Raw genomic sequence first — 57,671 nt, 5'->3', positions numbered from 1 at the left:
CGATTGCGATCGCACTGGAGCCGGAATGGAACGACATCAGACGGCGGGTGTCGGCCGCTCACCGTGACCTCTTGGCGGAACATTGCCCGTCGGTGATGATGCCCTATCTTCCCCATCGGACTCTCGCATCGAATTTCGGATGGATTGCCCGTGTTCCAACAGCCGCGCCAGCAAAGGTCATCCGCTACGAGGCGTGTTCCTAGACCGCCTGACCCAGGGAGTACTTGGCCCCGGCCTACCGCGCGATCCGGTCGAGCTCGCTCCGGGAAACGCGAGCAGTTTTCTCCACTCCCAACGCCACGGCACCGCCCACATGATTCCGTGGACTTCTGCGCGGCGGACTTCACGAGGTCCGGATCACGCTTGGCGCCTGTTAGTTCGCATCAGCGACCATCAAGCGGGCGGCAGTTGGATGTTTGTGGGCGATAGAACCAGGGATTAGCTGAGGAGACAACGGGTTGATCGATACGAGCAGAGGCGGCCAATCTCACGGTCAAAGCCCCTCGGGATTAAGGCAGATGGGGGTTCTTCCAAGCCAGAAGCAGATCGAGTGCCGCGCGTATCGGCTGTGGGAGCAAGCCGGGATGCCTAAGGGGCGAGACCAAGAGTTCTATTTGGAAGCGGAGCGGCAGTTGAAGAAAGAGCTGCTCCGCGACGATCCGTCGGTGGAATAAACAGCGATGAAAGCCCAGACCGGGACGGACATTGCGCGCCGACTGAACATTTGGGCGATGGGACCACCAAGGTCCGTCTTCACCATACCTTCCGGAAATCAGCAGCCAGACAGTTATTGCCGCGCTCGCGGTCTCGGATATTGACGCAGTGGCGCGGCATTTCCGCGCCCGAGCATGTCGTTGTCGCGGTAGGATCCTATATTGTTGCGCACTCCGCTCGCTGGTATGATGGCAGCGACATCGCAGTTCGCATCATCAGTCGACATTTGTGGCTGGATCTTGTTGGGGCGGCTCTCGTGATGGGCGGCGTTCGGCTTACAGCGACACCACAGCCACACGCGGTCGACGACTTGTGCGCCTGACATCGTCCAATCGCGGCGCGATCTAACGGCCTTCAGAGTTTGTACCACGATAACCGTCGGGACACTTGCATTGCCAGCGCCAATGGTCTGCGCACATTTCCTCCAGTGATCGCACCGATCTCCACCCCAGCACCCTTTCGGCAAACGTGGGATCGGCAAAACAGACAGCGACATCACCGATCCGGCGCTTGTCAATCTCAAATGGAACTGACCTACCGCTCACGGCTTCAAACGTCCGAACAACGTCCAGAACGCTGCTGCCATTGCCCGTTCCAAAGTTCGCCGTAAGGAGTCCGGGCTGCTTCAGGCTATTCAAAACACTCAGATGACCAGACGCAAGATCAACGACATGAATGAAGTCGCGGATCCCAGTGCCGTCCGGCGTGTCGTAATCGTTTCCCCAAATCCGCAGCTTCTCTCGTTTTCCGATCGCCACTTGCGCGACAAATGGCAGCAGATTGTTCGGGACGCCCTTCGGGTCCTCACCGATCAGCCCGCTTTCATGTGCGCCGACGGGATTGAAATATCGGAGAATCCCAATTCGCCAATCATTGTCGGACCGATAGAGGTCCTTCAACATTTCTTCGATGAAGAGTTTAGTACGGCCGTATGGGTTTGTCGGCCCAAGAGGGTGGTGCTCGTCGAGCGGCAGGTACGTAGGTACACCGTAAACGGTGGCGGACGAGCTAAAGACGAGCGTCTTTACACTTGCCCTGTTCATCGCCGAAACGAGGCGCATGCTTCCGAGCAGGTTGTTTTCGTAATAGGTCATTGGACGAATGCTGGATTCGCCTACCGCCTTCAAGCCCGCAAGATGGATAACCGCCGATACTTCGTACGAACATAGTGTTTCGTAGATGGCCTCTTCATCCAAAATGTCGACCTGCCGAAAGGTGAGGGATCGCCCGCAGATGAGTTGTACCCGCTCAAGGGAGGCTTTGTTGCTGTTCGAGAGATTGTCAACTACGACGACATCGAACCCAGCATCCAGTAAGGCAATGCACACATGGGATCCAATATAGCCAGCGCCGCCAGTCAAAAGAATCATCGTGGACAGTTCCTGTGTTTACACAACCGGCCCTATTCCTGCGCATCCAACGTCTATGCTCTCAAAACTCGACCCTGATAGCGGATGCTGCAACGCGACTGCGGCAAGAGGCTTCGCCGCAGATCGCCTGAAGCGAGTGTCAGCTCCTCAGCAGCTTTGCCAGACTTCTCGCGCGTCCAACTGACTTGTCGCCACAGCTGAGTGCAACGACGCCGAGGGATTACCTCCTTTGGCTTCGCTCGCCGACGCCGCGCCGCGTTTCGTTCTTTCGCCTTTCTTGATTCGGCAGCCCTCGCATAGAGATTCTGCGTGTTGATTGCGTCGCCGCGCGTCCCGTAACTCCCCCCACTCCGCAGGACCCAAGGGTCCGTAGCTCTCCGCGAGCGCGAAGCTCGCCTGAGCGCAGCTAATCTGGACGGGGCGCGCCGGAACAATCCGCGCCCTCTACATCGCCTTGCTCGAGGAGCATGCTCCGCGATGAGCTCCGCCGCCTGTGCAATCCCCGGGCCGCTGGATGGGAAGCGGCAACAAATGGGTAATTACGATGGTCCATTGAGCCATCGCACTGCGGGATTAAACTTCCGATCCGCAACCGTTCAAATGCCGTTCCAACTCTACTGCTGGCGATCCGAAATCAGAATTTGGGCGCAGAAAGTAAGGCGTGATGAGTTTTCGCATCAAGGCCCGCGCGCAGAACGAGTGGGAGAAGGATCGTTATGGCGTTGGTGGCCAGGACCGGCCGGGCCACAAGCCTGAACGCGGGGCGCGCAAATCCAACACGGCCCTCTCGAGCCTTTTGGACAAAGCGGTCGAGCTGAGACCCCGGACCGAAATGCCGGTTTTCGAGAATGATGGATTGGAGATCCTGACATTCATGCTCGATGTGGAGCCGGACACCATCCGGCGGACAGGCGCTTGCCTCAACGACGAGGAACGTCGGCGCGCCCAGCGTTTAAGATTGGAGCAGGACCGCCGCCGCTTTATTGTTACCCGGGGGCAACTGCGCCGGGTCCTCGCTTCCAAACTGGGAATTTCGCCGTCCGACGTCGAACTAGAGTATGGACGATTGGGCAAACCTCACCTCTCGCACCGTATGCCTGCGCGCGATTTGCACTTCAGCGTCTCACGATCCGCAGATGTGGCGGTCATAGCGCTCTCGACCAGGCAAGAGATCGGGGTGGACATCGAGGCAATTCTCCCGGTGCCCGAAGCGGACGAGATCGCGGCGCTCTGTCTTTCCGCCTCCGAGTACGAGTCCTACACCGCCCTTGGTCCGGAAGACCGTCTGGAAGACTTCCTCCGGCATTGGACCCGGCTGGAGGCAATCTCCAAGGCCCTGGGGTGCGGCTTAGGACAGCGCATTTCCTGGGATGAAAAGGATTGGGTTGTCCGAACGTTCGTACCGAAATCTGGATACATCGGGAACATGGTCGTTCGGAAATGAATGATCATCCGGTGACTTGATTTGATTTTTATTTTGCCCGATGGGAGCCCATCTCATGAATGAAGTCCTACCCATCCCGGCAGAGGGCGTACCGCTTGCGCTGCTGAAAGAGGCCGACCATCAGGCGTTGGTTGTCGACTACAACGCCACGGCGGCGCCCTACCCGTCGGACAGGACGATCGTCGATCTGTTCCGCGATCAGGTGACGCGGAGTCCCGATGCCGAAGCGATCCGCTTCGGTGATGCAACGCTGACGTACCGACAGCTCGACCAACACTCTGACCAGATGGCCACGCATTTGAGCTCGACCGGCGTAGGACCGGGTCGGATTGCCGTGGTGTTCATGGAGCACTCCATTGAAGTTGTCGTCGCGATCTTGGGCATCCTAAAGTCCGGCGCAGCCTACGTGCCGCTGGATGCGGCAACGCCGAAGGGACGTATCGCAACGATCCTGAAGGACATTTCCAACGGGACCGACGGGCGGGCGCCGGTTGTGATCACTCAGGCGCGCCTGCAATCGGTCATTTCCCCGAACCTTGCCGACATCTTCGTGCTCGACGCCGATTTTGGTTCGATTTTGAATCAGCCGGATTCGGCCCGACCGTCCGCCGCTACGCCGGACGGCACAGCCTATATCATCTTCACCTCCGGCTCGACCGGCACTCCCAAGGGCGTCGAGATCGAGCACCGCAGCCTGGTGAACTACATCTGGTGGGCGGCTCGGGTCTACAGTTCCGGCGAACGTCTCGCATGGCCTCTTTTCTCATCTCTCGCCTTCGACCTTACCGTCACAACACTGTTCACACCGCTCATCACCGGCGGCCGCATCGTGGTCTATCTTGGCGATCCCGGAGCGCAGAGCATGGTGGTGCTCAAGGTCGTCGACGACAATGCCGTCGACATCATGAAGCTGACGCCGGCACATCTGGCGATGGTCCGCGACCGCAATCTTGCGACCACAAGACTGCGAAAGTTCATCGTGGGCGGCGAGGATTTCAAGACCGAGTTGGCCCGCGATATCACGAAAGCTATCCCCCATCCCACCGAGATCTACAACGAATACGGGCCAACCGAAGCCACCGTGGGCTGCATGATTCACCGTTTCGACATTGACCGGGATCGATCCGCGTCGGTGCCGGTGGGCGTTCCAGCCGCCAATGCGGGGATCTACATCCTCAGCAAGGCATATCATCCCATCGGCCCCGGCATCATCGGAGAGATGTTCATTGCCGGCGACGGTCTGGCGAGAGGTTATTTCAATCGCCCTGACCTGACCGATGAGCGTTTCCACATGGCCGCCGATCCCCGAGGTGGGTCTTCTGACCTGCGGCTTTATAAGACGGGAGATCTAGCCCGCTGGAACTCGCAAGGGCGCCTGGAATTTCTCGGCCGCGCCGACCATCAGGTGAAGATCGGTGGCACGCGTATCGAACTGGGCGAGATCGAAGCACGGCTTCTCAGGCATCCGCACGTTCAGGAATGCGCTGTCGCTGCCATTGCCACCTCGGTGGCGAAGCCAGCGACACAAATAATGCCCCAAGTCGGCCATGTCGAACCGCCAGCGGCCGAAGACGGCCTCGCACGACTTGTCGCCTACTATGTCTCATCGAAGCTCCTGGCCGTGTCAGACCTGCGCGCCCACCTCGCCGAAGAACTCTTGGAGTCCATGATTCCAACGCACTATATTCGCCTCGAACGGATGCCACTCACGTCCAACGGCAAGATCGACCGCTCCTCGCTACCCGAGCCGACGGCGGAAAACGTCCAGCCTGCACAAGACTTCGCCGCTCCCTCCACCGAGACCGAGAAGACGCTGGCCGCGCTGTGGTGCGATCTCTTGAAGATCAAATCGATCGGATGTCGCGACAACTTCTTCGACCTGGGCGGACACTCACTCCTGGTCATGCGGGCGGTGTCACGCATGCGAAAGACCTTCGGCGTCGACATGCAGCTTCGCATTCTGTTCGAGCGCCCAACCGTGGCCGAACTGGCGGAATTGATCGACGAAATGCGCATGGCGGCCGATACCCCTTCAATCTCGGAGAAACCGAGGGAGGAGATCCTCCAGTTCCATACCCGTGGCGGTAGGCCTCCCCTGTATTTCTTCAATGGGGACCTGATCGGCGGCCACTTGACTGTGCGGCGGATGGCGGAGGTTTTCGGGCCTGATTATCCGATCGTCTCCATCGATCCCCACGGTCTTCACGGGGATCAGATTCCGCCGTCGATCGAGGAGATGGCCGCGGACCGCCTACCGCTGATCCTGGAAAGGCAGGCGAGCGGCCCCTTCCTCCTGGGCGGCAAATGCAACGGCGCCTTGGTGGCGTTCGAGGCAGCCCGCCTGCTGATGGCAGCCGGCCACAAGGTCGATATGGTCGCGATGGTTGATCCGCCGACCATCAATGCCCGTCCGGTGACGCGGGCGATCATGAGGCTGATGAAGCCGGTGGTTTCGCCTTACCGTCTGCGCTGGACCTATCAACTGTTGGTCCATCTGGAAATCTTCTCCACAGCGTCAGCTAGCAAGAAAATCACCAAACTGCTGAAGCGGCTGCGGATCGGGAAGCTGTATGACGGCTTGTCCAATCCCAATGTTGATATCCCGCCGGCGTTATGGGGCGCTTATTCAGGCGCAATGGCGCAATATCTTCCTGAGCCGCTCGAGGTGCCTGTGAGTTTCTACGCGGCCGGCTCCAATGGTCGAGCGTGGCGCCTCAGCTCCCGGCTTGAAGTAACTGAGATGGCTGGGGAACACAGCGACATACTGACCTCTGGCGCAGATCGGCTGGTCGATCATCTGCGGCACCGGATTGACGTTCTGACTGATAGCGCACCTCGGTCAATGAACCGCACGCGCCCGCCGACGCCTGCTGAGAGGCAGGGGTTGCGAAAGGGCACGTCCAGCCCGAGCCGGCAGCCAATTGTCGGCGCCATGCTATCGAACAACGATCGGGGCCCGTAGATCTTTGAAACGACCAAAACTGACAGCTTCTGAACGGAAGCTTCTGCGTTGGGCCTCATAGCCGAGCGGATGAAGATGATGGACAAAGCTTGGGTACCGGTGCGAGGACCGGGGCTGCCTTGGGTGGCGGAGGAGTACGAGTCCCTACGGGACCAAGTCCGCCGGTTCGTCGAGGAAGAGATCAAGCCCTGTGCGGATCGCTGGGAAGAAGACGGGTTCATTCCCCGCCCGGTCCTGCGCCGCATGGGCGAACTGGGCTTCTTCGGCATCCGCTACCCGGCCGAGTATGGTGGTGCCGAGATGGACGCGGTCGCATCGACGGTCTTCGCCGAGGAGCTTGGGCGCTCGACCTATGGCGGCGCGGCCGATGCGATACTGGTCCATACCGACATGGCTTCCGGGTACGTCTTTCACGACGGGACCAATGCCCAGCGCGCCCGCTGGATGCCGGGCATTATCAGCGGCGATCTGATCACCGCGGTCGCCATCACGGAGCCGGATGCGGGCTCGGACATGAAGGCCATCCGCACGCGCGCGCGCCGCGAAGGCGACTCCTACGTCATCGACGGCACGAAGCTCTACATCACGAACGGAGTCCACGCGGATCTTTACTGCGTCGCCGCAAAGACCGATCTTTCGGCAGGAAGCAACGGGATAACGATGTTCCTAATCGAGAAAGGAACGCCGGGCTTCCGCGTCGCGCGCAAGTTGGACAAGCACGGCTGGCGGTCCTCCGATACGGCGGAGCTCGTCTTCGACGGTTGCCATATCCCGGCCGAAAACGTGCTCGGCACGGAGGGACAGGGCTTCTACTCCATGATGCGCAACCTCCAGAACGAGCGCCTTGTGCTTGCCGCCCTGGCGATAGGGACTGCCGAGGCGGCGATCGAAATGACCCTCACTTGGGTGAAAGCTCGCCGCGCATTCGGAGCCGTCCTATGGGACATGCAGGCGATCCGGCAACGTCTCGCGATGCTCTCTGCGAAGGTGGAGGCGAACCGCCAGTTTCTCTATGCCACTGCTTGGCGCATGGCGGCGGACGAAGATTGCATGCGCGAGATCTCGATGTTGAAGGCCATCTGCGGCGAACTCGTCAACGAGGTCGTGTATACGTGCGTGCAGTTCCACGGAGCTATGGGCGTAATGCGCGAGAGTCCGATCGAGCGCATAGCACGTGACGCCCGCATCCTGTCCATCGCCGGCGGCGCGACGGAGGTGATGCTGGAGGTGGTCGCGTCGATGTCCTGAGGACATCGCACTGGCGTTGATTGTAGCGGGCTTGCCATGAAGCGGATCACAACAGGCGTTAGTTCCTAGACGATTGGTTTGTCTCCTCATCACCAGGAGCGGTTCATGTGTTCGATCTTCGGCATTTTCGGCCTGCAGGCCGGCGACGACCTCCCAGCGCTGCGCCGCCATTGCCTTGATCTGTCCCAACGCCAGCGCCATCGCGGCCCGGACTGGAGCGGCGTCTACGCGGATGCGGGGGCCATTCTCGTCCATGAGCGCCTGGCCATCGTCGACCCGGCCGGCGGCTCACAGCCGCTCCTCTCCGAGGATGGCGGCCTGGCCTTGGCAGTCAACGGCGAGATCTATAACCACCGCGAACTAAAGGCCGAACTGGCGCAGCCCTACGCCTTCCAGACCGGCTCGGACTGCGAGGTGATCAACGCGCTCTACCGCGAAGACACCCCGGCCTCTTTCCTGAACCGCCTCAACGGCATCTTCGCATTTGCGCTGTGGGACCGCGGGCAGCAACGCGCGCTAATCGCGCGCGATCCGATCGGCGTGGTGCCGCTGTACTGGGGTCATGACAAGGACGGGCGCCTTGTGGTCGCCTCCGAGTTGAAGTCGCTGGTCGACATCTGCGCCGACGCCGCGCAGTTCCCGCCGGGCCACTGGTACGACAGCGCCGCGGATACGCTGACCCGTTACTACGAGCGCCCGTGGCGCGACTACGACGCGGTCGAAGGCGTGGCAGCCGATCGTACCGCGCTGCGCGAAGCTTTCGAACGTGCGGTACATCGCCAGCTGATGACCGATGTGCCGTACGGGGTGCTGCTGTCCGGCGGCCTCGATTCGTCGCTAGTCGCCGCCGTAGCCGCGCGCTACGCACGCCACCGCATCGAGGATGACGACCAGAGCGAGGCATGGTGGCCGCGCCTGCATTCGTTCGCCATCGGTCTGAAGGGCTCGCCCGACCTGGCCGCCGCGGCGATCGCCGCCAAGGCGTTGGGCACCGTACACCACGGCTTCGAATATACCTTCGAAGAAGGCCTGGACGCCCTGCCGCAAGTGATCCGCCACGTCGAAACTTACGATGTAACCACCATCCGCGCCTCCACGCCGATGTTCCTATTGGCACGCCGGATCAAGGCGATGGGGGTGAAGATGGTGCTATCCGGCGAGGGCAGCGACGAAATCTTCGGCGGCTATCTGTACTTTCACAAGGCGCCCAATGCGCGCGAATTTCACGAAGAGCTCGTGCGCAAGCTCAACGCGCTCAATAACTACGACTGCCTGCGCGCCAACAAGTCGATGATGGCCTGGGGCGTGGAACCGCGCGTGCCGTTCCTGGACCGCGAGTTCCTCGACGTGGCGATGCGCATCGATGCCAAGCACAAGATGGTCGGCAAAGGCGCCGACGGCGCGCGGCGGATCGAGAAGGCACTGCTGCGTGAAGCATTCGAAGGCTATCTGCCGGATTCGATCTTGTGGCGGCAGAAGGAACAATTCAGCGATGGCGTAGGCTACGGTTGGATCGACGGGCTGAAGGCACACGCCGAATCGCAGGTCAGCGCCCGGGTGATGGCAGCAGCCGACAAGCGCTTCGTGCACAACCCGCCGCAGACCAAGGAGGCGTATTACTATCGCCACCTGTTCGAGCAGTTCTTCCCAACCCAGGCGGCGGCCGCAACCGTGCCGAGTGGCAAGTCGATCGCCTGCTCCTCGCCGGCGGCGATCGCTTGGGACGCCAGTTTTGCAGCGATGGCCGACCCCTCCGGGCGCGCCGTGGCCGGCGTGCACGAGCAGGCGCTGGCCTGATCGCAGGCACCGATCTGCGGCGTGGCCGCGCCGTCATCGCCGAGTTGGTGCGCGCAAGCTCCTTTCCCTCGCGCCCCTCGGCTTTTACGGTGACGCCGACAGAGCGCGCGCCGCCTATCCTTTGCGCGATCATCGCGACCGTCCGTGCCGGGACGACAAACCGCAGTGCGGTTCGCGCCGCGCTGACGGCGATCGGGATGCTGCTAATAAAGATCGGACGATCGAAAGGCTGAGGATTCGAACACGAGATCGGCGTATCCTGAAGGATCGAGCGCGGTCCGAACACGGCAAGAACTGCTTCAGCCCGACCGCGCGAGGCGGACTCCAATCGTGTGCCGGCGCCCATACTTGATCAGTGCTTGTCATTTCACTGATCGCGACCTGCTAAAGCCGGTGATACTCGCGATACCATTTCGCGAACCATGCGATGCCCTCGCCGATCGTCGTCGACGGGCGGAATCCGATGTCGCGTTCGAGCTCGGCAATATCGGCGTAGGTCGCCTCAACGTCGCCGGGCTGCATCGGAAGCATTTCCTTGATTGCCGTCCTGCCGAATTCCTTCTCCAGCAGCGATACCACGTCGATCAGATCTTCAGGACGGTTGTTACCGACGTTGTAAATTTTCCAAGGGGCGCTGCTGGTCGCAGGATCGGCGGGCGGCCCCGGCTGTCCCTGGGGTGGACGGTCGATCAGGCGCATGATCGCCTGGCTCACGTCATCGACATAAGTGAAGTCGCGCCGCATCGCGCCATGGTTAAACAGCTTGATCGGTTCACCGGCAAGGATTGCCTTGGCAAAGATGAACATCGCCATGTCCGGCCGGCCCCAGGGACCATAGACCGTGAAGAACCGTAGGCCGGTCGCTGGAATGCGATAGAGATGGCTGTAGGCATGTGCCATCAGTTCGTTGGCCTTCTTAGAGGCGGCATAGAGGCTGATCGGATGGTCGACATTGTCCCGCACCGAAAAGGGCAGCTTCGTATTCGCGCCGTACACCGACGAAGAGGATGCGAAGATGAGATGCCGGCACCCGTTGTGACGACAGCCTTCCAGCACATTGACGAACCCCTCGAGATTCGCATCGATATAAGCGTGCGGATTTTGCAGTGAATAGCGAACGCCGGCTTGAGCCGCGAGGTGAATCACGATCGGAAATCGATGCTGTTCGAACAGTGCGGCTGATGCGGCGCGATCGGCTAGATCATGCTTCACAAACCTGAACTTCGAATCGCGCTTGAGAATCTCGACGCGCGCTTCCTTCAACTTGGGGTCGTAGTAGGCATTGATATTGTCAACGCCGATCACTTCGCGACCATTAGCCAACAGTTGTCGAGCAACATGAAAGCCAATGAAGCCTGCAGCTCCGGTCACCAATACTTTGTCGTTCGCCATCTTGTCTCCAGATCAGAGCCGCCACAGGTCGATGGCGGCGGGCTTTGCGGCTCGATCGAGCTTTGTCTTGATGTCGAACACGAGGCCCTCGCCGTCGCGCAGCAAGTGTCGAACAAGCGGCCAGCCGCCGTCGACATAGCGCTGATGGGCGACGGCAAGAACGATGGCATCTGCAGGTTGTAGGGCGTGCAGCTGGGTCAACGTGACCCCAAGTTCATGCCGCGCGTCGGCGGCATTCACCAGCGGATCATGGATCTGCACCGTGAGCCCGAAAGACTGAAGCTCGCGGATGATGTCAATGACGCGGGAATTGCGCGTATCGGGAACGTCTTCCTTGAAGGTCAGCCCGAGGATGGTCACAATCCCGGTTTGACCCTTGCGCCGCAATAGCCCACGAACGCATTCCCGCGCCACTCGCTGACCCATGCCGTCGTTGATGCGTCGCCCTGCGAGAATGACCTCGGGGTGATAGCCAGCCTTTTCGGCACGATAGGTCAGGTAATAGGGATCGACGCCGATACAGTGGCCACCGACGAGTCCCGGCTGGAACGGCATGAAATTCCATTTGGTGCGGGCCGCAGCCAGGACGTCACCAGTATCGATATTAAGCGCCCGGAATATTAGCGACAGCTCGTTCATGAAGGCGATATTCAGATCGCGCTGGGTGTTCTCGATGACCTTTGCTGCTTCCGCCACGCGGATGGAGGGAGCACGATGAACGCCGGCGCTGACCACAGATCCGTAGACATCCGCGACGATCTCAAGCGTTCTGGCATCCTGCGCCGAGACCACCTTGGTAATCGTTTCGAAGCGGTGCTCCTTGTCGCCGGGATTGATCCGCTCGGGCGAATACCCGACAGTAAAATCTACTCCGGCCTTCAAGTGAGAGATTTGCTCAAGAGCCGGAACGCAGTCATCCTCCACCGCGCCCGGATATACGGTCGATTCATAAACGACGATGTCGCCCCTCTTGAGCACCGCGCCCACCGATCGCGACGCGGCAATCATTGCGCGCAGGTCCGGATTGCGAGCCTCGTCAATCGGAGTTGGCACTGTGACGATGAAGAAATCGGCCTTCGCCATTTCAGCCGGATCCACCGTGAAGCGTAGCGTCTCCCGACGCAAATCATCGCCGTCAACCTCGCGGGTCCGGTCCTTTCCTTCCCTGAGTTCAGCGACACGTCCGCGATCCACGTCGAATCCAACGACCGGAACTCCGGAACGCGCAAACGACACAGCCACGGGCAATCCCACGTAACCAAGCCCAATCACCGCAATTTTTCGGCCGTGCATCATGGTTGATGTCCAGTCGTCTCTCTGAATTGGCTCAGGTCCTGGTGAGCACCGCTACGTGAAAGTAACTCCCCCCGGTGGCGCCAGCTCCTGCGGAATGTATTCGGAATCTGAGAACCCCGTCGCGATCACGTGCGCAGATGACCCACTTATCATAGGCAAACTTCGCGCTGCGCGAGAACCCTTCCGGACTACCCCCTCGACTTTCCCGCTTCGCACTCATCCGATGCCGTGAGCAGAAATCGATCGATTGGTCGATCATCGCCGCTCCTTTCGGCGACATAGCGTCCGCGAGGGCCGCGGCCGCTTGCGTTCGCGGTGGCGCGAGCCCTGCCCGCATCCATTCGTCCGCAGATGCAGACAAATCCGCCCATCGAGAGGCGTCCGGCAAGAAGCCAATCTAAGCGCAGGCGGAGCGAGCGTTAATCGCGCAAGGCGATGAGAATTGGTGCACCAGGCACGTACATCACGAGCGGCAAATTATGCCGCTCCACAATTGGAAGCGCTCGAGACCTTATCGCGGAGGCCATCGTCGAAAGTCAGAGCCGTATAACGGCGCGATCGACCTTTTCTCAAGACATTCATCGAGGCCGCTGACGACTCCTAGATTTTTGCAGTGCAAAATGATAGATTTTGCGCGGCAGCAATCCGGTACAACATGGCAAAGCGTGGACTCGGTACCTCCAAGGGCACATTGATCAGACAGTCGCGCGAACGCTAAGACATGCCCTCTCACCATTGGCGACCGACATCCGCAGGATGCCGGTGGCCTTCCCGAAGGATGACGCGTCAACGCAGGAACGCCGACGCCCATGGACACCGGCTCATCGATCGCGCTCCTGCTTCGCGGGGACACTCCGTCGCCCGACGATCGCAACCTGGTTGAAGTTCTCGATTTTTTCGGAATCCCATGGACGGCTATGACAGTCGGCGAGGCGAACGGTAGCAATCTGGCTGCGCTGACCGCCGATCATCCGCAGTTCTCAATCCTGACTTCCGCGCCCCGTCTCACGGAAGCCCTGCAGTCTGCTAAGGCCGGAATATTTCCGGCCTGGATGGCCGCAGCCGCTTCCGTATTCGTCTATGGATTTCAAGCGTCGGATCCCTGTAGGGCGCTGCTGCGCGAGATCACGGGAGACCCGGATGCGGACATCCGTGGCATCGACCAGCGGCCGATAACCGTGTCCGTCACTGATACTTTCCCAGACATGTGCGGGCCAATGTCGGGCCTGCGAATCCAACTGCAGCCGGGCGCGGCGGATGCGGCGCTTGTGATCGCGCATAGTGACGAATTGCAAAGTATCGTCGCCGCCCCCGAGGGGTATCTGTTCGCCGGGCTCACTCATTCGGGCTTGCGTTTTTTTGCCGATGCGTCACGGGCGATGGTGGACATTCACGAACGCGCCGCGAGCTATTTTGATGTGAAGAAGCGTTTCGCCGGCGCAGTTCCAATCGTGATGTATCTGAGGTCGGCGTTCCGCGACGTCTGCTGGATCCCCCCCGAAACAAACGCCTGCCTTACCATCGACGATCCACTCCTGAGGCCACGGTACGGATTCCTCGATTTTGACGAACTACTGCAGTTGGCCAACAAGCAGCGCTTCGCCACGACCCTCGCCTTCATTCCATGGAACTGGCGACGAACAAATCGCGACACCGTTGTCGCCTTTCGGCAAAACAGCGGAAAACTGTCGGTCTGCGTGCACGGCTGCGATCACACCCGTGGTGAATTTGCCGCCCGTTCGGCGAGCTTGCTCGACAGAAAGCTAAGGACCGCCACGCGTCGGATGCAGTCCCTACGCGACAAGACCGAGCTCGAATACGAAAACGTGATGATTTTCCCGCAAGGCGCATTCTCGCCCGAAGCAGTGTCCGCGCTCAAACGAAATGGCTTCGTCGCAGCGGTGAACACCGGAGTCGCACCGGCCGACAACGCGCTGAACGAAACGACACTCGCCGACCTGTGGAGCGTCGCCATCACCCGGTATGGGGGATTCTCAATTTATACCCGGCGGTACATTGACCACGGCGTCGAAAACTTCGCGTTCGACGGACTCCTGGGCAAGCCGTGCCTCCTTGTCGGGCATCACGACCTTTTCCGGGACCACGGCAGCGAACTATCGGAGTTCGTCCGAGAGCTTGCTTCCTTGCGATGGAAACTCCGTTGGCGAACTCTCGGGGACGCGGTTTGCCGCAGCTACGGCATTCGACGCGAAGGCGGGACAATCACAGTCAGGATGTTTGCCGAACAACTTCGTATCGAGAACATGGAGGCGGTAACGCGATGGATTCGGGTCGTGAAGCCAGAACCACAGGTCGCTTCTTTGAGGGATATTACAGTCAACCAAGACGTCGTCACGTATGATTACATCGATGGATGCCTTCGATTGATCGTCGACATCCCGCCCGGCAAGACGGCTAATATACGCTGCGTTTATCACGAACAGCGGGATGCCTTTCCGGATTCAGAGTCGCTCTCCTACCGACTTAAGGTGGCGGTTCGACGATATCTATCCGAACTTCGAGACAATGGCGGAGCCTACCTGTTTCGTCTTCGCCTGTAGCCGGAGGCCATTCGAGCTTCCCTTCGTCGGAACCGGAATAGGTAGCCCGAAAAAGTTGACGCTCAGCGCGGGCGCAAGAATACACTCCGCAAAGCGCGACGTACCGTCGGTCGTCGACCCGCTTTGGCGAGGGATGGGAGACAATATGATAGTTCTCGGCTTGGCTTCGTGCGGCGCTCATGACTTTTGCGAACCTGGGCTCAAAGGCTGACCGGAAGCATGCTTGCGTGACAGCGCGGTGGCCAATGCGAGAACCCCAGTCTGAGCGAGTGCCTCTCGGCGATCCTATGGGTGCCCGGTTGGGCCGCCAATGTTCTGGTGCTTCCACCCTTTGGTGCAACTTTCTTGATGTCGAGGGTTGAGAACCTAGCGCTCACAGCGGGACCGTCATTCGTCCTCCAGTAAGGCACGAGAGCAATGGACTGATCGTCAAACCAACCAAGACCGAGGGGAGCGCTGCATTGGGTCTTCGCTTCATTGAAGCTGGGTACTCGAGACGGCGTCTAGGAGAAAATGGGAAGATACATCGACATTGAAGTTTGCGCCGAACGCAACGTTGCGACTTGGACGGAACTAGTCCATGCGGGAGGGCGCTGAAATGCGTATATTGCACCTCACCGAACGTCTAGGGCCGGGAGGAAAAGAACGACAACTCGTCGAATTGCTCCGGGGACTGTTCGTCTGCAGCGACATAAAGTCATTTGTCGCGGTTACGGACGAAGAGAAGATTCGTTACGAAATCAACCGTGAACACGCGGAAGTTATTCAGCTCGTCCGGAAGCGCAGGAGAGATTTGAGCCTGTTTAAGAGTTTGCACCAACTGGTCTCCGATCTGAAAATAGATATCGTTCACTCTTGGAGCCCGATGTGCTCCGTTTATGCAGCTCCAATTGCGAAACTGTGCGGCTCGGCTTTCGTTAACGGCTTTGTGCGAGACGCGCCGCCGCAGCTGTCGCGGTGGAATAAGGACTATCTAATGGGCAAATTGACCGTCCCATTTTCGGATATTGTCGTCGGCAACTCACGGGCAGGCCTGGCTGCCTACCAGATTCCGGAGCGTAAAGGTCTATGTATCTACAATGGGTTCAATCCCGAAAGAGTCTCCAACTTAACGGCTGAGGCAGAGCTTCGCATCAGTCTCGGAATCACGACGCCTCACGTCGTGGGGATGGTTGCACACTTTACGCCCAGAAAGGACTATCCAACCTTTGTCGAAATGGCATGTCGCATTTGCCATCGTCGGGACGATGTCACCTTTGTGACCGTCGGCGCTGGGCAAATGCTACCGCAGATACGTGATAGCGTCCCATCGGAATATTCGTCACGCATAAAGTTTCTGGGACTGCGGAAAGATGTAGAAAGTATCGTCAATCTCTTCACCGTGGGAGTTCTCGTTAGTCACAGCGGAGAGGGCTTTTCGAACGCGATAACCGAATGCATGGCATTGGGTAAGCCAATTGTTGCAACAAGGGATGGGGGCAATCCTGAACTGATCCTCGAAGGACGGACGGGATTTCTTGTGCCGCGCCACGACGCGGAAGTGTTGACTGATCGCGTGCTCAAGCTCCTCGACAATCGCGGGCTTGCCAATCAATTCGGTACGGAAGGGCGCCGGCGGATTGAGACGTCGTTCTCGCTCGATACCATGACTAGCGCGTATCTCGGCCTTTATCGGCGAGTGGCGGATAGGAGGGCACGCGTGACCTGAGCCTGGACGCTATCGCGACAGTTCCAAGTGTCGCTGCCAAGGATTGGACGGGCGTGCATCGAAATGCGAAGCGATGCCCCCATCAAACCGATTGGGCTCAAATCAGCTCAAAATCGATCCCATTGCCAGACGAAACCAAGATCCGGTCAGGTCATCCCCTCTCCTACGGCGACGTCGACTGCGTTACCGCATACCCCCGAATGGGTAGCCACTCAGTCACCGATCGGCTCGATCGAGTGCTTCTATTCTTGGTCGTTTTGCTTACACTTGCTCAAAATGGCGCGACGATTGGAATTCTCGGATAACGCCGCAATACACTCACACGTCGACGATTTGTCGAGATACACCTCGCCGTGGGCAACCGCTGAAGGCCCGTTGCCTCAACAAGGAACAGAGCGGCGTTGCGTCCGCGACCGTTGGCGACACAAGAAGGGGCGTCCGATGTTTCTGACCAGCTTTGTTTTCATCGCCGGTAGCGCCTAGGCTGGTCCATGGCATCAATCATACGTCAAGGCATTGCACTCTCCGCCGCACGCTACCTCGAACAGGCCATCACGATATTGACGCCGGTCGTTCTGGTTCGAACGATCGGTCCCACAGAGTTCGGCGAATACCGGCTGTTCTGGCTACTTGTAACTACCGTAACATTGTTGTTCCCCTTTGACGTGCCCCGCAGCTTGCTCTTCTTCTTTGTCCGTTTGGATTCGGAAGGACGCCGGATTTACGTCGGGCAGACGATGCTGTTCTTGCTCGCGACGACGACGATCGCGGCGCTTCTGATTTTTGCCTCTGGCAATGTCCTCCCGTCGGGCATGAAAAACCTGTTGCACAACCATGGGTTTTTGCTCGCAGCTTTCCTGTTTGCCTGGAATGTGGGCTTGATGCTCGATGTATTACCCAACGCCGCAGGGCAGATCCGCTGGCAGGCACAGGCTATCGTGGCCACATCTGTGCTTCGGGCCGCGCTCATTCTTTCCGCGGCGGCATTTTTCCGAGAACTCGAGCTGGTGCTGGTTGCGACATTGATCGCCGCCTGTGTGCGCCTTGGGTTTTTGGCCTATTTCATTGCACGCTATAGCGGCATTCGACTGTTCCCGCTGGACAAGCCGAAATTTAGTGAACAGCTTCGGTACGCCGCGCCATTTGGCGCGGCCACACTGCTGTTCCACATGCGGAAACAGACCGAGCAATGGATTGTTGCCACGGTATTTTCACCGACCGTGTTCGGCGTTTTCTCGATTGCAACGACGCTCACGATGCCCACTGAAGTCCTGAGATTCGGGGTGGCGAATTTGCTCTTGCCCACAATGAGCCAACTCCATGCGCTTGGTGATCAAGAAAAACTGCTGCGTCTCAATAGCCAAGGCAACGTAATCCTCAGTGCGATCATATTCCCCACCATTGCAGCATTATTCGCCTTTTCCCACGAAATCATCCAGTTCCTGTTTACGAAGGAGTACGTGAGCGGCTCGCCGGTGTTGCGTATCTATCTCGTCCAGACCTTGGTTTATTCGATAGAAATCAGCACTCTGCTGAATGTGTTCCAGCAAGGGCTATCGAGCATGCGGTATGAAGCCCTATGTTTTCCAGTTGCCGTCGTCTCCAGCTTGATCGGCATCTGGTATTACGGTTTACCTGGCGCAGCTGTCGGCTCGGTATTGGCAAGCTTGATGGTGTACGCGCTGGTTCTAAAGAGACTTTCAGACGTGACGAGCGTTCCTGTCGGAAAATTGCAGGATTGGAAGAACCTTGGAAAGCTCTGGAGCGCATCGGTCGTTTGCGCGCTCGTCGCACGTTTCGCGGCTGATCTGCTGACCCCACCGGCTCCAATTGCCGCGATAGGCGGGCCTGCTGCAGTATTGGTGTTGTTTGTCATCATCTTGTTCGCGACGGGGTACTATCGAACGCTAGCGGAGATACGACGACAATGGGGATCCATACGCGTTGCCTAGTTCGTTCACATTCAACACCCGCGCGCTTGCCGATCAACTGAACCTGCTGTCGTAGACCTTGGTGTCCGCTGCCACCGGCCTCCCCATTTGCCCGGGACTCGATGACGCAGCTCCGTTCCTGCCTTCAGAAGGAACACGCCGAGCGCCCTGGATGTCCGGATAAATTGGCGCGTACCGGCGCGCCTCACGAAGACCAGTGGATCGTCAGCCAGACGCCATCGCCCATCGACTACTCGCCGAGCGCGACCGCGACATCATCACGTAGCGGGACCAGCGAGTCGGCGATGCAGCCATCGATATGCTGTCGCGGCGGCCGGACCGAGCTGGTGCTCCCGGGACCCGGCATTGCCCGCGGAAGCGGCGATGATGCAATTTCCTATCGCGTAAATGATCGTCCGGCGGTGCAGGTCACATCGTCTCCCTCCGGTGAGGGCCGCCTTGTCGGGTTAATACCAGTGCTGTGTAACAGCCCTTATGGACAGCAATAAGTTCAGTGCTCAGATTGAACGGTTCGAGGTTGTCGAGACTGGCCGTCGCCGTCGCTGGACCGATGATGAGAAACTCAAGATCGTTCTGGAGAGTTTGCAGGCCCCGCGCGCGGTCTCGTCGACAGCACGACGATACGGCATCTCGCGCTCGCTCCTGTTGACTTGGCGACGATCGTTTGGGACGCGGACGAGCAATACTGAACAACCTCAGCCAGCGTTTGTGCCAGCGATGGTGATGCCGGACCAACCGCCGGCGCCGCCAGTAACTTTAGCGGGGCCAGCGAGCGGACGCATGGAGATTGTCGTCGGCAAGGCCTGTCGGGTGATCGTGGACGCCGGCGTTGATATGACCGCGTTGTCTCGCGTATTGGATCTGCTGGAGCGGCGATGATCCCGATCGCGGCAGGGGCGAGGATCTGGATCGCAACCGGTCACACTGACATGCGCAAAGGCATGCAGGGTCTGGCATTGCTGGTGCAGGAGGGGCTGGGGCGGGATCCTTTTGCCGGCGACGTCTTTGTGTTCCGTGGTCGTGCTGGCACCCTGATCAAAGCCCTTTGGCACGACGGGATCGGGCTGTCGCTCTACGCCAAGCGACTGGACCGTGGCCGCTTCATCTGGCCGGCGACGGTGGATGGCGTGGTATCGCTGACCGCAGCTCAGATGGGCTATTTGCTGGAGGCGATCGACTGGCGCAATCCCCAACACAGCTGGCGGCCGCAGAGCGCAGGATAGGTTGCGCAATAGTCCCGTGAGATTGCAAAAAGCGCACGCCAAATCGTCGCTTTTGTGATTCCATCGGTGCATGGGTGACGGTCCCCAGAAGCTGCCGGAAGACATTGAGGCGCTGCAAGCGGCGTTGCTGGCGACGCGCGCCGAACTCGCCAGCGTTCGCGCCCAGCAGTCCGACGACCATGCTCTGATCGCTCACCTGAAGCTGCAGATCGAAAAGCTGAACCGTGATCGTTATGGCCCTCGCTCGGAGCGTACCGCAAGGCTGCTGGATCAGCTCGAACTGACGCTGGAGGAGCTCGAGGCCTCAGCGACTGAGGACGAACTCGCTGCCGAAATGGCCGCGGCCAAGACGACGAAGGTGGCCTCGTTCACGCGCAAGAGGCCGTCGCGCCAGCCGTTCCCGGACCATCTGCCTCGCGAGCGGGTGCTCGTGCCGGGACCTGTGGCGTGCGCCTGCTGCGGCGGAGCGAGGTTGTCCAAGCTCGGGGAGGACATCACCGAGACGCTGGAGGTGATCCCGAAGTCCTGGAAGGTGATCCAGCACGTCCGGGAGAAGTTCAGCTGCCGTGATTGCGAGAAGATCAGCCAGTCCCCGGCGCCGTTCCACGTCATCGACCGTGGTTGGGCCGGCCCCAGCTTACTGGCGATGGTGCTGTTCGAGAAGTTCGGCCAGCACCAGCCGCTGAACCGTCAGGCCGAACGCTATGGCAAGGAAGGCGTGCCGATCAGCCTGTCGACCCTCGCCGACCAGGTTGGTGGCTGCACTGTTGCGCTGACGCCCTTGTTCCGGCGCCTCGAGGCCCATGTGCTGAGTGCCGAGCGATTGCACGGGGATGACACGACGGTGCCGGTCCTGGCCAAAGGCAAGACCGACACCGGCCGCATCTGGGTCTATGTACGCGACGACAAGCCTTTTGGCGGGCAGGCCCCGCCGGGAGCAGTGTTTTATTACTCGCGCGATCGCGCGGGCGAGCATCCCCAGGCCCATCTGGCCGGCTACAACGGCATCTTCCAGGCCGATGCCTATGGCGGCTATGGCAAGCTTTACGACCCGAGCCGCAACGTAGGTCCGATCCTGGAAGCGGCGTGTTGGGTCCATGCCCGACGACCGTTCTTCGTGATGGCTGATCTGGCGGAGAATGCGCGCCGCAAGGTACAAGGCAAAAAGCCAGCGGTGATCTCGCCTCTGGCACTGGAAGCAGTCCGTCGGATCGACGCCTTGTTCGAGATCGAGCGAGGCATCAACGGCGAGACGCCCGAACGGCGCCGGGCCGTCCGCCAGGAGCTGAGCGCGCCGCTGATGGCCGATCTGAAAGTCTGGATGCGTGAACAACGCGCCAAGCTCTCCCGGCGCAACGACGTTGCCAAGGCGATGGACTACATGCTCAAGCGCTGGGATGCGTTTACCCGCTTCCTCGACGATGGCCGCATCTGCCTGTCGAACAACGCCGCCGAGCGAGCCCTGCGCGGCATCGCCCTGGGGCGGAAGTCTTGGCTGTTCTGTGGCTCCGACCGCGGCGGCGACCGTGCCGCGATGATGTACAGCCTGATCGTCACAGCCAAAATGAACGACGTGGATCCACAAGCTTGGCTCGCCGACGTCCTGGCACGCATCGCTGCACATCCCGTACAACGGCTCGACGAACTTTTGCCCTGGAATTGGCGCGACCGAAATAAGCAAGTCAACCAAGCAGCCTGAGTGACCGCTACGCGGTCCTCACCGGATGCTTACGTCACATCCGCCGTAACAGCATTCGGTCCTGGCGTTGCGTTCGCCGGGGATGTTGTTCGCTTGCTGCAGTCGCTTGCAGATAGCGGGGACTTTATTGTCCTCCTCGCAATCCGCCCTCACCCGCACCGACGATTCGGCTGCAATGAAGCAGAAAAACATCACCTGATCCTGCAGACGACCCCGCCGCGATGAATCTCGCGCTCAACACCGCAACGAACGTGGCAATGTCACAGGACTCTGGCGACGGGGTGCAGATCGAGGTAATCACGATTTGGGCCCGGCCATCGCAGCGGTAAGCACCTAGGCGACCATCGCCACGCTGCAGCAGACCGAAGATGAACGGTCTTCGGAGTTCACGTCAGATCACTTCTTGTGGACCCATTCGACGCTGATAGGCATCCAGATAGCGCAACCGCGCCAAGTTGATCATCATCGCAATGATCGGGAATACATACATGTTGTCAATAGTTGGAAAAATCTCACGCTCAGTTGCCATGCCAATCCCAAATCCGAAGATGCCCGCGAACAGAGCCCAATATAGGTCACTATTCAACCTCCGCCCCGTTCGCCAGGCGGTGGCTACTCCAACAAGAAGGAGGACGATAAGCACACTGGAAAAAATGGCACCGCAATCAACAAAGAAATTGATAATTGCATTGTGCGCGTGACCCATGTGGAGCAAAGCTCCTGTGTCCCAACTTTGGCTTGTCACTATTCCGTAGCGACCAGCGCCAAACAGGAACAGGCCGATATTGCTCGTCCATTCATTTAGCAGAGGAGCCCAAATATAATCGACGCGGCCCGTCAGCAAGGCATCGGCCGAGAAGTCAGAACCGGTTTCAAACCCGATCGAAAAAAGAGCCTCCACAGTTGGTGCGACCCATAGGAGCGATGCGATCCCAAGCACCGCAGCGCCGGCAAGCAAGATATCAAATCTGCGCCTCTGAATCAGAAGCAGGCAAAGCGAAACTCCCACTGTGATAAGCGCGCTGCGTGACCCGAGGAGAAGAATTGCCAGAAGCGATAGACCGAGAGGTACGATCCAGAGAGCTCCGCGCGCAAGAAATCGATGGAGCAACAAGGGCGCACAACAAATATAGATGGTGCCAATCGTATTGTAATGGACACCAAAATAGGTTGCGCACAGCTCATTCATTCCGCCTCGCTCCCGGCTGTCTCCGCCAATTTCGGCAATTTCGGGCCGGCTCTCTGACAGAACGGACGGATGCGTCAGGATGAGTATGATGAAAGCGGCTGAGAACAGCAATATCGAGAGGCAGATCGCCGTCGTGATCCTCTCGAGCTCGTGATAGGAGCACATGCGCTTAAGGGTAAATAGAAATCCTAAAATGTAGAAGGCCGGAACGATGCAAGAAGACAACGTAAAATCGAGATAGGTCTCGGGAAATGTAGTTGGAAGTCGGCTATGAAGCAGCGGAGCATTGGGAATTGATCGAATATACGCAATTGCAAAGGTTGCGAAGTAGAGGAGAAAAATTCTGAGGGATCTTTGCTCGATCTTATCCGTCGCGTATAAGGGCGCGCTTTGGAGTACCAAATAGGCGAGGACGATAGCTGACAGCAAGTTGAACGGCTTGAGGCCCTGGATACCGAGCAGATTGTCACCGAGAAATGGCATCCGCTGGAACGGCAAGATAAAAAGGAACACGAGAAAGAAAACTCTTCCACTTTGCGCGACTGAACGCGGAAGCGTGAGCTGATAAGGGGTTGGGCCGCTATAGCTCAATAGATCACGCATAACGCACCGGATCCTTCATTCTATCGCAATCGTATCCAGCCACGCCGGTGACGTTGCGCACCATAAGTCAGCGTCGCAATGAGGTGGCCCCAGGCGGCCCAGCCACAGTTGTTATTGTCATATTTCGAAATTTGGCGGCGACAGTCTCGGGTGCTGGACTCCGATAGAGCCCGTACTCCCAGTAGGTGGGATCCCCAAAGCCCAAGGGGCCCTGATAGTTCACAACCTGAGTACCATTCACCCAGACACCCAAATACCCGCTACTGTCGTTGGATATATTGGCCGATATTTTGGTCTCGTTGTACTGGCCAACTCGAATTGGATTCGGGTCGGTCCAGAGCGTGAGATGCGTAAGGTTGCCGGCCGCATTGCTCGGATTCAGACCCGTAGGACAATATAATGCGTTAACTTGTAGATGGTCGCCAACAAGATTGACATAGAATGGAGGCGAGGTGGGTACACCACCAACGGCGTCGTCATTGTGCAGTTGGCCAAGGATAAAGTACGATGATGCTGTGTTCGTAAATGACCCATTGGCCCCGTTTGGCTCCACCATAAAATCATAGCTTATGTTGATGAGAGTTCCGACCGGAATTCGTGCATCGTTTTCAATTTCGGCGCGATCGACAGATCCAGCATCATACCAGGCTTTATCACCCGGCCGGACTTCGAACCGCAGAGTCTGTGGGTCAGGATTGGTCAGGCTATAGCTCTTGCCCGCCGTCTGAACTTGGTAGCTATCGCCACCGATATAGAACCGCATTTTTGGTGTCGTGGAAAACGACGTAATCGATGAGACAACTGGTACACTTGCAGGCCGCAATATTGCGGTCGAATCCTCAGTCGTATCCGTACCCGTGGCGGCGATGACCTGAACGTCGGACGAGCCTGCATCCACTGTCGTCGTCGCGATGAACGCGGCAAGAATAGCTGGCAACAGCTTCATCGCCATTCCTATTGCCCGTATTTTGCTCAATCGTCGGCGCATGACCGCACCACCCTATCGTAAAATTCGCTCAGCGTACTGCCGCGGAAGTGTTTCGTCGCTTGTGAAAAGAGCTCGTTCAAATCCCGATACAGCTTCTCGACTGATTCAGCCGTCGGAAAATAAGGACTTCCGCCAGGCATCAGCTCTGAGGAATGCGTCATGAATTCCACATAAGGCCGATCTTGCGAGATCGCGATGTCGAGAATGCGCAGCATCGACGTCAAGTTCGACCCGTTCGGGCGCAGCCACTCCAGAGGCCAAATGTAGCGCCGGGTCCTATCCGGTAAGTCGGATATATCTTCGCAAGCTTGGGTCGCGCGGGTCAGAAAAGCGGGCGATCGGTTGATGATCGTCATTGGAACCTCCAGTAGCGAAGTCCCTCCCCCGAGCCCGATATCTCGCTCGCTCATCCAATAGTGCTGCTCGGGAAACCCTCGATAGTCGCTCCCTCCCGCACCGCCCGGATCTCCCTTGATTCCGCTCCAATCCACGTGAGGGGTTACCGAACAGTCCACCCTGAATCCCAAATCTCTCAAAACGTTGGCATAGAATGCATTAAGGGCCCACCGGCCTGATCGGTGGCTCAGCATCTTGACGCCAAACACGTCCTCAAGAAGATGCGTCTGATATTCAATCTTCTTCCGGATTTCATCTTCCGGATATTCAATCAGAAAAGGCTGGTGCCATGAGTCATTGCTGGTCAGGCGATGGCCTGGGGGGGCATTCCAAGCATGCAAATGCATCCCGATTTCGCCAGCACCGCGTGCGATTAGATCGCGGCCAAATTCAATAAAGCCGGGATCGTTGGCCATCTCAAAGTTCACCAGGTAGGTGGGCTTCAGTCCGAAGGTCTCACATAGCGACTGGAAGCGGGGAAGAAAGGAAGCATTTCGGGTTTCGACGCTTGACCGCCTGCTCCAGATGTCATCTCCCTCTGTGTCGATGGTAATAAGAAAGCTTCTCAAGACATCCACTCTACCTAGCAGCGCGTCGACGTCGCTACCGTCCGGGCGCTGTGCGGGGCACTTGGCGAAGGCCGGCAAATTGCCAAAGAGACGCATCCCCAGCACTTTGCCGCTCGGTCACTGCGAGCCGGAATCAGTACATGCCGAGTCACGGTATGGAAATTGGCGATAAATGGGTAGTCAGATTGGTCCATTGAGCCGCGGCGGCGCCGGGACTAAAGCTCGATGAAAGCCCAGGGTGTCAGGTGCGCATTCTCTCGATAGATTTCTACATTCCCTATCTGCTGAAGGATGAGAACTATCCGATCGGCGGATGGGCTATCGAACTCACGACATGGCTTCGCGCGCTTGACAACGCCGGCCACGAAGCCGCGGTGCTTACCTGGAAAGGCGCTTTGACCCACGTTGGTTCGAACCCGCCAATAACACTTATCGAGACCTACGATCCAAAGCGGGGGGTACGGATTGCGAGGTGGTTCTATTCATTTATTCCCAAACTATTGGCGGCCGCCCGCGCCTATCGTCCGGATATCATCATCCAGGGGGCACGCGGGTTGGGCACCGCCGTCATGGCTTTCATCGCAGACCAATTGGGGGTTCCGTTCGTTTACCGCGTTGTAAGCGATGCAGACGTCGACGAACGATACAAGATCGGTCTTCGGCAATATGAACAGTTATCCTATTCCTGGGCCCGGCATCGAGCAGCCGGATTTCTCTGTCAAAATCAGTATCAACGCGATCAATTGGCAGCACTCTTTCCTGGAAAACCCATTCACGTCCTTCATAACCCTATTGCTATCTCGGAGAACGCGACCGCTCCTTTGCCGCGCGCGGAACGCAGATATGTCGCGTGGCTCGGAGTCTTCCGCTATCCAAAGAACTTGCCATTACTTTTTCGAATCGCTCAGGAACTTCCTGACGTCGAATTCCGCGTGGCCGGAATGCTTGCCGAAGCTGCCGATCAACCGACTATCGATGCCGTGAATGGCTTGAGCCGTCTCCAGAATGTGAAAATGGTCGGTTATGTCCGGAGAGTTGACATTCAATCGTTCCTTTCGGAAGCGACGATGCTTCTCTGTACATCGCGTTACGAGGGCTTCTCGAATGCGTTCCTGGAGGCGCTGGCCGTTGGTACACCTGTTGTGACGAGCCGGCCAGTCGATCCGGATTTGATCGTCCTGCGTCATGCCCTCGGTGCATCTGCTGCGGACGAGTTGGCACTCTGCAGATCCGTGAGGGCAATTTGGGACACCGACGCGAACGATTACAACGCGCTCGCGCAACGATGTCAGACCTATGTGAAGGCCAATCACTCGCCAACGGTAAAGGCTAGTGAGTTGATTGTTGCTTTGACGCCTCTTGTTGCTAAGTCAAACGCGGCGCGACTACGTGATCACGATCTACCGCCAGCGTGAGCGCTACCCGCCCGAAGTAGAGCGCCGCGTCGACTCGCAAACGTGGCGTGATCATAGCGTCTCCTGCTTGAACGCTGGGCGCTTCGATCGCTCGTCCGTTATGTGGAAATGATCTGCGTCGGCTCAATTCAAAGCGCCTCGCTCGGGCTTGGTCAGCGCCTTAAATCGAATAGTTTTTCATAAGCACTTAGAAGGCTTACGGCCCCGTGGTCCCAAGCGAGCACGTCATAGACTCTTTTCTGGCCGAATGCGCCCATATGGTCACGCCGCACTGGATCATCCAGAAGCTCCAGTATCTTGTCGCCGAACTCCGCCGTATCCGCATTCTGTACATACAGAGATGCCTCTCCGGCCGAAACGCGCCCTTCGGTGAGGTCAAATTGGACAATAGGCTTACCCAAGGCCATGTACTCCATGACCTTGATCATCGTTGATTTATCATTCATCGCGCTAGGGCGATCCGGATTTACGCAGACGTCTGCTGTCGAAAGTATTGTGAACAGCGTGGCGTCGTCAACACGGCCGGTGAATGTGACCACTTCATCCAGCTCAAGGGCCGCGGCTAGCTTCTTGACCTCGTCCAACTCCGGCCCATTCCCGACAATGACGAATTGGACATCATCTCGATTTCGCTCCCCGCGGATATGGCTGATTGACTGCAATAGCAGATCAAGCCCCTCCTGCTTTCCAATAACCCCCACATACGCGGCCAGGAATTTTCGCCCCTTTTTCCAGGCCGGGTCTGAGGGAAGTGATCGAACGCGCGCAAGATTTGGACCGGAACGCACAACGAACACACGTTCCGGATCCATTCGCCCTCGTTCAAGGGCAATGCTACGATATGACTGGTTTGTTGCTATCGATACGTCAGCTAATGCGAATGTAACACGCTCAAGCAAGACCATGATCCGCCAGAGAAGGCCACGACGTCCAAATTTTGCTTCGTACAGCTCTGGGCTGATATCGTGCTGATCGAAGATAAACGACTTTCCGAATAGAAACTTGTAGAACGCACCAACCACAAAAATGAGATCCGGAGGGTTGCAAGCATGGATTACGTCAAAGCCGCGCGTTGCGAGTATCTTCAAACTCAGCGCAAACTCCCAAAATAGTGCCGCGCTGTACTCGGCAAAATAGCCTAGCACCCCACGTCCTTCTTTTGGCAGCCAGTGGCGATAGACCGCAATTCCCTCGATCAGTTCAAATGGGGCCGTTGCCTGCGGTCCCTTGGGACAAATTATCGACACTTCATAGCCGTGCCGTGCCAATGTGCAGGCTTCCGACCACACTCGGCGATCGAATGGTACTGAAAGATTTTCGACGATGATAAGCACGCGGCGGCGCGCTGAGCCATTAATCACGGATTGGGCAGCCTGCGCGGCGTCAATGAGCCCCGCAGAAGTATCGACGTCCGAACGAGCCAATTCGCACTGTTCGCTCGAAGCGCCGGTCGCCCCTGGTGGTTTCGCTATCACGGCTTGATCAGGTTCGCTTGCACTGCGATTGTCACGAAAGAGTGTTAACATCGATAACCCGCCTGGCGCGAAGCGCCATTTGCCTCGCCCATCCTCTAGTATCGATGACAAGGTCGAACAGCTGCGACTCGGCCACGGATTTAGAGATTAGAAGCTTGCGGAGTGCAGGCAAATTGGAGAACGCGTAGCCGAGATTCTGGCCTAACAATCTGGACGGTTCGACGTGGGGATCGTAGATCGACAAGCCGATATGCGACTGAAGGAATTTGCGAGCCAAGTCGATATTGGGGCTCTCGCGAAGATCATCGCTGTCCTCTTTGAAGGAAAGCCCCAGCATAAGCACCTGCCCGCCGGCCCGAACTGTCTTCATGCAATTCTCAAAGAGAAAATTCTTATGCGCGTCATTCGACCTCAGGACCGAATCCACCAGATGGGTATGTGCCCCGACGTCGCTTGCGATGTATTGGAGCGCCCGAACGTCTTTCGGCAGGCATGAGCCGCCGAATGCGCCACCAGGCCTCAAATAGTAGGGCGAGATGTTGAGCTTCGTGTCGGCGATGAAGATCTCGTGAACTTTGGATGCGCTGATATTGAGCTTATCGCAGACGCGACCAACCTCGTTTGCAAACGCAATCTTCACTGCGTGAAACGCGTTGTCGACGAATTTTGTCATCTCTGCCGCACGATAAGTCGTATAGAAGACCGGCGCTTCAATCCTGGCATTCAACTCGTCAAGAGCCTTGCACCGTTCTCCGTTCCTGGTCCCAATCACGACCTTCGGTGGATGGAAGAAGTCTTCGATTGCGACAGATTCACGCAAGAATTCTGGATTGTAGACAAGCTCGACTAGATCCATCCTGTCTTCCAATGCGTCCTCGAAAATCGGGAGCACGAGTTCCTCGATCGTACCGGGCCGCATCGTAGAGCGAAATACGATGGTCAGCGGCATCGATCGAGCGGGGCCGACCAACTCCGCAATCTGACGGGAAACCTCCACGATAAAGCTCATATTGTGAGATCCGTCCGGCGCACTAGGCGTTCCCACACAGACTATGGCCATGGCGCAACTGTCGAGATGTTGGCTCACATCCTTCGTTGCGCTCAGTAGGCCCTTCCTAACCGCACGGGCCACGAGGTCTTCGAGGCCAGGCTCGGTGATCGGCGACTTACCGGCATTGACGATCGCCACTTTTTCGTTGCTGACGTCAATGCCAATGATTTCGTGGCCATCCCTAGAGAGGCAGGCGGCGGCAGTCATGCCGACGTAACCAAGTCCAAAGACCGCTATCTTCATCGTAGTCCCTCGCTTCCACTGCCCCTAGTGTAGCGTTGGGGCATGCCGAGCAAGGGGAGGCAAAAGGGCTGGTACCGGCGGCTGATTGGGTACCCATTTGTAAGTACTCGGCGACAAACTAATTGGGGTACAAACCAATTGCCAAGCACCGCACATACAGCATCGAGTTCAAACGCCAGGACAATCGCGAAGCCAAAGGGCCGGCCACAACGAATGCGATTGCGGCCGAAGACGCGTCACAAAGCCCTGATGAATTTGCGCGAAAGGAAAACGATCGCATATGACCTCAGCTTCTCCCGATGTGACCTGCCGGGCTCCGGTCTTCGGTCGGCCTTGAATGAGTTCCGGCGCTTCGGCAGCGGAGTCGTCGCCTTCAGCAACGAGTCAGGCTTATGTCTTTGCTTTGACATGACCGGGTGCGTGCCGGGCCCGTCGAGAGAACGGAGTTGCAGCTGCTGTTTGCCGCCAAGATTGATTGCCGCACTGCGGTGCTGCAAAGTCGCGATGCTCGCCGTCGTCTTGCTACTCTTTCCGCCTATCTGCTTGTCGGGCGGCGTTGCGACGCCGAGGCGCTGCCTTGGTTGGCTGGTGTCACCGAGCGCTTGCGATCTCGCAGCATCGCCGACCCTGCCGGTATCGATTCGCTCGCCGGAATTGCCGAGGCGGACGACGTTTGCGCGAAGCAGCGAACAAGGTCGGCCTTCAACGCCTTTCTGACCTACAAGCAAAGCTCGACGCCCGCGCCGCCGCTCGGGTGGTGGCGGAGCCGACGCCGCAGGTGCTCGGCGAAGGAATTGTCGCACTGCTCGAAGGACGAGGCCGCCCGCGAGCGTATGCGGAGCTACGGCCGGGAGCGCGCCGGCGACAGATTTCGCTGGGAGTTGAAAAGCGTTCCCTCCTCGCCGCCTATGCGAGCCTGGCGCCGAGGCGCGCACGATGACGCAGCTCGATCCGCGCGTGCGCATGCGAGGCAGCAGGGAAGATCAGTCGCTCTGCACGCGTCGGCACACACGATGCCGTATCGCGCGGATCAGCGACAATCGTGAGATGCGCGCAAAAACCGCACATCGTCGACCATCCAACTCGCTGCGTCGCACAAGCGCTAGCGGTTGCCCCCACCCCGCGTGGCTCGCGGCTCAAAGCCAGGTCCCTTGTACCACTGGAAAACCAGAGCTTTTTGGGCGGCCTTGCGCCGGTATTTGACCGGCCGATTAATCACTTTGGCCATGGCTACAGCTGCGTAGCGCGGGGGTGTACCCCAAAAGAGCGTAGATCATTACCCGTGTGCTTCAGCAGCGCGCGCGCTCAATCGGCTATCTTGAATGGAGCGCACGTTAACGGCCTTCAAGGAGCCAACATGGCGAATAACCATGATCGTGAGGACGCCGAAATCCAGATCGCGAACGACGGCCCGTCGCTCGCGGTCATCGGTTGCGGTTACTGGGGTGCGAAACACATCCGTGTCGCCTGCGATATACGCGGCGCAAGGATGGCGATGGCCGTTGATCCGCGACCTGACAGGTTGGAATATATCCGCTCACAGTATCCTTCTGTCGCCGTTTCGCGCGACATCAGCAACGCACTGAACAACCCTTCAATAGACGCAGTCATTCTTGCCACGCCCGTAGAGACGCACTTTGAATTAGCACGGGCGGTGCTCCAGGCCGGAAAGCACGTGCTCGTCGAGAAGCCGTTGGCCATGAAAAGTGCGGAATGCCGCGAGCTGAATGCGATTGCCGAACAGCACAAGCGCGTTCTCATGGTCGGGCACACGTTCGAATATCATCCGGCTGTGACTGCCATGCGCCAGATGATTCAGAGCGGCTCTCTTGGCGAGCTTTATTACATCGACTCGAGGCGCCTGAATCTCGGTCTCTACCGGCAAGACGCCAATGTCCTTTGGGACTTGGCGCCACACGACCTTTCGATCATCCACTTCCTACTGGAGGAGGTCGCGCAAAACATCGGCGCTTGGGGTTGCTCGCACGTTCTACCCGGCGTTGAGGACGTTGTATATGCCAAGCTGGGGTTTAAGAGCGGCCCGACCGCTCATGTGCATGTTTCCTGGTTGGACCCGGTCAAAGTGCGCCAGATCACGATCGTCGGAAGCGATGCCATGCTGGTGTTCGACGACGTACAGCCGTCCGAGAAGGTGCGCGTCTACCAGAAGCGCTTCAGGCCGCAAATAAACGGCGACTCCTACGCCGACTTCCAGTCAGCCTATCATCATGGCGACGTTCATATCCCCGCGATATCCAGCACCGAACCGCTCAAACTCGAGATACTCGACTTCGTCAATGCGATCGTGACCGGGGAACGGCCTCGCGCGGATGGATTGCATGGACTGCGCGTTGTCGAAGCGCTCGAGGCGGCATCGGCGTGTCTACGGCGCAAGCACCAACGCCGTACCAACGGTAAGGATCAACCGGCTTTTCGGCGGCGGAACGTGTTGGTGGGAGGTCCCGAAATTGCCGTCACATGAGGCCACGCGACGGAATGCGGTTCTGCGGGAATTTGGAAAACGGGCGCTCGACGTCGCGATCAGCGTTCCTGCGATCGTGGTGCTGACTCCTGTCTTCATAGGGATATGGATAGCAATCCATCTCGACAGTCCCGGACCTGCAGTCTTCTGCCAACGTAGGATCGGGCGAGACGAAAAGCCGTTCAACTGCTTCAAATTCCGAACGCTTCATCACAACGCCGACCAAAACGTCCATCGCGAGGCGATCCGGCGCGCTTTTGCGAAGGAACCACTCTCGAACGATCCCGATGCCCCGTACAAGCTGACAGACGATCCTCGCGTGACGCGCGTGGGGAGACTGCTGCGGAGAACCAGCCTCGACGAGCTGCCTCAACTCCTCAACGTATTGAGGGGCGAAATGAGCATTGTCGGTCCGCGGCCAGCGATTCCATATGAACTCGAACACTTCCGAGATTGGCACCATAAACGTCACATTGTGAAGCCCGGCATCACTGGAATTTGTCAGGTCCGCGGCCGGGGTCGTATCTGCCCCGAGGCCATGCTCGAGATGGATGTCGAGTACGCAATGAATTGGACGTTTTGGACCGACCTGAAGTTGATCGCGCTGACTGTTCCCGCGGTTCTGTGGGGGCGCGGTGCCCGATGAGGTTCTCGAGTGAAAGAGCCGGATTCCCATGAGGTTGAACAAATGCAAATTCCGTTCGTTAATCTCAAAGCGCAATATGAGACGCTAAAGGACGAGGTAGCTGAAGCAATACAGGGCATCCTAGACTCCGCGCAGTTCATAGGCGGCGAGGCGCTTGCCTCGTTCGAAAGAGACTTCGCTGAGTATTGCCAGGCGCGCCATGCGCGCGGCGTGGCGAACGGCACCGACGCGCTTCATCTGGCGATACGAGCCTTAGGTATTGGCCATGGCGACGAGGTGATCACAACCGCCCACACCTTCATCGCCACCGCGGCCGCCATCGCCGCGACGGGAGCGCGGCCCGTGTTCGTTGATATCGATCCTGATACCTGCACCATCGATCCGAGGATGATCGATCGCGCGATAACGGATCGTACAAAGGCAATCGTCGCAGTCCATCTCTTCGGCCAGCCGGCTGATATGGATCCAATCAAGGACATCGCACGACGGCGCGGCCTCTACGTGCTAGAGGACGCGGCCCAGGCGCACGGAGCGGAATATCAGGGAATCCGAACGGGGGCGCTCGGCGATGTCGCATGTTTCTCGTTTTACCCGGGGAAGAACCTCGGCGCCTACGGCGACGGCGGAGCGGTAACCACCAACAATGCTGCGATTGCCGAGCGGATCGAACGACTGCGTGACCACGGTCGAACCAGCCACTACAGCCACGCCGAGATCGGGTTCAACAGCCGGCTCGATGCCCTCCAGGCGGCAATCCTGCAGGTCAAGCTTCGGCGCCTGGATGAATGGAACGCCAATCGGCGGCGCGCTGCAGAGTGGTACACCGCGGAGTTGGCGCAGTCGGGGATCAAGACGCCGTTCGTTCGAAAGGGATCGACGCACGTCTACCACTTGTATGTGATCGCCACGAAAGAGCGGGACGCAATACGCAAAACGCTGGACGAGGCCGGCGTGGCGACCGGGATCCATTATCCGGTGCCGCTCCACCTACAGCCTGCTTTCGTTCATCTCGGCTACAGGCTGGGCGACCTGCCGTACTGCGAAGCGATGGCCGCTCAGTCACTGTCCCTGCCCATGTTTCCCGAGCTTGCACGCGACCAGGTGCGCCGTATCGCCGCGATTGTGCGCGCTGCGACCGAGCAGGACAGCCAGCAGAAATTGCAGCGGGAGTCACCGTATTCGCCCGCCGCGCAGCGCGCCGAGACCGCGAAGGAGCTGCGATGACGCGAATCAGTGCATGGGCGATTGTCGAGACCGCAGCGATCGGTGAGGCGGTGACGATCGCCGAGTTCGCCGTGGTGCGACCTAATGTTACGATTGGCAACGGAGTGATCATTCACCCGCATGTCGTGATTGAAAGCGGCGCAAGGATCGGAGACAACGTCGAAATATTTCCGGGAGCCTATATCGGCAAGGCGCCCAAAGGGGCCGGCGCATTGTCGCGCCCGCCGCGTTTTGAGGCCTGGGTCGATATCGGCGCTGATTGTTCTGTTGGACCGCACGCGGTAATTTTCTACGACGTCTTGGTCGGCGCGGGCACTCTGATTGGTGACGGCGCCTCAATCCGTGAACAATCACGGATCGGCTCGAAGAGCGTCATCGGGCGTTACGTCACGGTCAATTACAACACACGCATCGGTGATCGCGTTCGGGTGCAGGATCACACCTGGTTGGCGGGGAATATGACGATCGAAGATGACGTGTTCATTTCGGGCTGCGTCGGCACTTCGAACGACAATGCGATCGGGCGCAACGGCTACGACGGTTCGCCCATGCTAGGGCCGCACATCGCGCGCGGCGCCGCGATCGGCCTGGGAGCCAACTTGCTGCCAGGCGTCAGAATCGGCATTGGCGCCATCGTCGGCGCCGGCGCCGTGGTGACGAGGGACGTGCCCGACAGTTCGCTCGTGATGGGCGTCCCGGCGGAGGTCCGACGACGGCTCAAAGAGGTTGGCGGCGCAGATCTGTGACTTGTTAGCAGCTCGTGCCAACGTCGAGGGAGCACCAATCGTGCGGATACTCTGTGTCACCAACATGTATCCGAGTCCAGACAGACCGGGCTCCGGCGCCTTCGTATGCCATCAGGTAGAGCAGCTGCGGCGGTTCGGCCACACGGTCGACGTGATCGACATTCTCGGATCCCAGTCCAAGATGAATTACTTGCGGTGCGCTCTTGACGTCATGCGAATGACTCGCGCGGTGGCATATGACGTCGTCCATGCGCATTACGGCTATTCGGCATATCCTGCAATGTTTCGTTCGAAGGCGCCACTCGTGATCACGCTACACGGGACCGACGTGCTCGGAAGTGCCTTTGAAAGGCTGTGCACGCATGCTGTGTCGCATTTCGCCGATGCCATCATCGTCGTTTCCGAGGGGCTGCGAAAGCGGATTCCGGGAATCGTGATTCCCTGCGGGGTCGACCTTGGCGTATTCAGGCCGTACGATCGCGACAAAGCACGAGCGCGGCTGCAATGGCCAAAAGACAAGTATATCGTTCTGTTTCCGTTTGATCCGGCTCGCCGTGAGAAGAGATATGATCTCGCGCGAGCGTCAGTCGAGCGGCTCGTGCAGGAGGGCGTCGACGCGGAATTGATGACGGTTTTCAATATGGCGAACGGCGAAATGCCGTGGTGTTACAGCGCCGCCGACGCCATGCTCCTCTGCTCGGATCGTGAAGGGTCGCCGACCTCCATCAAGGAAGCTCTCGCGTGTAATCTTCCGGTGGTTGCGACGAAGGTCGGCGACGTTGGCGAGCTTCTAAGCGGCATCGCGGGAACGCGAATCTGTCCGCCGGACGTCGGCACGATTGCCCGCAACCTTCGAGAGGTTTTTGACTGGTCGCGGAGCAGCGAGTTCCGAGGGCGAGCGGCGATGGCGAGGTACGATCAGGTCGTCACGGTGGAGAAGATCGTCGAGGTATATGCCGACGTTCTCTCCAACTTCAGGGCAAAGGCAGTGGACAGGCGTTTGCTGCGCAGCGGATGATCATATTGAGACGGCATGGATCTTCACCGGCGAACGCAGCAGCTCGCGGCTGGGATCGAGGCAGAGTTGGTTTCGAAACGAGCGCGCTCGTTCATTCGCTCATGTAACCCGGCGACCTATCCCTTGGCCGGCTCTAGACCAACGGCCATCGATCGAGCGAAGGACGGCACGGTTGAAGGCCGGGGCACTCCCGCACACACCGGTGCCTTGTTGGACTTAAAGGCACGTTGCTTCATCCAGGATCACTTTCCGCCGCTGCGGCCTCTGCAGCGGCGATCGCCTCAACGGTGGCGGGCGCCCTCCCCTAAGACGTGCGGCGGTGTCAGCGCGCTGTCGGCCGAGTCAGGTGCGAAGCTTCTTTCGACGAATGACGACGTGATCGTTTCGCGAGAAGCGCCTGCACTGCCAACTGTACCCCGCTTAATCGAGCAGCAACGGAAGCTTCTGTGTCATACGTACTGTCCACCCCAATGCGGGGAAGCGCGAATGGGTTGAGACGGTCGTCGGTTAGCTGATCGTGTCGTGTTGTTACGGCGCTCGCGTATCCAGCTTCGTTGGCGAGATACTCTTCTCGCAGACCGCACGCGCCGGGGGTTCCATAAGGATAAGCGAGGTGCCTGACAGGCAACTGAAGTAGATTCTCCAGATAGTTCCGATTATCGATCAGTTCGGCTCGCGCAGAGGTCTCATCCAGGTCTGAGAGCGCTCGATGTGAGGTCGTGTGCCCGCCAATCGACGCGAGAGGATGACGCGCCAGACTTTGGAGCTCGCCCGGATCCAGGAAATACCGGTCATTCAGCGCCGCCGTGGAAATGCCGGCGTTTTCGAATGTCGTCGTCAGCGACGCGGCACGTTTATAATCCTGGTGCACCCAGTCTCTTACTTTGCCCAAGGCAGCTCGCTTGCTCCGCTGATCAGGGCAACGAAACCGCGCATCCATTGCGTCGATCGTTACCACGTCTCTCGAGCGAATTAGTTCGCGCACTCCCAGCCACCAGCACTGCATGGTCCGCTTTAAAGCATCTGTCGGCACATACATTGTGAATGGAGCGTTGTGGCGCTCGAGGATCGGAAGCGCTACCGAGACATTGTCCCGGTACCCGTCATCGAAAGTGACGACCGCATAGCGGCGAGATCGGTCATCTTCGGCCAAGCGCTTAAGGCACTCTTGGAGACTAACGATCGCCCATCCTTCTCGTTGCAGCCAATCTACCAAAAACGCGAAAAGTTCAACCGAAGCTCCGGTCATCAATTCCGACCGACAATCCCGCTGAATCTCGTGGAACATCACGATGACCGCTCTGCCAGCGAAAAATCTGCGACAAACCGGGAGAAGTCCGAGACCCTTAGCTCCATAAAACAGGCTATGTTTCAACAGCTGCTTCACTTGAGGCCACCTCCACGGAGGAAATCCGTTCGGTCAGGGCGGTCTAACATGGTTCAGAACGCGCACCAGACCTGCAGTACATTCGATTAACAATCTTCATCCGTCATACAATCTTCCGCTGCGCTGCCTCTTTACAGGACTGTTGCACAGTGTGGTGCGCGGTCGGAATCGGCGAAACTGGAAACAAAACGCTCAGGATGGAGGATACTCGCCCGCATACGCGCGACGGTCGATACGCCGAACGGGCCGGCGCCGATGATGGCTGCTGGGCCACCAAATCCGGCCACCCGCCCGCCCTGATGCAATCGAGCTGTGCGCGCAACTTCGACGCAAATGTAGCAAGAGCTTGAGAACTGACGTACCTGAATCGAAAGTGCACTCGGGGGCATAGTGGCTACCCAATTGTGACTACGAAGACTGCCGAACCGACTCCGTTCGCGACGCGATAGAGACGGATCGCCTGAGGCTTCTGGAAAACCGACGATAGCGGTAATGTCCCGCGATGTCGTTGCGCTATTTCGCCACGCCAGCAAAGGCGCTCTGCCCGGCACAGTATCCATGTCCCAACGTCATGATCGAGTGTTCATCGGAGTCACTTCAAACACCAGGAAGACAATCACGCCCCATGCGCTTTACCTCCCTCCATCTTCGATGAAGCGATCGCAGTCGGCGTGGCGGGAGCGGACTACTATCGAAAAGCAGCTATCGGCGAGTCTGTCTCGGATGAAGCTACCAGGTGCACGAAGCTCGCGCGCAATGCCGCAATGGAGCGCCGATGTGACGTCAAAGCGCGAACGGAAGTTCGTGATGGTGTTTGCGCACCTGAAGTGAAACGCACCTCGACCAGACCAGGTTGAGCTGCCATCGGGGATTCGAGACGAGCTCTCTTGCCGCTACAAAACTGGCTCTTAGCCGCAGTGACTCGGGCGTCTCATGAGCGATGAAGCCGCGAGGCTTCTTGTTTTGTTTGTCTCCAACGCGACCACCACCAATGGGCGCGCCTAGGCGCCTCTCGCAGACGACATTTTCCGCAAGTGAGCGGCGGGACGATTATGAGACGATGCTTTGGTGACCGATCGCGCAGTTTGGATTGTGAGGATTCACGGCTCCGGCCTAAACGTGAAGTGCCCTCGCATCGCGCGCGTCAAATAGTACCTACGTGCGTTCTTCCCTTCGATCGGTCGCGACGCCAACGCAAATCTGATGGCGAAATCGCGCGGGCGCCTTGAACTGACCCGATATGGGCACGTATTGGGCCGACATACCTAGGTATTAATCACATTTTGAAATTTTTTTCGCCACACTTCCTAATTAACCCACTGGCCGAGCAGTTGGGGGGGTACCTCGAAATTTCCCACTGCCTTGAAATGTGTTCGCGGCCCTTAGCGCTGCGAGCATGTGCTGTGTCTCCCGTCATCACGGGGCGCGGCACGTAAAGGTGTTCGCGGTGCTCAGCACTGCGAGCATGCGGTATGTCGTGTGCCATCGCGCGCACGGCAGTGGAATTCCCGAACTCTTGCAATGTAACTCGTAAGGAGGCCTGGAATGGCGACTAACGGCACGATTACGTCGTTTTCTTCTGCACCAAAAAATCGCTTTGATATCGGTGGCGACGGCTACGAAGTCCAGACGGCTGGCAACAGCTATAGCCTGAGCAATCCTGACTCAGACACGCTGCGCTTCGAAGTCCACTCGGGCGATCGCGCCTGGTACGACGGCTCTTATCCTGATCGTTCCGAAATCGAAGGCGAAGCGCGTATTGCGGCCGGCACCCCGATCGCCATCGACTATCAGGTCAAGCTCGAGCCCAACGGCCCCAACAACACGTTCGTCAATACGACGTCGTCGTATTTCATCCTGGGCCAAATGCACAACGATGACAGCGCGAGCGGCGTGTCCACCTCGCCTCCATTTTACGTCAACATGGTCGGCGATAAGATGGAGTTTGATGCGCTGTATGCCCTGCCCGGCGGCAATCCCAGCAACGGATCCTCTGATCTGAAGCACCTTACCTGGGACGGTCCCACTATCGTGCCGGGACAGTATTACGACATCAACGTCCAGGCCAATTTCTCCAACACCAGCGCGGGCTATCTGAAGGTTTCGGTCAATGGCCAGGAGGTCGTGAACTATAAGGGTCCCTTGGGTTTTGGCGATCCGACCTATTGGGAATATGGGATCTACCGGTCGCCAGCATCCGAATCGGCGGCTGTCGATTATCGCAATATGACGCTCGTCACCGGCTCGGCCGCAAGCGGCTGGCAGGGCGTGGGCGGCACGTCGTCATCGGGCAGCACCTCGGGTGGCACGACCGGCGATTCCTCGTCTGGCACGACGTCGGGCGGTACCACCGTGACCACTCCGGCTGGCAACACTTCCTCCGGCAGCACGTCCTCGGGTAGCACGACCGGTAATTCCTCCTCGTCCGGCACGGGCGGCAGCACCGGGACCTCTTCAAGCGGCACCCACTCGTCGGGCAACACCACCGTGACCACTCCGACTGGCAACACTTCCTCCGGCAGCACGTCCTCGGGTAGCACGACCGGTAATTCCTCCTCGTCCGACACCTCCTCGTCCAGCACGGGCGGCAACACCGGGACCTCTTCAAGCGGCACCCACTCGTCGGGCAACACCACCGTGACCGATCCGACCGGCAACACTTCCTCCGGCAGCACGTCCTCGGGTAGCACGGGCGGAACGCACACGACGACGCCGGCGAAGCCGACGACCCCGGTTGCGCCGACCCTCACTGTCGCCGATAACACACTGTCGGTCAGCCCGGGCGGCAGCGTCTCGCTGGGACTCGGCGTGAGCGTGCCGCATGTGGGCGATGACGTGACGGTTAAAATCTCCGGATTGCCGACATACGAAACCATCACGGACACACTCGACGGCAAGACCTTCAGTGGAAGTTCGATCACGCTGACCGCGGCCCAGGTCAACAGCGGTCTATCGCTGAGTTCGTCCTACGGAGGTCACGGTCATCCGACCGCGACGCTGACGGTCACCGCGACCGACTCGACCGGCACCCCGATCACGAGCGCGGCCCAGACCATCACGGTGAAGGATCCTCCGGCGACCACGAGCTCGGGCACTTCGACGACGGCGTCAGGGCATGGCACGTCTTCAGGCCACCATTGGCACCACTCGTCCCATCACCATCACACAGTTGCCGCAACGAGCTCTGAGACGTCGACGACGACGCCGGCCGCAGCCAGCACCGGAACGTCAACGACGACGTCCGACAGCAGCACGTCGTCGGGCAAATCGCCTACCAACAACACCGACGTTGCGCAGTGGCTCAACCATCATCCCGACTTCGCACGTGCAGCAACGACGCTCAGCGAGGCCGGAGCGTCGAGGGGGGGCGGCGCGTCCGCTCCCGTCACGACGACGACCGATCCCGCTGCAGGCGCTGGCGCGAAGGCGTACGCCCTCCTCAATCAGATGATGGCGGGCGATTGCGGTCGCGACTCGCATTTCGCGCAAGCCGCGACGCAATCATCCGCGTCGTCTCAACAACACGCCAACTTCCTGACCAGACCTCTGCACTAACCAGCAACCAAGGCTGACCGGGACCGGGCCGCCCCTTCGGGGGCGGTCACGGTACCGCACCGCCGGAGCTTCAGGACATGACCACAAGGACAAAGCGGCCTGAGGCCGCGCACCAGGATCAAGCATTCGAGCAGGGCGTTACCGCACTGACAATTCTGTCGCGGCTCCACGGGCGCGGCGTTGCGCCGGAGGAAGTCCGCCAGCATTGTAAGGGAGACGTATTCGACGTCACCGAGATGCTGAATTGCGGCCGCGCGCTGGGGCTGACGTTGCGGACATTCAACAGCGACTGGACCGGCCTGCCGCTCCTGTCCCTGCCGGCCATCGTCGCGCTTCGCACCGGTGGTTTCATGCTTCTAGGCCAGATCGTCGAAGACCGCGTAGTAGTGGCCGATCTGACCTCGCGACGGCCGACATACATGTCGCAGACAGAATTGGAGCGCGTTTGGGACGGCCGCGTCGTCGTGCTGGCCGCGCCGCGCAGCTTGAAGACCTTCGCGCTCGGCTTGACGGCCGCCGCCGTCGGCCCCATCAGAGCCTTTACCGAGCGGCTGCGGCAATGGTCGCGGTCCGCCTCAAAGGGCGCCAGCTTGACGACCGCCGCCCTCGGTCGCATCAGAACTTTCGCCGAGGGGCTGCAGCAATGGTCGCGCTCCACCTCAAAGGACGCCGCGCTTGACGTGTTCGCGCCGAACGACGAGGCCGCGGCTCAAGACCCCGCCCAAACCGAAGCGGCGCTACTGTCGCTGGTGATCCTGCTGCGCTGTCATGGAATAGGTGCCGAACCCGAACAGATCCGCCATCGCATCGGCTCGCCGCGGATCGGTGTCGCGGAGATGCTCCGCTGCGCCAAGGCGATGGACCTGAAGGCGCGCGCGCTCTCGACGCGCTGGGATCGGCTCGCGACCACGCCACTGCCCGGCATCGCCGTGCTGCGCGACGGCAGCTTCCTCATCCTCGGCAGAGCCGCTCCCGACAAGGTGCTGGTGCAGCGTCCGATGGAGCAGCGGCCGGAAACGATGACGCGTGAGGAGTTCGAGGCCATCTGGAGCGGTGGCCTGATACTGATGGCGCGCCGCGCGGGCCTGACGGACCTTGCGCGCCGTTTCGACATCACCTGGTTTATGGGTGCTATCGGCAAGTACCGGCGGATGCTCGCCGAAGTGTTGACCGGATCCCTTTTCCTCCAGCTCTTCGCGTTGATTTCGCCGTTGTTCTTCCAGGTGATCATCGACAAGGTGCTGGTGCATCGCAGCCTGACGACGCTCGACGTCCTGATCTTCGGCATCGTGGCCATTGGTATCTTCGAGGCTATCCTCGGAGCCCTGCGCACCTACCTCTTCGCGCACACCACCAACCGCATCGATGTCGAACTCGGCGCGCGCCTGTTCAGTCACCTGATCTCGCTGCCAATCGCTTATTTCCAGGCGCGGCGGGTCGGCGATTCGGTCGCCCGTGTGCGCGAGCTCGAAAACATCCGCCAGTTCATCACCGGCTCTGCGCTCACGCTCGTCCTCGACCTGCTGTTCACCTTCGTGTTCCTCGCAGTGATGATGTACTATTCGCCTCTGCTGACGCTTGTCGCCGTTGCAGCATTCCCGCTCTACATCGGCATCTCAGCCGGGTTGACTCCGCTGTTCCGCCGCCGCCTCGACGAGAAATTCCGACGTGGCGCGGAGAACCAGGCGTTCCTGGTGGAGAGCGTCACCGGAATCGAGACGCTAAAGGCAATGGCGGTCGAGCCTCAGATGCAGCGGCGATGGGAGGAGCAGCTCGCCGGCTACGTCGCCTCGAGCTTCCGCGTCGTGAGCCTCAACAACGTGGCAAGCGAGGCTGTGCAGTTCATCAACAAGCTTGTCGCCGCGGCGACGCTCTATCTCGGCGCGAAGCTCGTCATCGGCGGTAGCATGAGTGTCGGCGAACTCGTGGCCTTCAACATGCTATCCGCACGCGTGAGCACGCCGGTGCTGCGGCTGGCGCAGATCTGGCAGGACTTCCATCAGGCCCGACTTTCGGTGGAACGACTGGGCGATATCCTCAACACCATGCCCGAGCCGGCCCAGAGCCCGGGCCGCGCGGCGCTCCCGCCTATCCGCGGCCGGGTCACGTTCGACCACGTCACGTTCCGCTATCGCGCCGACGGACCCGAGACCCTGCAGGACCTCACCTTTGACGTCGAACCCGGTCAGGTGATCGGCATCGTCGGCTCGTCAGGATCGGGCAAGAGCACGCTCACCAAGCTGGTCCAGCGGCTGTATGTGCCAGAGCGCGGACGCGTCCTCATCGACGGGATCGACCTGACGATGGTCGATCCTGCCTGGTTGCGGCGACAGATCGGTGTTGTGCTGCAGGAGAACGTGCTGTTCAACACGACGATCCGCGAGAACATCGCGCTCGCCGATCCGATGATGCCGATGGAGCGCGTGTTCAATGCGGCCATCCTAGCCGGCGCGCACGACTTCATCCTCGCTCTGCCCGAAGGCTACGACACCGTTGTCGGGGAGCGCGGATCAAGCCTGTCCGGTGGCCAGCGGCAGCGCATCGCGGTGGCCCGCGCCCTCGTCGCCGATCCGCGGATCCTCATCTTCGACGAGGCTACGAGCGCGCTCGACTATGAGAGCGAGCGAGCCATTCAACAGAACATGAAGCAGATCGCAGCGGGCCGGACTGTCTTCATCATCGCCCACCGCTTGTCGACGGTGCGGACCGCCGACCGCATCATCACCCTGGAGGCCGGCCGCGTCGTCGAGGACGGCAACCATAACGATCTGCTCCACTCGAACGGCCGTTACGCGAAACTCCACCTCCTGCAGGCAGGTCTCCATGGCGTCCGCTAACAACTCCATCGTTCCCTTTCCCAAGCGCCCGATCCGCCGTAACAACTACGAGCTCGCCTTTCTGCCGGCTGCGCTCGAGATCGCCGAGACGCCGGCCTCGCCCGTCGGCCGCGCCGTCGGCGCGACCGTCATAGCCATCTTCTGCGTCGCACTCGCATGGGCTACGCTTGGCAAGGTCGATATCGTCGCCTCGGCCAGCGGCAAGATCATCCCCAGCGGCAGGACGAAGCTGATCCAGCCGCTGGAAAGTGGTATCGTACGGGCGATCAATGTTCGCGAGGGCCAACAGGTCCACGCCGGAGAAAGCTTGATTGAACTCGATCCGACCATGACGGCGGCCGAGCACGGCCACGTCAAGGCGGACCTCGTCGCCGCCCAGCTCGACGTTACGAGGTTGCGGGCAGCGCTCGCGGATAGCGACGACCCGCTCGCGAACTTCCATCCGCCGGCAGACGCGACGGCCGCCCAGATCGAGATGCACCGGCAATTCCTGGTTAGCCAGACATCCGAACAGCGCGCCAAGCTCGCCGAACTCGACCGCCAAGCGTCGCAGAAGAATGCCGAGCGTTCGACTGTCGAGGCGAGTGTCGCCAAGCTCGAGGCCACCATCCCGCCGCTCCAGGAGCGGGTCGAAACCCGCAAATACCTGTTCGACAAGCAGCTTGGATCAAAGTTAAATTATTTGAGCGAGTATCAGGACCTGGTAGGCCAGCAGCAGGACCTCCTTATTCAACGAAGCAAGTTGAGGGAAGCCGAGGCCGGGCTTGCCACGCTCAGGGAGACCCGCGACAGGACCGCAGCCGAGTTCCGGCGCGCGCTTTACGACGAGCTGGCAAAAGCCGAGCAGAAGGCCGCCGGCGTCGCCCAAGACGCGATCAAGGCCGATCGGCGGACGAAACTCCAGGATCTCGTCGCCCCCGTCGACGGTGTCGTCCAGCAGCTAGCCGTGCACACGGTGGGCGGCGTCGTCACGCCGGCTCAGGTCCTCGCCGTAGTTGTCCCGCAGGATAGCCACCTCGAGATCGAAGCCACGCTGGCGAACGACGACGTCGGTTTCGTCCATCCGGGCCAGGACGCCGAGATCAAGGTGCATACCTTCAATTTCACGCGGTATGGGGTGCTCCACGGCAAGGTGTTGAGCATCTCGCCCGATACCATCTCACGCGACGGCCGCGACGCCGCCGAGTCCAGGTCTCGTGCCCAGAACACGTCGGATGGCGGGCAGCAGCGGCAGGACGATCTCGTCTATGCCGCCCGGATATCGCTGGACCAGCGGCAGCTAAAGGCCGACGATCGGGTCGTGGATCTCGGCCCAGGTATGGCGGTTACCGTGGAGATGAAGACCGGGTCCCGCCGTATCATCGGCTATCTGCTCTCGCCGCTCGCCAGGTACCAGCATGACGTTTTGCGAGAACGATAGGAAAAAGCCCTCGCGCCGGCATGCCGGTTCCATAGCAGGTTGCGACCTCGCGTGCCCGTGAAGCTCGCGAGACACTCGAAGACGTCCCTCACTCCTGCACGTTGACTGCGAATTGGGCGTCCGGACGGGCCAGTTCTCCGCCGGACTCCGAACCTGGCGCCGACAGGGCTACCTCCAATGATTTGGCGAGCCGATGGAATTTTCATTCGGTTTTGTCTTTCGAGCGCTAGAATGGGCCATCGCCGTCGCGGCTAACAGTGTTGGCCGCGACATATGATGCGGGGGACCGATGCAACGACCCGATCCTAATTCATTCGACCGCTACTTCAACATCGCAGAGAAAGGGATGGCCCGCGGGAATCACCGTTTCTATGTGAACTATCTATTTGACGGGATCGATTTCAAAGGCAAGACGATGCTCGATATCGGCGGAGGCGATGGGATGCTATCGTTTTACGCCGCATGTTCAGGAGCAGAAAAGGTCATCTGCCTTGAACCGGAGGTCGCGGGTTCGACCACTGGCGTGAACGCGGCATTCCAGCGCACAATCTCCCTCCTTGGCGAAAAAAACGTGCAACTGCTCCCTCGCCGCTTGCAGGAATATGACCCCGGCGATGGCACGTTCGACATTTTGCTCCTGCACGCATCCATCAATCACCTGGACGAAGATGCGTGCATCGGATTGGCTCGCGATCGCGAAGCGCAGCGCTCGTATGACCAATTGTTTGGCAAGCTTTCCTCGCTGGCCCGTCCCGGCGCAAAACTCATCATTGTCGACTGCGCTCGGCGGAACTTGTTTGGCGACCTGCGCCTAAACAATCCGTTCCTGCCTACGATAGAGTGGCACAAGCACCAGTCGCCACAGTTGTGGGCGCGGCATCTTGCTCAGGCCGGCTTCAACAATCCGATCATTCGATGGCATTCATTCAACACCTTGAGATCCGCCGGACGGCTGCTTCTTGGTAACAGCGTTGCCGCCTACTGCCTTACCAGCTCGTTCTGCCTCACCATGGAGAAACGGCGCGAGGCCTCGGCCGGTTCGCTGGCGCATGCCGGGTGATACGAGGTTTCTCTGTCACAAGCGGTCTCAACGCGAGACGTCTGGGACGCGCCAACCAGGCCTTCATCGGCCTCCCAAGCCATCGACACGCTGACTGTCATCGACATACGCGCAAGCGCGTAGGATCGAGTACGAGCGGTCGCAACTTTGAGCTGGATCTGCTCGACCTACGGCTTTCGGATCGCAAGATGGAGGTAGGGCTCATAAAAGGCGCTATCTATCCGCGGGCCATGGCGTCGCAGCCATCTTTCGAATGAGCGATCAAAAGCGAACCACTTTGCAAATTGGAGTAGATTGCCACGCTTCCAGCGATTCAAGCTACTGACCTGAAGCGCCGAAAGAGATCCCAACGCCAGCTCAAATTCATGGTAACTGGCGGCTCGGCCTGTTCTGGTCAAACGCAGGAGCGTTTCCGCTGTTATCGGTGGCCTCACTCTCTCATTGAAAGGGACGCGTGGACTGAGCCGTGAATAGTGCACGGCCAAGTCATCGGGCAGCCACATATAGAAGGGCAGCAACGAGGTATGTGAATCAAACCACCAAAGGCGGTTGGGAGTATCCATCACGATCAAATAGGCACCGCTGCGCAAGGAACGCCAGACTGACGAGAACGAATGCAGTTTTTCGTCGAGGGTCATATGTTCCACCGCTGCGAAAAATATAACAGCGTCGACTTCCGCTATTCGTTCTGCCGGAATCTCGGTAGCGTTCCCGTTTATCAGCTCAGCTTTAAGTCCGTAAATGGAAAGGCGCTCGTCGCCAACCGCTAGACTTCCCTTGTCAATGTCATACCCAATAACTTCGGCGCCTTGTTCGGCGAGGGCGATAGTTGAGCAACAAGTCCCGCACCCAATCTCGATAATCTTGGCGCCATCCAGACGAAACAGCGTATCGAGCCAGGGAACTACGGTTCTGCGATCTTCATGCGTGCGAGCAATAACATGGTCGTGCAGATCCTTCCTACCCGCCGGTGTGTCCCGATAACCTAGTGGATCACGAAAGTAGTGCGTTGCTAGAGCGGCTACGAGACGCTCCTGGCCAGAAGGTGAAAGAGGACGCTGGCGCACTCTCAAGCGTCGGCTTAGGTGGCGATACTTCAAAAAGCTGACAATCCGGTCGCGATCAAAGTAACCACTTCCAGTTCGTCCCACCGCAAGATTCGGAGCAAATTCTACGGACATGTTGCCGACTTTCAGCGTTTGATATCGATTATATCGTTGCGGTCCTCCGCGAACCTCAAGTCCAGAAAACACTAAAACCAGGGGAGCGTGACTTCCGGTCCTCTCGAGTTAGTCAGAACGCGAAACGGCAGCTTCGCGCTCCTCGCATGCGCCCCTGAGTGGTACGCGTTGACCCTCAGTCCCCTTTGTCACGCATCATAGTCTGCGTGGCGTCCATCAAGATCGTAGTCCGTACCGTTTCACCAATTCCACATCTGCCTTGTTCAGCACGACCCCGAGCATGATTTCATCCATATCGCTACAGATCTTTCGCGCACGCTCGACGACGCCGACATTCATACGCCCAGCGTCTACAACAAGGACCAAGGAATCCAACAAATGTGCCGCGGCACGAACATCCATGGAACTCGTTTCGGCCGGCAGATCGACAATGACGTATTCATAAGCGTCACGAAGGATCTGACAAAGCCTGCTGAGCTTCTCAGAAGCCAGAACATCGCTTGCGTAGATCGGTCGAGAGCTATTGCCGACTGGAAGAAAGGCCAGCTGTGATTTTGAATCAGTCCACGTCGCTTCAGATACCGAAGCCGCTCCTGTCATAACATCAAGAATGCCAGACGAAGCGGTCGGAGCTAATTCGGCCGAGAGTGATCGATTTCGCAGATTGCAGTCTAGCAGAATTACTCGAGCTCCAGCCTGGGCCATAAGCAACGCCAATGCCGCTGCAACGGTGGACTTTCCTTCGCTCGGTTGCATGGAAGTAATTCCAATAACCTGATTTCGCTCGCCGCCACGGTTCATCGCATCGATGGCTAGCTTGATCTCGAGTAACGACTCGGCAAATCGGGACTGTGGTGCATCCGTAACGGTCCAGATTGGACTCGCCGTGCGCACGATGTTTCGCGATCGTGGACGGTCCGCCAAGGAAGGACTGGTTGGAGCACGCATGGCGCTAGGCATTGGGTCTTTTCGCATCGACGTGACCGGGCCGCTGAGGCTCGCCGACTTCGTCGGCTTCTTTTGAGCTCGGCCAGAGAACACTGCGGTCAACTTCGTCCAAACGTCCCCCGACGTGACCGTTGGGACGGCTACGATGCATGCAAGTTGAAGTCCCTTCCAGGCCTCCCAGCTGGCACGCGTGCCTCGTTCCATCAGATCGCGCAGCAGTCCGACAGCGATGCCAAGAAGCGTCCCCACAACGATTGATGTTCCAAGCACAATCCTGGGTTTTGGCCAAGTGGCCCTCAAGGGAGGCGACGCTCCGCTAACGAGACTGGCCACAAGCACCGGCGAGGACAATTGTCGCGTGGCCTCCATCTTGCGCAGCACGAGGCGAAAATTGTCATAGGCGCTCTTGGATGATTCAGCAGCCGCGGCTAGTTCATCGATGGTAGCGGCCGACTCCCCTGCATCTTTCTTGTTTCTGCTGTAATCCTCAAATGCCTTTCTCGCCGCTGATGCTTGAGCGCTCAGTTCGCTCAATCGATCCTTGACCCATGTCTCATCTTGCAGGTCGGTCCTATCCAATTGATGGGTGATATATTTCTCTGCAACGGCGTTTAGGATCTGTGCCGCTCGATCCGGATCTCTGGATTCGAAGGTAAGCTCGACAAGATACGTGGGCCCGACGCGCTTGGCCGAAAGCCTGCGTTCAAACAACTCCACGGTACGGCGCACGGCGCTCGCTTTCGTTTCCGGCCTGCTCCAGCCAAGCATCCGGGATATCACGCCGCTACCATGGCCGGTCGCGAATTCAGGGTCTTCAGCAAGGCTGAGCTTCTCGATCACGGCAATAGCAATGCTGTCAGACTTCATGATTTCGATCTGACTTTGCACGATCGTCGCCACCGCGGCAGCGTCCGCAGTGGGCACCTTCGAGTCCACGATGAGCTGCGCCCTGGCAGTAAACGTGGGCACCGTGATGATGAGGTAAAGTATGGCAATGCCCATCGTTGCCAAACATGTCAGCGATATCATCAAAAGGCGTCGTCGTATGAAGGCTATCACTTCCGGCAAGGACACGATCGGTGCCGGACGAAATTCGGGCGGCGGCGTATTGTCTCGATTAACCCAGTTTTCCGTTGTTTGCTGCAGCATTTCCGTACCAACGCTGATAGTTGAGGCTCCGCGACGACAGCTAGCTCAAGTCCACAGGCGACTTAACAAAAGGGTCCGTAGTGGAAGATGCAGCAGAACGCGTCTCATCAACGCGCAACACAATGCATCAACCGGTGATAGACGACCGCTGCGAGAAGAGGCCGAAGGCACGATGGGCAACGAATTCGATAGCCGCCAGACTGAAGAGGCAAACGACCGGCCTATACCGACGCTTGCTGAGTTGGCCCTGCTGTCGTCGGCCGAGTGTGCCGGAAACCTGGTGGGAGCCAGCAAATTGAGGAGGGACGCATAACTCATTCCAATCATTGCACTCTACTCTACGGCCCAATCGCACGTCTCCGGTTGAATCAGTACATTCCGGGTCACTGGTTGGGAAAGGCAATAAATGGGTAATTACAATGGTCCGTTGAGCCGCGGCACTACCGGATTAGAGTCGCGGCAGCCGTCCGTTGCGCTCATCCCGAATTCAATGGGGCCGATGGGACGTGGACGATCCAACAGGGCTCCGATCAATCGAAACATGGGTACGAAGGCCTGCCCCCTAGCGTCGATGAGGGAACGGAACGTGGGTTTTTCCCGATCGCCCTTACCCCAGCGTCAGCAACGTTTGACGCATTGGCACCCGCCATCAAATTTGAAGGATTTTATCGTGGTGACCACGTCTGTACTGAAAGTTGCTTCCATGGCGATCTCCACACCGCGCAATTTTCTCAAGGTTAATGCCTTTGGCAGCAACCTCGGTTGTTGCATCAAATGGGCCTTGGTGGCTGTTGGCCTGACATTTTCGATCACTCACGCAAAGGCGGAATATCGCGTGAACGTCGGAGATGTACTGGAGGTCTCAGTCGCCGGTGTGCCCGACCTGCGGCAACGTGCTCCCGTTCAAATGGATGGGAACATTTCATTGGCGCTAGTAGGAACGCTTCCCGTGGCCGGCCTGCCCTTACCGCAGATCCGGGCCAAAATCGGAGCTGCGCTCGCCAGCAAGGTGTTTCGCCAGAGGAGCTCGGATGGTCGCGAGGTCGCGATCGTAATAGAAGCAGATGAGATCACGGCGACCGTGGCGGAGTACAGGCCGATATACATAAATGGAGACGTGTCGAGGCCGGGTGAATATCCTTATCGTCCGTCTATCACTGCACGCCAGCTCGTGGCCGTAGCAGGTGGCTACGACGTCCTTCGGATCAGAATGAATAACCCGTCTCTCGAGTCAGCGGACTTGAGAAGCCAGTATGGGTCGCTTTGGACAGAACTCGCCAAAGAACAGGCGCGCATGTGGCGCGTCAAGAGTGAGCTCGGAGAGGCAACGCAGCTCAACCCGGGCATTCTGACGGACGGGCCCGCAAGCCGATCGGCGATTTCCGAGATTCTCAATGCGGAACAGGAATATTTGAAGACGAAGCAGAGCGATTATCAGCAGGAGAAGGCGTACCTTCAACGCGGCGTTCGACAGGGAGATGACGAGGTTCGCGTGCTGTCGGAGCAACAGAAGAAGGATGACGAGGCACTCCAGACGGATCTCGACGATCTGCAAAAATCGACCGATCTGTACGGCAAGGGGGCGTTGATTAGCCCTCGAGTGACGGATGCGCGCCGCGCGGTTCTGGTGTCGTCAACCCGAAAGCTGCAGACTTCAGCGCAACTACTACAGGTCAAGAAGCTGCAGGACGAGTTTGTCAGAAGGCTGGCAAAGCTCGACGACCAGCGTAGGCTCGACCTGCTCCGAGAGCTGCAAGACTCCAGCGTCAAGCTCAATGAGATTCGCGAGAAGCTGCAGAGCGTCGGCGAGAAGCTTCAATACACCGCGATGGTTCGCTCGCAACTTCTACAAGGAGCCGGCAGCAAGCCGGACATTGCCATCATTAGGAAGGGCGAAAAGGGACCGGATCGAATCGTCGCGAGCGAAGACACCGAGTTGCAGCCGGGTGACGCGGTGGAGGTCACGCTGCGATACCAGGATCTTCCTGACCTGCCTTTCCGAAAAGTGGGCAGTTTAGGCGCCCCGTCGGCGACGGGCCGGACTGACGTGACCGCCGCTGATTCGCCGCGGGTCGGCGCTAGGTGATGAGGACCAGGGGGGATCGTGGGCACCAGCAGATCCGGCCTCAGCCTGGTCTATTCGACGAGATCTACGTTAAGCCGGCCATGGGCGACGACGGCTCCGCCCTTGACGCCGCGCTCCGGTTGGCGTCGCGCAGCGGCGGGGTAAAAGACGCCGGGATGCCGATTCCCTTCCTCGGCCCTGAGCACCGGCAAGCCGAAATCGACAAGGTTCTCACTGAACCCGATGGGCCTCGAACTTCCCTGCATGATCATGACCGCCGACGTTCGTCTTGAGCATGGCGCCGCGCGGCCTCCGATCAAGCACGTCAACGGCTCGGCCCGCGCGGATGCGCGCAGGCAATAGGGCAAAGCCGACAGGAACAACTCATGCCTCAGAAACTGCTTAAGTTCGCTGCTTGGGCCTGTCTGTGTGTCATTGCTTATTCGACCCTGTCGCCGCTAAGGGACAGACCAATTTTGACGTCGTCGAGTCTGGAGCATCTTGTAGCATTTGCCCTTCTCGGCATGGGCTTCTGCTTAGCATATCCCGGACGCACTCTTTCGGTCTTAACCATCGTATTGGGCAGCGCCGCGTTGCTTGAGCTTCTGCAATTGCTTACTCCGGATCGACACGCGCGAATCTTAGATGCACTCCAAAAAGTTGCTGGAGGCGCCGCAGGCGTTTTTGCCGGCAGCGCCGTCCTACGTTTCGAACGAGCACGTCTCTGGCTATCGCGCGACTCGACACCTGATCCACGTACTGAAATGCGCAACGAGGCTGTCCCGCGTCAGGCATCCAAACTGCACGATTGATCGACGCGCTGCCAAGCCGCCGTCTACGGCCGTTATCATGAGACCATCGCGGGTCTTGCGAAGCCAGCCGCGGCGAGTTCATTTCCCGTTCGGAGCCCACTACGATAATACCTCCCGATCGAGCGCCAGCTGAGATCTGCAAAACGGCCTTGGGACAGCGACGCCTCGCGATGGAGCCATTGCGCTGACATCGATGGTGGATTGGCACGTGCAGACAAAACTAGCGGCGCAGCGCCTCCAGCCGCGCTTTCGCCGCCTCGACTCCTGCAGAGCCGGCCGCGGCATAAAGGGCTTTCGCTTTGCTCGCATTGCCAAGCGTGCCGTAAGTTCCCCATTTCGCAAGAACTAATGGATCGTAGGTTTCTGCCAGCGCGAAGCTCGCCTGCGCGCTGCCCATCTCGACGGCGCGCTCGAGTACAAGCCGTGCCGCGCCTATATCGCCCTGCCGGAGCAGCGCGCTCGCCCGCGCAACCAACCCTGCGGCCGCCGCAGCCCGCTCGGAAGCAGGTTGAGCGACAGCGCTGGCAGGCGCCGCGAGTGTCTGCTCGACGATTGGAGCGGCCACTTCGATGGATTTGTCCGGAGCGATCGAACCGGTCGTCACGACGCCTAACGTAGCGCCATGCGCTTTGCGGGCCTGGATCTCATACGCGCCGATTGCGCTTTGCGACAGCGGGAGATTCCGAGCCTGCGCGTCTGCCCTTGCGCGCAATTGCCTCAACTCGGCAGCACCGGCTTCCGCTGCTTGCTTCTGCAGCAAGACTTCCTCGTTCGCCTTTGCCGCCCGCGCCGTCTGGGTCTCGCTATCCCGATGCGCTGCCGCGAGATCCTGCTCGAGCCGCGCGGACCGCTCACGCTCCTTTTGCAGGTCCGCCGCGCCGCTCTTCCCCGCTGTTATCAGCCGGGACATTTCCTCGGCTGTCTTGGTTACCAGCGCCGTCTTGGACGCGACGTCGCGGCGCGCTGCAGCCAGATCCCGTTCGAGCCGTGCGGACCGCTCGCGCTCCTTTTGCAGGTCCACGGCTGCGATCTTCCCCGCCGCTTGCAGCCGGGACGTCTCCTCACCTTCTTTCGCCACCAGCGCAGCCTTGGTCTCGACGTCGTGCCGCGCCGCCGCCAAGTCCTGCTCCAGCCTATCAGCCCGCTGCCGCGCCGACTGCAGCGACTCCTGCAATGCCGCCGCGCCGCTTTCAGCCGCCTGCCTGAGGTTCGCCGCTTCTTCTACGGATTTGCGGGACTGCGCCTCGTACGCGTAGATCGAGCTGGCCGCCAGGGAAAGGTCCCGCTCGAGCGCGTCGGCCTTCGCGCGCGATTGCTTCAGATCAGAAGCACCGGCTTCCACCGCCCGCTTCTGCCGCGAGACTTCCTCGCCTACCTTTGCAGCCAACGCAGTCTGCGCCTCGAGATCATGCCGTGCCGCCGCGAGCTCCTCCTCCAACCGCGCGGACCGCTCACGCTCCTTTTGCAGGTCCAGCGTGCCGCTCTCCCCTGCTGTTTTCAGCCGAGAGGACTCCTCGTCTCCTTTCGTCGCGAGCGCGGCCGCGGACTCCAAATCACGCCTCGCAGCCGCTAGATCCTGATCAAGCCGCGCGGACCGCTCGCGTTCCTGTCGCAGGGATGCCTGCAGCTTCGCCGCGTCGCTTTCGCTTGCTGCTTTCAGTCGGGAGGTTTCCTCACCCGCTTTCGTTGCGAGGGCGATCTGGGCCTCGAGACCGCGCCGCGTCGTCGCAAGATCCGCCTCCAACCGCGCGGACTTCTCGCGCTCCTGTTGCAGCTCGGCCTCGCCCCTATCCCCCGACTCCCTCAGGCGGGACGCTTCCTCGTCCGCTTTCGCCGCGACTGCGACCTGTGTCTTGATCTCTCGTCGCGCGGCCGCAAGGTCTTGCTCCAGACGTGCGAACCTGTCGCGCTCGTCTGGGCCGCGAAGCCACATCGCGCCGCCCGCAGCTGCCTGCTTGAGTTCGGCCAATTTTCCTCCAGCCTTGCGGGCTTGAGCCTCATAGGCGTCAATTGCGCTCCGCGCCAAAGAAAGGTCGTCTGCCGGCGCATCGGCCCTTGCGCACGATTGCCTTGGCCCGGCTGCGCCGCTCTCCCCCGCTCGCTTCAGCCGGGACACCTCCGCGTCAGCCTGTTTTGCGAGTGCAGTCTGGGCCTCGACGTCACGGCGCGCTGCCGCGAGATCCTGTTCCAGCCTTCCTGCCTGCTCACGCGCCTGTTGCAGGGCGTTCTGCAGCTCCGCACCGCCCTGCGCGGTCTGCTTCACCCTGGCAGCGTCTTCGAGCGCTTTCGTCGCCAGTGCCGCTTGAACTTCGACGTCGCGTCTTGCTGCCGCAAGATCCTGCTCCAACCACTCCGCCCGCCCGCGCTCCTGCTCGATACGCTGCAGCAGGCCAATATCAAGCCTTGCACTGGAGAGTTCACAGGACAGTCTCTCTCCCCAATGGGAATCCTGTTCCGGAGACTTTCCAATCTCGGTGGACGTTTCCTGCACAACCGGCGCCGATTTGTCTTTGCCGCCTCGGCCCGGTGGCACGGCTTCGGGATTGCTGTCCTGTGTCGCTCTCGGAGAATCGAGATTGCGAGCAGCCGTCACGTGTTGCGCATCTGCAGAGGGGCGCGCCGCATCGGGCGACGCTCGTGTTTCCGGCGCGCACGCCATTGCGAACATGGCGACGCTCGTCCACAAGAGCGCGGGTCGTCCCATCTTGAGCAGGTGGCTAGGCGACGAGCCTACACCTACATTCTCGAGGAGAACCGTGCGATCCACTGCAATTACCCATCGCATGGCGATACGATCTGTTGAGGTGCGGCATTATGCGCCCCGCCTCGGCGCGGAGCCTATAATCCGCATGGAGGACCCACCCGCCCCTTTCGGGTTAGGTTGTGGATCGCGGCTTTATGGGACCTGCTCTTCTCCTGCAGTTCCAACACGCGCACGTCCCCTCACTCCACCGCCTCCGCCTGGCGAACAATCGGGATGCCCTCTTTTTCGGCCTTGCGGATCCTTTCCTGGCCGTCCTCCATACGGGCCATTCATGCGTGGTGGCCACATCTGTTCGCGCCATGAACAAGTTCGAGCCCGTGTTTTCACCCCCCATCTTTTGACCCCAGAGAGGCAACGCGCAGGAGACGCTCGCCGTCTCGTTATCTTCATGGTGAAAGCCTCAGGTCGTTTGAAGGTCTGACGGCACGGCCGGACTCCAGCTAGCCTTCGGCGACGCAGGACATGGGCCCCGCGTCGTAACTATCGTTTGGCCGAAATACCCCCAAATTTCCAGGTCAACCTTCTGCAGAGGAGGGTTACTGTTAAGTGGCGCAGGATGGAGGGCTGACTGTTCCCGCCTCTCTGCACCATTTGCTAAAAATGATCGGCGGCTGAGCCAGGTTCGCTTAGTCCCAGTCCTGCATGGTGGATAAAGATGATCGACGAGCGGTTGGTGCGCCTGAAGGTATACAGTAACAACATCCATCGCTATCGCCGATTGCTCAGAGGCACGCTGACGGAGCAAGAGCGGCAATTCGTGGAAAGACGTCTAAGGGATGAACAGTTGGCGATGCAGAGCCTAACGGCGGACGGCCTGCCGCTAGACGACTCGAGATGTACATGAAAGAGGCTGCCCTCTGCGTGACCAATCCGTCGTTGCTTGGTTGGGCCGAACGCACCGTCAACAAGCTCGAGCAGGCGCGCTTCGCCCTCGGCTAACTTCCTGAGTACTGTTTCCGCCGTGCTGAGGATTCCAATGTTGCCCGACCGCGACGGAGCAGCAAACCTTCATCGGCCCACGCACGTCACGACGGCCCGGAAGAGAAGGCTTGCTCCCGGTTCCAATGCCGCCACTCCGGCAGCAACGAATGGGACGCTACAAGCGCAAGCGTCCCTTTAGATTTCGTCGGTATGCGCGAACGTCGATCCAGCTTTTGCTTTGGATTGTGCGCCACTTCAAAAGCCCAACAAAGAACGGAGCGGCTTCAGCCGCCGGACGATATCACCGTTGCGCGATTCGGGCCGCGAGATCTGGTCCGACATGCCTCCCACGAGTTCGCTTTTGGTAAGCGACAAGTCTAGCGACTGAGCCAAAACGAAAGAAAACGGCCCGCCGAGCTGAAATCGGCGGGTCTTCTAACGGCACTATTCGGGCCGCGAGCCAGAAAGGACGACCGTCTAGTGCGTCTTGGTCATTTCAATTTCCCAAGCGAGACGGTCGGCTTTGGTAGTCGGCCCTTGTTTTGCGTCAGCGCAGATCGCGAGCACCATCGCCACGAGCCGCGATTTGAACTTACCGAGTGCAGTGGCACCGTCCTGCAAATGAGCTTCAGGGGCCGCTGTTATTCCCGATCCGATGGTTGGTGCCGTAGGTCTCGAGCAAAAGTTCGGATTTGGGACACATCGAGGGGCGGACACTCGGGATCTCACCCGACCCAGTCCCCTGGGAGGGGCTTGTTGCCCCTGCCCGCCCTGAAGAGGTCCCGTCCCCTCCAGCTCTCACGGCTTCACGTAGGCCCATCCCTTTTCCTGCAACTCCATCACGCGCACAACGCCCGATTTCACGACGTCCGCCCCCTTGATGATCGGTATGGACTTGTTCTCCGCCTTTTGCATCCTCTCCTGGGTGTTAGCGCATGCCTTGAACGACACTTCAGGCGAGCTGAGGGCCATCTCCTCGATTCGAGCTTTCACCGGCGAGGTATCGTCGCGCAGCATGTGCAGGCCAGGGCCGAACGTAATCACCTCGATTTTCACCTTTTCCCCAATACCCCTGTAGTATTCGGTCACGTTCGCTGCGTTGTTGAGGGTGAGGTTCATGGCAGCGGGATCATTGGTATTTACCTGCAGGACCAGATGATGCTCCTTTTTCGGGGCGACCGGATTGTGCATGCGCGCAAACGCAGATCGCCTGCTTGTTTCGGCCGCAGCCCGCGACTTCCGAAACTTCTGGGCTTCCGGCGCCCGCTCAGTCGCAGGCTGCGTATTCATTGTCCAATAGTTATGCTGGGCCGCCGCGAATGATGTAAAGGCCAACCCCGCGATGGTACCCACCACGATCAATTTTGTCACATATTCAAGATTACGCACTGTACTCTCCATCTAATCAACGAGCGCCATTCTCAACTGCCGGCCTTGCGACCGAGCGCGGCCATTTACAAATCGCGGCCATCCTCGCGCGCATCGTGTCCAATCCTGAGAGCGAGAATGTTGCCTCGTGAGCAACTCCGGCAGGGGATGAAAGGCGGACCATGAGGTCCGCATTATTCGGGAGCGAGTGCAGCAAGCCAACAATATCGCCCGCAATGGCGACACCAGAACCAAAGGTCGGCACGATGGCCGCGACCTGCACTGGCTGGCCGCCATTGATACGATAGGAGATCAAGTAGTGGTCGCCCGCGCCGGAAATGCCGTTTCCCGCAAAGGACATTTCTGTTCGTCCGGCGCGGCACCGAATCGATAGCTTCATCGACGGCTCGGCTGAACCGGCGCGCGGTGATGCCGTCGCCGTAACGATTGGGGAATAATCGACGGGCGAGGTCGTCTCACTGATCATCCAGTTATCGGCTCTCGAGGCCTCGGAACGGGACGGCGCGGGCGTCTGCGATAGTTTGTCGAAGCACTCCAGACGCGCCTCACGTCCCATCTGAGAACACGCACGAAGCTGCGCCATGGGATCCTCCATTCCTTGTGCCAGGGCAACCCCGTTGATGACGGCAGTTGCAATAAGGAATGGAGCGGCGATCCTGGTCATTGCGATGCCTGTGTCGTGCGTGGCTGACGATCGATCCACGCCTGGGCGGAAGGAAAGCGCGTGAGACCCGGCACTGTCGCTCCGAGGTTGATTGATCTCCACTTCGCG

39 protein-coding genes and 1 pseudogene (1 of these 40 running past the window's edge) are annotated in these 57,671 nt (G+C 59.2%); 25 read left to right on the top strand and 15 right to left on the bottom strand.

The window, feature by feature from the left end; translation table 11 throughout:
* The first annotated feature begins 458 nt into the window (after positions 1-458).
* Positions 459-674, top strand: a complete 216-nt coding sequence (locus WN72_RS18530; RefSeq protein WP_231164331.1) for a DUF2934 domain-containing protein — start codon at positions 459-461, stop codon at positions 672-674.
* Between the two features lie 384 nt (positions 675-1,058).
* On the opposite strand, the gene galE is transcribed toward WN72_RS18530, so the two are convergent.
* The gene (gene galE, locus WN72_RS18525) at positions 1,059-2,084 is read right to left on the bottom strand and encodes a UDP-glucose 4-epimerase GalE (protein ID WP_027557058.1); all 1,026 of its coding nucleotides are present in this window, start codon (positions 2,082-2,084) and stop codon (positions 1,059-1,061) included.
* Positions 2,085-2,748: 664 nt separating this feature from the next.
* On the opposite strand from galE, the gene WN72_RS18520 reads away from it, so the two are divergent.
* The 4 genes from WN72_RS18520 (at position 2,749) to asnB (ending at position 9,535) form a co-directional block, all read left to right on the top strand.
* Positions 2,749-3,528: a 4'-phosphopantetheinyl transferase family protein gene (locus tag WN72_RS18520; protein WP_084334090.1), complete on the top strand. Its 780-nt coding sequence runs from the start codon at positions 2,749-2,751 to the stop codon at positions 3,526-3,528.
* A gap of 55 nt (positions 3,529-3,583) precedes the next feature.
* On the top strand, positions 3,584-6,490 hold the full coding sequence (locus tag WN72_RS18515) for a non-ribosomal peptide synthetase (protein WP_231164330.1): 2,907 nt from the start codon (positions 3,584-3,586) through the stop codon (positions 6,488-6,490).
* 75 nt (positions 6,491-6,565) lie between these two features.
* Entirely contained in the window at positions 6,566-7,738 is a 1,173-nt protein-coding gene (locus tag WN72_RS18510; RefSeq protein ID WP_244553933.1) for an acyl-CoA dehydrogenase family protein, read from the top strand.
* Positions 7,739-7,843: 105 nt separating this feature from the next.
* Complete coding sequence (gene asnB, locus WN72_RS18505; RefSeq protein ID WP_027557055.1) at positions 7,844-9,535, top strand: asparagine synthase B; 1,692 nt, start codon at positions 7,844-7,846, stop codon at positions 9,533-9,535.
* Between the two features lie 384 nt (positions 9,536-9,919).
* Here the strand turns inward: asnB and WN72_RS18500 are convergent, their stop codons facing one another.
* Together WN72_RS18500 and WN72_RS18495 are read right to left on the bottom strand one after the other, a co-directional pair.
* Positions 9,920-10,927, bottom strand: a complete 1,008-nt coding sequence (locus tag WN72_RS18500; protein WP_027557054.1) for an NAD-dependent epimerase — start codon at positions 10,925-10,927, stop codon at positions 9,920-9,922.
* Positions 10,928-10,939: 12 nt separating this feature from the next.
* Complete coding sequence (locus WN72_RS18495) at positions 10,940-12,223, bottom strand: nucleotide sugar dehydrogenase (protein WP_027557053.1); 1,284 nt, start codon at positions 12,221-12,223, stop codon at positions 10,940-10,942.
* Positions 12,224-13,032: 809 nt separating this feature from the next.
* Between WN72_RS18495 and WN72_RS18490 the strand changes: the two genes are divergently transcribed.
* From WN72_RS18490 to tnpC, 6 genes are all read left to right on the top strand, one after another.
* Entirely contained in the window at positions 13,033-14,784 is a 1,752-nt protein-coding gene (locus tag WN72_RS18490; protein WP_092218897.1) for a hypothetical protein, read from the top strand.
* A gap of 598 nt (positions 14,785-15,382) precedes the next feature.
* Entirely contained in the window at positions 15,383-16,492 is a 1,110-nt protein-coding gene (locus WN72_RS18485) for a glycosyltransferase (protein ID WP_159073911.1), read from the top strand.
* A gap of 491 nt (positions 16,493-16,983) precedes the next feature.
* A complete protein-coding gene (locus WN72_RS18480) occupies positions 16,984-18,444 on the top strand; it encodes a lipopolysaccharide biosynthesis protein (RefSeq protein ID WP_092218895.1) in 1,461 nt (486 codons plus the stop codon).
* 474 nt (positions 18,445-18,918) lie between these two features.
* Positions 18,919-19,323 (top strand): IS66-like element accessory protein TnpA, encoded by a 405-nt coding sequence (gene tnpA / locus WN72_RS18475; protein ID WP_080134401.1) that lies wholly within the window; start codon positions 18,919-18,921, stop codon positions 19,321-19,323.
* Positions 19,320-19,667, top strand: coding sequence for an IS66 family insertion sequence element accessory protein TnpB (gene tnpB / locus WN72_RS18470; RefSeq protein WP_080134400.1), 348 nt, complete (start codon positions 19,320-19,322; stop codon positions 19,665-19,667). Before tnpA ends, tnpB begins: the two co-directional genes overlap by 4 nt.
* A 70-nt stretch (positions 19,668-19,737) precedes the next feature.
* Positions 19,738-21,366, top strand: a complete 1,629-nt coding sequence (gene tnpC, locus WN72_RS18465) for an IS66 family transposase (RefSeq protein WP_194482923.1) — start codon at positions 19,738-19,740, stop codon at positions 21,364-21,366.
* A 391-nt stretch (positions 21,367-21,757) separates the two neighbouring features.
* Here tnpC and WN72_RS18460 read toward each other — a convergent pair whose 3' ends face one another.
* The 3 genes from WN72_RS18460 to WN72_RS18450 form a co-directional block, all read right to left on the bottom strand.
* A complete protein-coding gene (locus tag WN72_RS18460; protein ID WP_092215181.1) occupies positions 21,758-23,158 on the bottom strand; it encodes an O-antigen ligase family protein in 1,401 nt (466 codons plus the stop codon).
* A gap of 67 nt (positions 23,159-23,225) precedes the next feature.
* Positions 23,226-24,110 carry a heparin lyase I family protein gene (locus tag WN72_RS18455; RefSeq protein ID WP_159073910.1) on the bottom strand — a complete coding sequence of 295 codons (885 nt, stop codon included), beginning with the start codon at positions 24,108-24,110 and terminating at the stop codon, positions 23,226-23,228.
* Positions 24,111-24,130: 20 nt separating this feature from the next.
* Positions 24,131-25,216, bottom strand: a complete 1,086-nt coding sequence (locus tag WN72_RS18450; protein WP_208617492.1) for a polysaccharide deacetylase family protein — start codon at positions 25,214-25,216, stop codon at positions 24,131-24,133.
* A gap of 140 nt (positions 25,217-25,356) precedes the next feature.
* Between WN72_RS18450 and WN72_RS18445 the strand changes: the two genes are divergently transcribed.
* A complete protein-coding gene (locus WN72_RS18445) occupies positions 25,357-26,526 on the top strand; it encodes a glycosyltransferase family 4 protein (RefSeq protein WP_027557047.1) in 1,170 nt (389 codons plus the stop codon).
* A gap of 152 nt (positions 26,527-26,678) precedes the next feature.
* On the opposite strand, the gene WN72_RS18440 is transcribed toward WN72_RS18445, so the two are convergent.
* Positions 26,679-28,052, bottom strand: a complete 1,374-nt coding sequence (locus WN72_RS18440) for a glycosyltransferase family 4 protein (RefSeq protein ID WP_092215185.1) — start codon at positions 28,050-28,052, stop codon at positions 26,679-26,681.
* Positions 28,033-29,295, bottom strand: a complete 1,263-nt coding sequence (locus WN72_RS18435; RefSeq protein WP_027564558.1) for a nucleotide sugar dehydrogenase — start codon at positions 29,293-29,295, stop codon at positions 28,033-28,035. Before WN72_RS18435 ends, WN72_RS18440 begins: the two co-directional genes overlap by 20 nt.
* A gap of 446 nt (positions 29,296-29,741) precedes the next feature.
* Between WN72_RS18435 and WN72_RS18430 the strand changes: the two genes are divergently transcribed.
* From WN72_RS18430 to WN72_RS18405, 6 genes are all read left to right on the top strand, one after another.
* Entirely contained in the window at positions 29,742-30,341 is a 600-nt protein-coding gene (locus WN72_RS18430) for a hypothetical protein (RefSeq protein WP_141263482.1), read from the top strand.
* A gap of 311 nt (positions 30,342-30,652) precedes the next feature.
* Positions 30,653-31,777, top strand: coding sequence for a Gfo/Idh/MocA family protein (locus tag WN72_RS18425; protein ID WP_051377966.1), 1,125 nt, complete (start codon positions 30,653-30,655; stop codon positions 31,775-31,777).
* A complete protein-coding gene (locus WN72_RS18420; RefSeq protein WP_035729934.1) occupies positions 31,764-32,423 on the top strand; it encodes a sugar transferase in 660 nt (219 codons plus the stop codon). The genes WN72_RS18425 and WN72_RS18420 overlap by 14 nt, the downstream gene beginning before the upstream one ends.
* Before the next feature lie 42 nt (positions 32,424-32,465).
* Entirely contained in the window at positions 32,466-33,647 is a 1,182-nt protein-coding gene (locus tag WN72_RS18415; RefSeq protein WP_092215188.1) for a DegT/DnrJ/EryC1/StrS family aminotransferase, read from the top strand.
* On the top strand, positions 33,644-34,393 hold the full coding sequence (locus WN72_RS18410) for an N-acetyltransferase (protein ID WP_035729937.1): 750 nt from the start codon (positions 33,644-33,646) through the stop codon (positions 34,391-34,393). Before WN72_RS18415 ends, WN72_RS18410 begins: the two co-directional genes overlap by 4 nt.
* 40 nt (positions 34,394-34,433) lie before the next feature.
* Complete coding sequence (locus tag WN72_RS18405) at positions 34,434-35,411, top strand: glycosyltransferase (protein ID WP_347337472.1); 978 nt, start codon at positions 34,434-34,436, stop codon at positions 35,409-35,411.
* Between the two features lie 322 nt (positions 35,412-35,733).
* Here the strand turns inward: WN72_RS18405 and WN72_RS18400 are convergent, their stop codons facing one another.
* A complete protein-coding gene (locus WN72_RS18400; RefSeq protein ID WP_231164329.1) occupies positions 35,734-36,798 on the bottom strand; it encodes a polysaccharide deacetylase family protein in 1,065 nt (354 codons plus the stop codon).
* Between the two features lie 1,545 nt (positions 36,799-38,343).
* Here WN72_RS18400 and WN72_RS18395 point away from each other — a divergent pair.
* The 5 genes and pseudogenes from WN72_RS18395 (at position 38,344) to WN72_RS18380 (ending at position 45,670) form a co-directional block, all read left to right on the top strand.
* Complete coding sequence (locus WN72_RS18395; RefSeq protein ID WP_194483027.1) at positions 38,344-40,353, top strand: heparin lyase I family protein; 2,010 nt, start codon at positions 38,344-38,346, stop codon at positions 40,351-40,353.
* Between the two features lie 77 nt (positions 40,354-40,430).
* A pseudogene (locus tag WN72_RS47860) lies at positions 40,431-40,766 on the top strand (cysteine peptidase family C39 domain-containing protein); the annotation flags it as partial.
* A 327-nt stretch (positions 40,767-41,093) separates the two neighbouring features.
* The gene (locus WN72_RS18390) at positions 41,094-43,190 is read left to right on the top strand and encodes a type I secretion system permease/ATPase (RefSeq protein WP_027559151.1); all 2,097 of its coding nucleotides are present in this window, start codon (positions 41,094-41,096) and stop codon (positions 43,188-43,190) included.
* Positions 43,177-44,610, top strand: a complete 1,434-nt coding sequence (locus WN72_RS18385) for an HlyD family type I secretion periplasmic adaptor subunit (protein ID WP_027559150.1) — start codon at positions 43,177-43,179, stop codon at positions 44,608-44,610. The genes WN72_RS18390 and WN72_RS18385 overlap by 14 nt, the downstream gene beginning before the upstream one ends.
* 289 nt (positions 44,611-44,899) lie before the next feature.
* The gene (locus tag WN72_RS18380) at positions 44,900-45,670 is read left to right on the top strand and encodes a class I SAM-dependent methyltransferase (RefSeq protein WP_028146331.1); all 771 of its coding nucleotides are present in this window, start codon (positions 44,900-44,902) and stop codon (positions 45,668-45,670) included.
* A gap of 167 nt (positions 45,671-45,837) precedes the next feature.
* Here the strand turns inward: WN72_RS18380 and WN72_RS18375 are convergent, their stop codons facing one another.
* Positions 45,838-46,851, bottom strand: a complete 1,014-nt coding sequence (locus WN72_RS18375) for a class I SAM-dependent methyltransferase (protein ID WP_092217411.1) — start codon at positions 46,849-46,851, stop codon at positions 45,838-45,840.
* Positions 46,852-47,067: 216 nt separating this feature from the next.
* Positions 47,068-48,948 (bottom strand): Wzz/FepE/Etk N-terminal domain-containing protein, encoded by a 1,881-nt coding sequence (locus WN72_RS18370; protein ID WP_084334280.1) that lies wholly within the window; start codon positions 48,946-48,948, stop codon positions 47,068-47,070.
* Between the two features lie 670 nt (positions 48,949-49,618).
* On the opposite strand from WN72_RS18370, the gene WN72_RS18365 reads away from it, so the two are divergent.
* Both WN72_RS18365 and WN72_RS18355 read left to right on the top strand, forming a co-directional pair.
* Entirely contained in the window at positions 49,619-51,034 is a 1,416-nt protein-coding gene (locus tag WN72_RS18365) for a polysaccharide biosynthesis/export family protein (protein ID WP_245003235.1), read from the top strand.
* 365 nt (positions 51,035-51,399) lie between these two features.
* Positions 51,400-51,825, top strand: coding sequence for a VanZ family protein (locus tag WN72_RS18355; RefSeq protein WP_143130663.1), 426 nt, complete (start codon positions 51,400-51,402; stop codon positions 51,823-51,825).
* Positions 51,826-52,045: 220 nt separating this feature from the next.
* On the opposite strand, the gene WN72_RS18350 is transcribed toward WN72_RS18355, so the two are convergent.
* The 4 genes from WN72_RS18350 to WN72_RS18335 all read right to left on the bottom strand — a co-directional run.
* Entirely contained in the window at positions 52,046-54,493 is a 2,448-nt protein-coding gene (locus WN72_RS18350; RefSeq protein WP_143130664.1) for a coiled-coil domain-containing protein, read from the bottom strand.
* Between the two features lie 1,815 nt (positions 54,494-56,308).
* On the bottom strand, positions 56,309-56,899 hold the full coding sequence (locus tag WN72_RS18345) for a DsrE family protein (RefSeq protein WP_244553816.1): 591 nt from the start codon (positions 56,897-56,899) through the stop codon (positions 56,309-56,311).
* 16 nt (positions 56,900-56,915) lie between these two features.
* On the bottom strand, positions 56,916-57,563 hold the full coding sequence (locus WN72_RS18340; RefSeq protein WP_028146332.1) for a hypothetical protein: 648 nt from the start codon (positions 57,561-57,563) through the stop codon (positions 56,916-56,918).
* Positions 57,560-57,671, bottom strand: the 3' portion of a protein-coding gene (locus WN72_RS18335) for a TAXI family TRAP transporter solute-binding subunit (RefSeq protein ID WP_092217414.1). 935 nt of this gene lie beyond the right edge of the window; only the last 112 of its 1,047 coding nucleotides appear in the window; its start codon lies off the right edge, out of view; the stop codon is at positions 57,560-57,562. The genes WN72_RS18340 and WN72_RS18335 overlap by 4 nt, the downstream gene beginning before the upstream one ends.

Origin of the sequence: Bradyrhizobium arachidis, from assembly GCF_015291705.1 — a bacterium.
Taxonomy (GTDB): Bacteria; Pseudomonadota; Alphaproteobacteria; order Rhizobiales; family Xanthobacteraceae; genus Bradyrhizobium; species Bradyrhizobium arachidis.
This window is presented reverse-complemented; position numbering and strand designations above follow the sequence as displayed.

Bases quoted from the DNA above. Each gene is read 5' to 3' on its own strand.
- galE (WP_027557058.1), bottom strand. From the start codon at position 2,084: ATGATTCTTTTGACTGGCGGCGCTGGCTATATTGGATCCCATGTGTGC.
- WN72_RS18520 (WP_084334090.1), top strand. From the start codon at position 2,749: ATGAGTTTTCGCATCAAGGCCCGCGCGCAGAACGAGTGGGAGAAGGAT.
- WN72_RS18515 (WP_231164330.1), top strand. From the start codon at position 3,584: ATGAATGAAGTCCTACCCATCCCGGCAGAGGGCGTACCGCTTGCGCTG.
- WN72_RS18510 (WP_244553933.1), top strand. From the start codon at position 6,566: ATGATGGACAAAGCTTGGGTACCGGTGCGAGGACCGGGGCTGCCTTGG.
- asnB (WP_027557055.1), top strand. From the start codon at position 7,844: ATGTGTTCGATCTTCGGCATTTTCGGCCTGCAGGCCGGCGACGACCTC.
- WN72_RS18500 (WP_027557054.1), bottom strand. From the start codon at position 10,927: ATGGCGAACGACAAAGTATTGGTGACCGGAGCTGCAGGCTTCATTGGC.
- WN72_RS18495 (WP_027557053.1), bottom strand. From the start codon at position 12,223: ATGATGCACGGCCGAAAAATTGCGGTGATTGGGCTTGGTTACGTGGGA.
- WN72_RS18490 (WP_092218897.1), top strand. From the start codon at position 13,033: ATGGACACCGGCTCATCGATCGCGCTCCTGCTTCGCGGGGACACTCCG.
- WN72_RS18485 (WP_159073911.1), top strand. From the start codon at position 15,383: ATGCGTATATTGCACCTCACCGAACGTCTAGGGCCGGGAGGAAAAGAA.
- WN72_RS18480 (WP_092218895.1), top strand. From the start codon at position 16,984: ATGGCATCAATCATACGTCAAGGCATTGCACTCTCCGCCGCACGCTAC.
- tnpA (WP_080134401.1), top strand. From the start codon at position 18,919: ATGGACAGCAATAAGTTCAGTGCTCAGATTGAACGGTTCGAGGTTGTC.
- tnpB (WP_080134400.1), top strand. From the start codon at position 19,320: ATGATCCCGATCGCGGCAGGGGCGAGGATCTGGATCGCAACCGGTCAC.
- tnpC (WP_194482923.1), top strand. From the start codon at position 19,738: ATGGGTGACGGTCCCCAGAAGCTGCCGGAAGACATTGAGGCGCTGCAA.
- WN72_RS18460 (WP_092215181.1), bottom strand. From the start codon at position 23,158: ATGCGTGATCTATTGAGCTATAGCGGCCCAACCCCTTATCAGCTCACG.
- WN72_RS18455 (WP_159073910.1), bottom strand. From the start codon at position 24,110: ATGGCGATGAAGCTGTTGCCAGCTATTCTTGCCGCGTTCATCGCGACG.
- WN72_RS18440 (WP_092215185.1), bottom strand. From the start codon at position 28,052: ATGTTAACACTCTTTCGTGACAATCGCAGTGCAAGCGAACCTGATCAA.
- WN72_RS18435 (WP_027564558.1), bottom strand. From the start codon at position 29,295: ATGAAGATAGCGGTCTTTGGACTTGGTTACGTCGGCATGACTGCCGCC.
- WN72_RS18425 (WP_051377966.1), top strand. From the start codon at position 30,653: ATGGCGAATAACCATGATCGTGAGGACGCCGAAATCCAGATCGCGAAC.
- WN72_RS18415 (WP_092215188.1), top strand. From the start codon at position 32,466: ATGCAAATTCCGTTCGTTAATCTCAAAGCGCAATATGAGACGCTAAAG.
- WN72_RS18410 (WP_035729937.1), top strand. From the start codon at position 33,644: ATGACGCGAATCAGTGCATGGGCGATTGTCGAGACCGCAGCGATCGGT.
- WN72_RS18395 (WP_194483027.1), top strand. From the start codon at position 38,344: ATGGCGACTAACGGCACGATTACGTCGTTTTCTTCTGCACCAAAAAAT.
- WN72_RS18385 (WP_027559150.1), top strand. From the start codon at position 43,177: ATGGCGTCCGCTAACAACTCCATCGTTCCCTTTCCCAAGCGCCCGATC.
- WN72_RS18380 (WP_028146331.1), top strand. From the start codon at position 44,900: ATGCAACGACCCGATCCTAATTCATTCGACCGCTACTTCAACATCGCA.
- WN72_RS18375 (WP_092217411.1), bottom strand. From the start codon at position 46,851: ATGTCCGTAGAATTTGCTCCGAATCTTGCGGTGGGACGAACTGGAAGT.
- WN72_RS18370 (WP_084334280.1), bottom strand. From the start codon at position 48,948: ATGCTGCAGCAAACAACGGAAAACTGGGTTAATCGAGACAATACGCCG.
- WN72_RS18355 (WP_143130663.1), top strand. From the start codon at position 51,400: ATGCCTCAGAAACTGCTTAAGTTCGCTGCTTGGGCCTGTCTGTGTGTC.
- WN72_RS18350 (WP_143130664.1), bottom strand. From the start codon at position 54,493: ATGTTCGCAATGGCGTGCGCGCCGGAAACACGAGCGTCGCCCGATGCG.
- WN72_RS18340 (WP_028146332.1), bottom strand. From the start codon at position 57,563: ATGACCAGGATCGCCGCTCCATTCCTTATTGCAACTGCCGTCATCAAC.